49 protein-coding genes and 1 other annotated feature (1 of these 50 cut by a window edge) are annotated in these 53,135 nt (G+C 43.9%); of the genes, 20 read left to right on the forward strand and 29 right to left on the reverse strand.

The features are described 5' to 3' along the window. Nucleotides 1-394 carry the start of an ATP-dependent DNA helicase gene (locus JC525_RS06245; protein ID WP_198815047.1) on the reverse strand. Its footprint begins 1,526 nt before the window's first position, so 394 of the gene's 1,920 nt are visible here — the first part of the coding sequence; it begins with the start codon at nucleotides 392-394; the stop codon falls past the left edge of the window. Nucleotides 395-606: 212 nt separating this feature from the next. Between JC525_RS06245 and JC525_RS06250 the strand changes: the two genes are divergently transcribed. After that, complete coding sequence (locus JC525_RS06250) at nucleotides 607-831, forward strand: hypothetical protein (RefSeq protein ID WP_198815048.1); 225 nt, start codon at nucleotides 607-609, stop codon at nucleotides 829-831. Nucleotides 832-918: 87 nt separating this feature from the next. Here JC525_RS06250 and JC525_RS06255 read toward each other — a convergent pair whose 3' ends face one another. After that, nucleotides 919-1,251 (reverse strand): hypothetical protein, encoded by a 333-nt coding sequence (locus JC525_RS06255; protein WP_198815049.1) that lies wholly within the window; start codon nucleotides 1,249-1,251, stop codon nucleotides 919-921. Between the two features lie 204 nt (nucleotides 1,252-1,455). Then, nucleotides 1,456-2,376 carry a cation diffusion facilitator family transporter gene (locus tag JC525_RS06260; protein ID WP_198815050.1) on the reverse strand — a complete coding sequence of 307 codons (921 nt, stop codon included), beginning with the start codon at nucleotides 2,374-2,376 and terminating at the stop codon, nucleotides 1,456-1,458. A gap of 162 nt (nucleotides 2,377-2,538) precedes the next feature. On the opposite strand from JC525_RS06260, the gene JC525_RS06265 reads away from it, so the two are divergent. From JC525_RS06265 to JC525_RS06280, 4 genes are all read left to right on the forward strand, one after another. After that, entirely contained in the window at nucleotides 2,539-3,597 is a 1,059-nt protein-coding gene (locus JC525_RS06265) for an aromatic ring-hydroxylating oxygenase subunit alpha (RefSeq protein ID WP_198815051.1), read from the forward strand. A 241-nt stretch (nucleotides 3,598-3,838) separates the two neighbouring features. After that, the gene (locus tag JC525_RS06270) at nucleotides 3,839-4,483 is read left to right on the forward strand and encodes a calcium-binding protein (RefSeq protein WP_198815052.1); all 645 of its coding nucleotides are present in this window, start codon (nucleotides 3,839-3,841) and stop codon (nucleotides 4,481-4,483) included. A 148-nt stretch (nucleotides 4,484-4,631) separates the two neighbouring features. Next, the gene (locus JC525_RS06275) at nucleotides 4,632-5,243 is read left to right on the forward strand and encodes a phosphatase PAP2 family protein (RefSeq protein WP_198815053.1); all 612 of its coding nucleotides are present in this window, start codon (nucleotides 4,632-4,634) and stop codon (nucleotides 5,241-5,243) included. A 175-nt stretch (nucleotides 5,244-5,418) separates the two neighbouring features. Further along, nucleotides 5,419-5,895 (forward strand): GFA family protein, encoded by a 477-nt coding sequence (locus tag JC525_RS06280; RefSeq protein ID WP_442859523.1) that lies wholly within the window; start codon nucleotides 5,419-5,421, stop codon nucleotides 5,893-5,895. Between the two features lie 76 nt (nucleotides 5,896-5,971). Here the strand turns inward: JC525_RS06280 and JC525_RS06285 are convergent, their stop codons facing one another. From JC525_RS06285 to JC525_RS06295, 3 genes are all read right to left on the reverse strand, one after another. Beyond that, nucleotides 5,972-6,193 (reverse strand): hypothetical protein, encoded by a 222-nt coding sequence (locus tag JC525_RS06285; protein ID WP_198815054.1) that lies wholly within the window; start codon nucleotides 6,191-6,193, stop codon nucleotides 5,972-5,974. 201 nt (nucleotides 6,194-6,394) lie between these two features. Beyond that, nucleotides 6,395-7,699 carry an alpha-amylase family glycosyl hydrolase gene (locus JC525_RS06290; protein WP_198815055.1) on the reverse strand — a complete coding sequence of 435 codons (1,305 nt, stop codon included), beginning with the start codon at nucleotides 7,697-7,699 and terminating at the stop codon, nucleotides 6,395-6,397. 102 nt (nucleotides 7,700-7,801) lie between these two features. Then, the gene (locus JC525_RS06295; RefSeq protein ID WP_198815056.1) at nucleotides 7,802-8,713 is read right to left on the reverse strand and encodes a sulfite exporter TauE/SafE family protein; all 912 of its coding nucleotides are present in this window, start codon (nucleotides 8,711-8,713) and stop codon (nucleotides 7,802-7,804) included. Nucleotides 8,714-8,861: 148 nt separating this feature from the next. On the opposite strand from JC525_RS06295, the gene JC525_RS06300 reads away from it, so the two are divergent. The 3 genes from JC525_RS06300 (at nucleotide 8,862) to JC525_RS06310 (ending at nucleotide 10,470) form a co-directional block, all read left to right on the forward strand. Beyond that, complete coding sequence (locus tag JC525_RS06300) at nucleotides 8,862-9,344, forward strand: DUF2244 domain-containing protein (protein ID WP_198815057.1); 483 nt, start codon at nucleotides 8,862-8,864, stop codon at nucleotides 9,342-9,344. A gap of 145 nt (nucleotides 9,345-9,489) precedes the next feature. Beyond that, the gene (locus JC525_RS06305) at nucleotides 9,490-9,735 is read left to right on the forward strand and encodes a DUF6482 family protein (RefSeq protein ID WP_198815058.1); all 246 of its coding nucleotides are present in this window, start codon (nucleotides 9,490-9,492) and stop codon (nucleotides 9,733-9,735) included. A 162-nt stretch (nucleotides 9,736-9,897) separates the two neighbouring features. After that, nucleotides 9,898-10,470 (forward strand): YSC84-related protein, encoded by a 573-nt coding sequence (locus JC525_RS06310; protein ID WP_198815059.1) that lies wholly within the window; start codon nucleotides 9,898-9,900, stop codon nucleotides 10,468-10,470. Nucleotides 10,471-10,557: 87 nt separating this feature from the next. Here JC525_RS06310 and JC525_RS06315 read toward each other — a convergent pair whose 3' ends face one another. After that, nucleotides 10,558-11,598: an MBL fold metallo-hydrolase gene (locus JC525_RS06315; RefSeq protein ID WP_198815060.1), complete on the reverse strand. Its 1,041-nt coding sequence runs from the start codon at nucleotides 11,596-11,598 to the stop codon at nucleotides 10,558-10,560. Continuing rightward, nucleotides 11,571-13,481: a TonB-dependent receptor domain-containing protein gene (locus JC525_RS06320; RefSeq protein ID WP_233095015.1), complete on the reverse strand. Its 1,911-nt coding sequence runs from the start codon at nucleotides 13,479-13,481 to the stop codon at nucleotides 11,571-11,573. Before JC525_RS06320 ends, JC525_RS06315 begins: the two co-directional genes overlap by 28 nt. A 209-nt stretch (nucleotides 13,482-13,690) precedes the next feature. On the opposite strand from JC525_RS06320, the gene JC525_RS06325 reads away from it, so the two are divergent. After that, a complete protein-coding gene (locus tag JC525_RS06325) occupies nucleotides 13,691-13,891 on the forward strand; it encodes an AAA family ATPase (RefSeq protein ID WP_233095016.1) in 201 nt (66 codons plus the stop codon). Here JC525_RS06325 and JC525_RS06330 read toward each other — a convergent pair. Next, a complete protein-coding gene (locus JC525_RS06330; protein ID WP_198815061.1) occupies nucleotides 13,888-14,127 on the reverse strand; it encodes a hypothetical protein in 240 nt (79 codons plus the stop codon). The two genes, JC525_RS06325 and JC525_RS06330, sit on opposite strands and share 4 nt — an antisense overlap. Nucleotides 14,128-14,357: 230 nt before the next feature. Then, nucleotides 14,358-14,475 (forward strand) — a sequence feature (His leader region). Nucleotides 14,476-14,525: 50 nt separating this feature from the next. On the opposite strand from JC525_RS06330, the gene hisG reads away from it, so the two are divergent. From hisG to hisIE, 8 genes are read left to right on the forward strand one after another with little or no spacing between them, the layout of a single operon-like run. Next, nucleotides 14,526-15,428, forward strand: coding sequence for an ATP phosphoribosyltransferase (gene hisG / locus JC525_RS06335; RefSeq protein ID WP_198815062.1), 903 nt, complete (start codon nucleotides 14,526-14,528; stop codon nucleotides 15,426-15,428). A 13-nt stretch (nucleotides 15,429-15,441) separates the two neighbouring features. After that, nucleotides 15,442-16,746 carry a histidinol dehydrogenase gene (gene hisD, locus JC525_RS06340; protein ID WP_198815063.1) on the forward strand — a complete coding sequence of 435 codons (1,305 nt, stop codon included), beginning with the start codon at nucleotides 15,442-15,444 and terminating at the stop codon, nucleotides 16,744-16,746. Then, a complete protein-coding gene (hisC, locus tag JC525_RS06345; RefSeq protein WP_198815064.1) occupies nucleotides 16,746-17,825 on the forward strand; it encodes a histidinol-phosphate transaminase in 1,080 nt (359 codons plus the stop codon). The genes hisD and hisC overlap by 1 nt, the downstream gene beginning before the upstream one ends. Further along, on the forward strand, nucleotides 17,822-18,892 hold the full coding sequence (gene hisB / locus JC525_RS06350; protein ID WP_198815065.1) for a bifunctional histidinol-phosphatase/imidazoleglycerol-phosphate dehydratase HisB: 1,071 nt from the start codon (nucleotides 17,822-17,824) through the stop codon (nucleotides 18,890-18,892). Before hisC ends, hisB begins: the two co-directional genes overlap by 4 nt. After that, nucleotides 18,892-19,533, forward strand: a complete 642-nt coding sequence (gene hisH / locus JC525_RS06355; RefSeq protein WP_198815066.1) for an imidazole glycerol phosphate synthase subunit HisH — start codon at nucleotides 18,892-18,894, stop codon at nucleotides 19,531-19,533. Before hisB ends, hisH begins: the two co-directional genes overlap by 1 nt. Before the next feature lie 2 nt (nucleotides 19,534-19,535). Beyond that, nucleotides 19,536-20,273, forward strand: coding sequence for a 1-(5-phosphoribosyl)-5-[(5-phosphoribosylamino)methylideneamino]imidazole-4-carboxamide isomerase (gene hisA / locus JC525_RS06360; protein WP_198815067.1), 738 nt, complete (start codon nucleotides 19,536-19,538; stop codon nucleotides 20,271-20,273). Next, nucleotides 20,255-21,067 (forward strand): imidazole glycerol phosphate synthase subunit HisF, encoded by an 813-nt coding sequence (gene hisF, locus JC525_RS06365; RefSeq protein ID WP_198815068.1) that lies wholly within the window; start codon nucleotides 20,255-20,257, stop codon nucleotides 21,065-21,067. Before hisA ends, hisF begins: the two co-directional genes overlap by 19 nt. Next, entirely contained in the window at nucleotides 21,064-21,681 is a 618-nt protein-coding gene (gene hisIE / locus JC525_RS06370; protein WP_198815069.1) for a bifunctional phosphoribosyl-AMP cyclohydrolase/phosphoribosyl-ATP diphosphatase HisIE, read from the forward strand. Before hisF ends, hisIE begins: the two co-directional genes overlap by 4 nt. 96 nt (nucleotides 21,682-21,777) lie before the next feature. On the opposite strand, the gene JC525_RS06375 is transcribed toward hisIE, so the two are convergent. Next, entirely contained in the window at nucleotides 21,778-22,083 is a 306-nt protein-coding gene (locus tag JC525_RS06375; RefSeq protein WP_198815070.1) for an excalibur calcium-binding domain-containing protein, read from the reverse strand. A 162-nt stretch (nucleotides 22,084-22,245) separates the two neighbouring features. Beyond that, on the reverse strand, nucleotides 22,246-23,091 hold the full coding sequence (locus JC525_RS06380; protein ID WP_198815071.1) for a formate/nitrite transporter family protein: 846 nt from the start codon (nucleotides 23,089-23,091) through the stop codon (nucleotides 22,246-22,248). A gap of 310 nt (nucleotides 23,092-23,401) precedes the next feature. Between JC525_RS06380 and JC525_RS06385 the strand changes: the two genes are divergently transcribed. Further along, the gene (locus tag JC525_RS06385) at nucleotides 23,402-25,537 is read left to right on the forward strand and encodes a methyl-accepting chemotaxis protein (protein ID WP_198815072.1); all 2,136 of its coding nucleotides are present in this window, start codon (nucleotides 23,402-23,404) and stop codon (nucleotides 25,535-25,537) included. Between the two features lie 119 nt (nucleotides 25,538-25,656). Here JC525_RS06385 and JC525_RS06390 read toward each other — a convergent pair whose 3' ends face one another. Next, a complete protein-coding gene (locus JC525_RS06390) occupies nucleotides 25,657-28,536 on the reverse strand; it encodes a M16 family metallopeptidase (RefSeq protein WP_198815073.1) in 2,880 nt (959 codons plus the stop codon). 363 nt (nucleotides 28,537-28,899) lie between these two features. Here JC525_RS06390 and lepB point away from each other — a divergent pair, with 363 nt between their 5' ends. Continuing rightward, on the forward strand, nucleotides 28,900-29,538 hold the full coding sequence (gene lepB, locus JC525_RS06395; protein WP_198815074.1) for a signal peptidase I: 639 nt from the start codon (nucleotides 28,900-28,902) through the stop codon (nucleotides 29,536-29,538). Between the two features lie 462 nt (nucleotides 29,539-30,000). After that, nucleotides 30,001-32,595, forward strand: a complete 2,595-nt coding sequence (locus tag JC525_RS06400) for a TonB-dependent receptor (protein ID WP_198815075.1) — start codon at nucleotides 30,001-30,003, stop codon at nucleotides 32,593-32,595. A 353-nt stretch (nucleotides 32,596-32,948) separates the two neighbouring features. On the opposite strand, the gene JC525_RS06405 is transcribed toward JC525_RS06400, so the two are convergent. The 17 genes from JC525_RS06405 to JC525_RS06480 all read right to left on the reverse strand — a co-directional run bounded on the left by JC525_RS06405 (nucleotide 32,949) and on the right by JC525_RS06480 (nucleotide 52,736). Beyond that, nucleotides 32,949-33,263 carry a hypothetical protein gene (locus JC525_RS06405; protein ID WP_198815076.1) on the reverse strand — a complete coding sequence of 105 codons (315 nt, stop codon included), beginning with the start codon at nucleotides 33,261-33,263 and terminating at the stop codon, nucleotides 32,949-32,951. 253 nt (nucleotides 33,264-33,516) lie between these two features. After that, nucleotides 33,517-33,912, reverse strand: a complete 396-nt coding sequence (locus tag JC525_RS06410) for an MAPEG family protein (protein WP_198815077.1) — start codon at nucleotides 33,910-33,912, stop codon at nucleotides 33,517-33,519. A gap of 149 nt (nucleotides 33,913-34,061) precedes the next feature. Next, nucleotides 34,062-34,706, reverse strand: coding sequence for an adenylate kinase (gene adk / locus JC525_RS06415; RefSeq protein ID WP_012519076.1), 645 nt, complete (start codon nucleotides 34,704-34,706; stop codon nucleotides 34,062-34,064). Nucleotides 34,707-35,055: 349 nt separating this feature from the next. After that, the gene (gene htpG, locus JC525_RS06420) at nucleotides 35,056-36,978 is read right to left on the reverse strand and encodes a molecular chaperone HtpG (RefSeq protein ID WP_198815078.1); all 1,923 of its coding nucleotides are present in this window, start codon (nucleotides 36,976-36,978) and stop codon (nucleotides 35,056-35,058) included. A gap of 237 nt (nucleotides 36,979-37,215) precedes the next feature. Then, nucleotides 37,216-37,815: a recombination mediator RecR gene (gene recR / locus JC525_RS06425; protein WP_198815079.1), complete on the reverse strand. Its 600-nt coding sequence runs from the start codon at nucleotides 37,813-37,815 to the stop codon at nucleotides 37,216-37,218. Nucleotides 37,816-37,820: 5 nt separating this feature from the next. Then, entirely contained in the window at nucleotides 37,821-38,807 is a 987-nt protein-coding gene (locus JC525_RS06430) for a hypothetical protein (protein WP_198815080.1), read from the reverse strand. 371 nt (nucleotides 38,808-39,178) lie between these two features. Then, nucleotides 39,179-41,572: an EAL domain-containing protein gene (locus JC525_RS06435; protein WP_198815081.1), complete on the reverse strand. Its 2,394-nt coding sequence runs from the start codon at nucleotides 41,570-41,572 to the stop codon at nucleotides 39,179-39,181. Nucleotides 41,573-41,576: 4 nt separating this feature from the next. Beyond that, nucleotides 41,577-44,138, reverse strand: a complete 2,562-nt coding sequence (locus JC525_RS06440) for an HWE histidine kinase domain-containing protein (protein ID WP_198815082.1) — start codon at nucleotides 44,136-44,138, stop codon at nucleotides 41,577-41,579. Nucleotides 44,139-44,408: 270 nt separating this feature from the next. Then, nucleotides 44,409-45,260, reverse strand: a complete 852-nt coding sequence (locus JC525_RS06445; RefSeq protein ID WP_233095017.1) for a hypothetical protein — start codon at nucleotides 45,258-45,260, stop codon at nucleotides 44,409-44,411. A gap of 195 nt (nucleotides 45,261-45,455) precedes the next feature. After that, entirely contained in the window at nucleotides 45,456-45,782 is a 327-nt protein-coding gene (locus JC525_RS06450; RefSeq protein WP_014998895.1) for a YbaB/EbfC family nucleoid-associated protein, read from the reverse strand. 38 nt (nucleotides 45,783-45,820) lie between these two features. Next, complete coding sequence (gene dnaX, locus JC525_RS06455; RefSeq protein WP_198815083.1) at nucleotides 45,821-48,664, reverse strand: DNA polymerase III subunit gamma/tau; 2,844 nt, start codon at nucleotides 48,662-48,664, stop codon at nucleotides 45,821-45,823. Between the two features lie 41 nt (nucleotides 48,665-48,705). Further along, nucleotides 48,706-49,242 carry an adenine phosphoribosyltransferase gene (gene apt / locus JC525_RS06460; protein WP_105929287.1) on the reverse strand — a complete coding sequence of 179 codons (537 nt, stop codon included), beginning with the start codon at nucleotides 49,240-49,242 and terminating at the stop codon, nucleotides 48,706-48,708. A 22-nt stretch (nucleotides 49,243-49,264) separates the two neighbouring features. Next, a complete protein-coding gene (locus JC525_RS20095; protein ID WP_256253717.1) occupies nucleotides 49,265-49,387 on the reverse strand; it encodes a hypothetical protein in 123 nt (40 codons plus the stop codon). A gap of 237 nt (nucleotides 49,388-49,624) precedes the next feature. Beyond that, nucleotides 49,625-50,389 (reverse strand): HvfC family RiPP maturation protein, encoded by a 765-nt coding sequence (locus JC525_RS06465; protein ID WP_198815084.1) that lies wholly within the window; start codon nucleotides 50,387-50,389, stop codon nucleotides 49,625-49,627. Next, nucleotides 50,386-51,237 (reverse strand): HvfB family MNIO-type RiPP peptide maturase, encoded by an 852-nt coding sequence (locus JC525_RS06470; protein ID WP_198815085.1) that lies wholly within the window; start codon nucleotides 51,235-51,237, stop codon nucleotides 50,386-50,388. Before JC525_RS06470 ends, JC525_RS06465 begins: the two co-directional genes overlap by 4 nt. A 154-nt stretch (nucleotides 51,238-51,391) precedes the next feature. After that, nucleotides 51,392-51,745 (reverse strand): HvfA family oxazolone/thioamide-modified RiPP metallophore, encoded by a 354-nt coding sequence (locus JC525_RS06475; protein ID WP_198815086.1) that lies wholly within the window; start codon nucleotides 51,743-51,745, stop codon nucleotides 51,392-51,394. Between the two features lie 211 nt (nucleotides 51,746-51,956). Continuing rightward, nucleotides 51,957-52,736, reverse strand: a complete 780-nt coding sequence (locus JC525_RS06480) for a transporter substrate-binding domain-containing protein (protein WP_233095018.1) — start codon at nucleotides 52,734-52,736, stop codon at nucleotides 51,957-51,959. Between the last annotated feature and the right edge of the window lie 399 nt (nucleotides 52,737-53,135).

Consider the following 53,135-nt stretch of genomic DNA (forward strand, 5'->3'; position numbering starts at 1 on the left):
GCCCTAATACCTCTTTTTCAACCAGCGTTGAATTGCCGCCGTGTTGAGCAAGACGGTGAAGGCAGAGGTAGTTTGACCGCCCTTTCAACAGCGCGGTTTTGCGCTTACTGTTAAGGGCTTTCTTTACAAGCGGTAAATCACGGTGAAACAACTGCTCTTGTAGGTTTTTCGTTCCGGTAGAAACAATAGCTTTTCCATTGCTCAATAACGCAGGAGCAAGGTACGCAAAAGTTTTCCCCGTACCTGTACCCGCTTCTACAATTAAACTGCCCGTGGTATCTATTGCGCGCTTAACCGCCTTAGCCATTTCTGTTTGCGCCTCTCGAGGCACAAACCCTTTGATGGTGCTAGCAAGAAGACCATCTGAAGAAAATACGTTATTTATTGTTGGCATGGTGTAGGCGCTGTCATTACTTTTCTACTCTCGGCCGCGCATTATGCCAAAAAGCCTATTGAATGCCCATTAAAGCTTTACACATTTAAATAGCGATTATTTGATGAAAAGATTTTGTCTTCTGGAGCAAAAAATTTAGCTTTTTTAACCTTAAAAGTGAGCGCAATATCCAGCTCGTAAGTGTTTACACTCAACTATTTTACGAGGTAATTATGAAGGGTTTAGTCTTAATAGGTTTAACGGCAATGGCGTTTTCTTTAACAGCACTGGCATCAGAAACGGCACCTGCGGAGCTTGTTGAAGAACTGACGCAATTCTGTCAGGAAGTGGCGGAAGAAGAAGGAACAAAAGGCAAGTCAGAAGACGAATTCGTTCTTGAATGTGTTAATGATGAATTAGAAGCAGAAGGCTATGCTAAAGTTTCGTCTTTAGATTAATCTAGCTAAACTTCACACTGTTACTTAGTGGCCTTGATTTAGATATCGAGGCCTTTGTGTTTTTGCTTTAGCGCTTTGTCCCCTGCCTTATCGCTCGAAAAACGCGTCAACCAAATCAGCAAGCTCTTCATCCAGCGCTTCTTCAAACACGTCTATATCTATATCGAAACGTGTCATGTATTTAGCTGCATTATCGCGAGACAAAGTCCCGTTTTTTATCTCAAACGCTAACTCGGGCAAGGATTTGTCATAGCGAGGTTTAATCGCCCATCGCAAACAATGGCTATGCCTGTCTTTAAGCTTTTGTTTAGCAAAAACACAGAATTCCTCGACGTAATCAGCGCCCTGCGGCCCTAGACACCCCGGCTCAATTCGATACATAACCAGCAATTTTTTATAAAGGGGCAGTCGAGTTTCCATTACACATTCGCATGACTTAAAGATTTGATTATCGGAAATGTTCGCGCAATTAGCCAGTAAAGCGTCACAGCGATTGCAAAATTGCTTGCGTTCCCTACTTTAAACTCGACAAAATAAGGTTGCTTCACTCTGTTAAGACTTTCAGCATTTGGCGCGGTAAATTGCACCGCTCACAAAGTAAGTATGCCTAGCCCTAACAAAAATTTACTCCGCTAATTCGGGATCTTTTATAAATAAAATATCCATGATGATAGACGGATCCCACTCTCGCATCTCGGCTTCGCATTTGAGCCTGATTTCGTCTAAATCACTTATAGTCGCGATAGAAAATGCATCATCCACAATGATATGAACTAACAAATACATATCTCTCCCGCGCTTACTTATGCGAACTTCAACATGCTCGTAAGGGACGTCAGCCAACGTCTTTTTAAACTTTTTCTCAATTACAGCCGAGATAGCTTCGGGCGGCGCTTTATTTATTACCTCATTAAGGCTTTCCCGCAAAATTTTAAATGGCACGGGCAACATCGCTGAGCCAAGAACGATGAGGAGTACCGGGTCGACGTAGGGCGCAAGCATACTATATTGCGTCCCCTCAAGAACGTACGCCAAAATGAAAGCGAGGAGTATGGATGCGCTTAACACTCCATCGATCATCCATGTATGCGAATCTACCCTGACTAAGTCTGACAGTAAGTGTTTCCCTTTAATACGCATGTAAAAGGAAATGCCAAAGCAGCCTGTGGTTGCTACCACACCGTAAAACATACCAATGTCATAGGCGGAAGGGTTGCCACCTGCGATAACACTTTGAATAGAGCTCGCTACGGCATACATGCAAGTAACTATAATTATCAGCGACTTGAACATGTTCAAAGTAGGTTCAATTGCGGTGTAGCCAAAATGAAAGCGGTCATCGTCTGGGCGCTGAACTAGACTCGCCACTTTAAGCGTTAACGTTGACATAACAAATGCAATTAAGGAGTACGCCGCATCGAATAAAATTGCGCCTGAGTGAGTTGCAATAGCGAAACCGAGCGCAACAAAAACAAAAGCGCCGGCGATGTAAAAGGAAAGCGTGAGCAACCGCTTTTCTTCAGAGTGATGGAAACCAATGTCCATGAAAGTCACTACAAAATTAGGGTGCGCGGATTCTACTCTGATATTTTAAAAAAAATAGGGGTCCAATGAAAAATACCGCTATTTTTTTAACCAATTCGGTGGTACAAGTCGGCTACGTTTTTTCCACGTAACGCGATCCGTTTTTGGCACTCTTTTTAAACTATGACAATCAGTACCCATCCTTCTATTAAAAGTTATTTTGATGCTGACGAAAGCCGTAAAGAAGTCCAGCAAGCTTTCTCTCGCGGAGTTACATATGCGGGCCATTCATTAATGGTGCCCGAGAAGTTTAGCTACCAAGTATTGCCCCATTTTAACGACCGTTATGCCCTGTTTAATCAGGGCGAGAGCTATGAACTTATATCTAACGTTTGTTTACACCGACAGGCCAAACTGCTTGAAGGAAGTGGACGAACCCGAAATATCGTATGCAAATTGCACTGTTGGGGTTATGACAACACAGGGCTGTTAAAAGGCACGCCTCACTTTAAGGATGCTCCTAATGGACAGTTAAAAAAAGAATCACTAACAACATGGAACGGCCTGTTGTTTCGCGGCCGTGCTCCTCAACTAGATCTGACTTCACTCGGACTAGACGAGTACCTAGACTTTACTGGTTATTTCTATGCAGGCTCTGAAACAGCTGAATACAAATTCAATTGGAAGACCTTTGTAGAAATATACCTTGAAAATTATCATGTTTATTCAATGCACCCTGGGCTACGCCAATTTGTAAAAGCAGATGACTTAGAATGGTCGTTTGGTGAGGACTTCTCAATACAAAAAGTAGGGCTGGGTCGCGAGCTTACGAAACGTACTACCGATAATTATCGCGAATTCCAAGATGCTCTTTTGAGCCGCTATGGTCAGGCGCTTCCGAAGTATGGCGCAATTTGGTGCTTTTTATATCCTAATATCATGATTGAATGGTACCCAGATATTATTGTAGTCAGCACCATCTATCCCAAGGGCGCAGATGCTTGTATAAACCACGTAGAGTTTTATTACCCCAAAGCACTGCATGAATCCATGCCACACTACTTTATTGCAGAAAAGCGCGCTTACATGGAAACAGCAGAAGAAGACGAGGAAGCCTGCCTTTTGTTAGAAAAAGGACGGCGGGCATTGTTTTCTACAGGTGAGGAAGAACACGGCCCTATTGAGCCTTTCTTAGAAGCTGGGGTAGCGCACTTCTACGACTGGTTGGCCCGCACTGAGTAATAGTCAGGGTAATTGAGGATGAGTTGAACAAGGTTGTTCACTTTTTGTTAACGATATCGAGTAACTTTTTCAGAAATCCCTATATTTATCACAATAACCGCAAGCGCTAAGACGACACCAAAAAACATATCCACATGAATTACATATGATTTTCGAGAATGGCATGTACTGTGAATCACTCATATAGAATTCTCTCCTCCGTTTTAGAGCAGTATGGAGGCCATAAACCAAGGAGTAAGATATGAAAAAGTTAACAATTGCAACGCTTATCAGTGCAGCGCTTTCTACTACAGCATTTGCTGGTGATGAAGTAGAAAAAATCGAAACAACATTCGCGAATCTGGATAAAGATGGCAGTGGGTATGTTTCGCAAGAAGAAGCTAAAGATAGCGATATTTTGCCGCACTTTACGCGAATTGATAAGAATGCAGACGCGCAACTTTCAATGAAGGAATTTAACGCCCATATCGAGAGATATCCTCTGCATTTCGACGGTGATGTGGTTTCTTCAGCACGTTCGGAACAAGAAAGCATCCATGAAGAAGGAACAATGGAAACTTATGTAGCGGTTGATAGTGAAATTGAGAAACAAGTGAGCTCGGTGCAGGACAAGAAAATGACGCATGAACTGCAGGCTACCACTGAGCCAGAAGTAAATGAGAAAGTCATTGAAAAGGAAATTGATGTAAAGGCAGAACAGACAGTGGTTGCCGAGAGTAAATTCGAAATGATGGACTCAAATAACGACGGTGAACTTACCAAAGCTGAAGCGTCGCGAAGTGGCGTAACCCGTGACTTTGATGACATTGATGCTAACGGTGATGAACTCATCACGCGTATAGAATATACTCAATATCAAAGCATGAAAAATGATTCTGAAGAGTAATTCTAATAGGTAAAAAAGCCGCATCTGCGGCTTTTTTCACTTACAAGACCTGTTACCTGAAGTGAGTATTCGAACCCGTGAGTGAATATCACAGCATTGGCAGCAAGCGGATTACTGCGCTTCACCGTGAATTTTTAAGGAATCAATCATGTTAACTTCTACAAGCATAAAAAGCTTACTGGCATTTAAAACCCTAACGAAAATAAACAGGAGACGGGATACATCGACTTCTAGTAAAGGAAGCTTAATTACTTCCGATACACTTAGCAAAGCGACTACTCCACCTTCCGTCGCGGCAATTACTGGCGCGGCTTATACGCTTTCAACATTTTCAAACACCCCTAAACTACAGCGGTTTCTTCTTAAGTCCACGTTATCAGCGTCAGTTGCAGGCTTATTGAATGCGGGCCTTAAACGACTAATTGGTCGGAAGCGCCCCCGGGCAGAATCAGGGCCGGCATTTAAGGGGCCAGCGTTGAAAGACGAATACAACGCCATGCCGTCGGGCCACGCCAGTGCAATAGCGGCTGTGGCAGGCTCTATACCCCGATCTTCAGGCCCTTTGCTATTAGCATCTGCGGCTGGGCTTGCAGCTACCGCAATAATTGGAAAGTCTAGAACTAAGCGAGATGCCCACCACCTCTCCGATGTGCTAGTGGGTAGCTGTTTGGGGTTTGGTGTTGCCTATGCGGTTTCTAAGTTAGAAAAACCCGTAATTTCTGAAACTAAGCAGATAGTTAAAAATCGCCCCCACATTTAAAAACGTTACACAGGGCAAACGTTCAATTTTGAGGGCTAACATGTCGTTAGCCCCTTCTATTCGTTTAAACCTGCGTGCCTCACCCCAGCGGTAAAAAAGTCAAATTCGATCCATTTTCCTTATACCCACAGGGCATTACGTGAGTTGTAAAATAGCACTTGAAAGATACGAGTTCATGCGTCAATACTTAGCTAGCGCAGAGTTTGGCATGCGAGACTTGCCCTTATTTCCGTCTGATACAGGAAACGTTATGACTAATTATGTTGGTTCTTGCCTATGTGGTGCAGTAACTTTTGAGATTGAAGCTGAATTCGAGAGTTTCTATTTGTGTCACTGTAAGCATTGTCAAAAAGACACAGGTTCCGCTTTTGCTGCTAACCTTTTTTCTCAGACGGGCAAGCTAACCTGGTGTTCAGGTGAAGATAACATCTCGTCTTTCACACTTGCCGGAAGCCAACACCAAAAAAGCTTCTGTCAGGATTGCGGGACGGCGCTGCCAAACAATCCCCCCTCAGGAATGCTAGTTGTACCGGCAGGGTGCCTGGACACTGATGTAGCAGTAATACCTACTGCTCATATTTTTGTGGCCAGTAGAGCTTCGTGGGAGAGTAATTTAGTAACCATAAGAAAACTTAAAGGTTTGCCTGAGTAGCAAAGCATGTTTGAAAATAAATTTTTCCCTAGAATACTAAGTTACGTTCTGCCCCGCCGTTTTATTAATCTTAATTTTAATCGCTTACCGGAACAGACTCTATAATGCCCACCATTTCAGCATTCCCGCTCAGTCTTGCAAGATCAATTAGGTAATCTTTTTCAAGCTTATCAAGCGCTTTTCCCTCTAATCGCGCCTTTACTTCCTCAGTATCACCATTGGCGATCGAGGTTTTAACGGCAGCAAAATTACCCAAAGAGCGATCGGTTGTTTTTTCATTTGATTCTTTAGAAGCCATACGGTGTCCTTAGTATGTGTTCGGGCGTAAGATAGCATGAAGAACTTTCATCTACGTTTTGTAGTTGAGCAAGACTCATATCGATCAGTGTATTTCGATTAATGCTGTCTTCATTTGAATGATTCAAAGCGCTAAAAGACGTCACCAACACCACGTTCATCTCCTACCACCTAAACCGTAGCCGATAGATAGCCAGCCCTATTAGGCCACCCAAATTTGAAATTCCCATGGCCCAAGCTTGGTAGATGAGTCAACATTAAAAATGATACGTTCACCAGATTCCCAATGTGCATACTCACCTTCAAACAAAGGTTCTGCGAACATAACGTCTACTTGCTCGCGAGAAAAATTGATGATTACAAACACTTTTTCGTCTTCGTTATGGCGTACAAAGCTAAACACTTTACCCATATTGGAGTTTGGAACTTGAATCATTCTTTTTCCAAACTCTCCGTTCCCTAATACCGCTTTAGATTTTTTAAGCGCTATCAGTTTGCGGTACAACGCTCCGATCTCATGCTCTTGCCAATCGATTGGGTCTCGCTCAAAAAAGGCTAGCCGCTTCGTTTCACCCGCTTCCTGCCCGTTGTGTATCAAAGGCATGCCCTCGCCTACTACAGACAGGGCAATACATGCCTCGAGCGCATCACCGAACTGCTCACGGTGTGTGCCATCCCACGCGTTTTTATCGTGATTGCTAACAAACGTCATTCTATAAGCGGAATGCGGCCAGCTTCTCTCGTTCCACGAATAGTACTTACGCAGCCTATCAAGTGAGCATCGACCATGCGCCAGTTCATGAAGCGTTTCGTTCCAACTCCACGCATACGTCATATTGAAGGCATTTTCATGTAAATCGCGATTTTCCCATTCAGCCAACATAAATAAAGGTTTAATGGCTTTTAATTCCCTTACCGCTTGCTGCCAAAAATCATTGGGCACATAGCCCGCGACGTCACAACGAAAGCCGTCAATATCAAAGGTCTCGACCCAGTAGCATAGGGCCTCAATCATGTATTTTCGTAAACCGACTTGCTCATAATCAAACTCAATAATGTCACTCCAATCCCACCAGGGAGAAGGACGGAAGTCTCCTTTATAATCTCTGGCGTACCATTGTGGGTACTTTTCAACCAACGAATTATCCCACGCGCTGTGATTTGGCACCCAGTCGATAATTATCTTTAACGACAATCGATGTGCTTCATCTACCAGTGCTTTAAAATCCTCTTGGGTTCCGAATTCTGGATTTACTGCTAAATAGTCTTTGACCGCATAGGGGCTTCCCAGCTCTCCTTTGCGATTTTTTTCACCAATAGGATGTATAGGCATTAACCAGACAATATCTGCACCAAGAGACTTTATGTGAGCTAGCCCTTCTTTTACCCCTTCGAAATTTCCTTTTTTCGAAAACTGCCGCGTATTCACTTGATAGATGACAGCATGAGAAGACCATTGTGGCTGCAAAACGTTGTAGCGTTGCTGAGGTTCAGGATTGATATCCATATTATCTTTCCTTATTCATACTAAATGAATGACTGAGTGTGCGCCTGGAACAATTGTTAGTTTTTAACCTGTCGGTCATTTAAATACAATTGATTGAACGGCTTAAAAAATAGGTAAACTCGTCATACCTAAAATTAGTACCCACATCCCGAAAAAAAGTTTTAATCGCTGTACAGAGAATGCCAAAACCACGTATTTGGCTATCATTCCACCCACGATGGCCCCCGCACCGGCAAACAAGACCACCTGCCACACGACAGCGTCGCTAGCAAACACGTGATAAGGCAAGGATGACCATACCGTAAAGGCGGATAAAATAACGGCGATAGCAATTGACATAGTTACGTTAAAGCCGCGAATAATCAGGTATACGGCAACAAGCTCCCCCACTCCTACCGACAACCATGCGGTAATAATCCCACCAACAAAGCCGATAAATGGCAGCAATACTAAGTCTTTTGTGGAGAGATCTTTTTCGAAATGTGTACGTTTCATCAGTGGAATAGAAGCGAAAATCGCTATTGCTAATAAGATGGAAAAGCTTCCAAAAGCGATATGCAGGTTGTTAGCCCCTCCCCAAAACTGCTCAAGTAATCGCGTACTTTGTGAAGAATATTGAGCGAACCCTATTCCACAAATCGACGCAGGAACCGACAGCATTAATGCGCTTGGTAGCGCTTTCCAATAATCGTCATGGCGGTGTTGCCGTCTAAAATAGGTGGCCCAGGTCAGCGCTCCTGCCGTCATACCGCAGCACTGAATGGCAAAACTCGTCGCCACCACGCTTTGTGGCGAAAACATTAAGTAATTAAAAAAAGGCACAAAGACAACGCCACCACCAGCGCCAGTAGCATTCGCAAAAATAGCGCCAACTACTCCAAGCCCACTGAACAGGCCATAGTTTTTAATGAGTTCTAGAGTAGAAGGCTGGGCGAGCAATAAGATTATCCAAGCACACAACAACGTGCCAAGCAGTAATTTCTTGCCGGGGTTTCGCTTGATAAAAGAAGTCACAATGGTCCTTAAAAAATACGACAATATTTGGTTACAAGCTAAATGCACTACATAGCAAATCGCATTTGTACAAATTTCAAACTATTGTTGTCACATCGCGTATAAGCTTTTACTTACACAATTATCGTATACAGCATTTTGTAAAAACATGGTTGAAGTATCTACATTTGAGCAGCAGGTGCAACTGCACCTTTCGCCAAATCGCTCAGCAACATGGCAACAAACGAAATTTCTTATGGCTAGCTTTGGGCTGTTTATCAGCTCAATTGCGATCGCGTGGGCATTTGCGGGCGCATGGGTTATTTTACCATTTGCTGGAATAGAAGTAGGACTACTCACACTCATTATGTATTTGGTTTCAAAAGCCACCTACCAATGGCAAACGGTGCTGATTTCCCCTCAAACTATTTTTGTACAATGTTCAAATGGCGCCCATTTGCGTTTTCCTCGCCACGACACGTCTCTTTATTTTTTTGAAGATACCGAAAAAAAGCGCCTTCCCCGATTGGTCCTGCAAACCCACCTTCAACAGTTTGAGCTTGGTGCGTTTTTAAACGCGGATGATAAGCAGCGCGTACACGATAGCTTAAAGACAACGGGGATAATGATATGTACGAACAAGTGGTGGTAATTAGTTCTAACACTACAGGAACTAAAATGCTTGACGTCTCTCGCGGCGTGACTATGACACAAAATTAATGATCATAGTACGGGGTTTCAACTAATTAGTATAAGGCAGCCGAAATTATTAACGGCGACATCACAAGGATACTTTTATGAATTTATATATAGAGTCATTGGAAGGCGGTAACTATTTAGCTTCAACAGGCATGGGAAGTGCTCGTACTCTAGTTCGTAACAATAAGTCTGAACCAAAGACGTTTCATTGTCTGAATGAAATAAGAGAACACTTCCACTCGAAAACTTTCGATAAAGTATGGCTTAGACAGAGCACGCCTTATGAAGAGATGGTGGGACAAACCGATCATCCAGGGCCATTGGAACTTGAAATTGAGTGGTAAAGTGCAAATAGCGAACAATTTGACAGCACTTTGTACTGATTAGCACGTTTTTTGCGTACTGCATAACTAACGTAGAAGAAGCGTGTTTGTTATTGGGTTTGACTCGATGGAAACCGTTATTTTCTAATCGCTGTGAAGTACCTACATGCTAAGGAGAACTGCATGAATATTAGTAAGTTAACTGTCAAATCACTACTATTTTCCGCCATCATGACGCTAACCGCGTGCGCTTCAATGGGTAGCGGCACTGTCGCCGAAAAACAACAGGCCATCCTAGACATGCAGGAAAACGCGCTTACTCGCTTATACACCGAGAAACCGGATACACGCTCTCAGATCAGAGATGCTGCGGGTTACGCCGTGTTTACCAACGCCAATATCAATGTTTTCTTTGTTGCCGCAGGCACAGGCTATGGTGTTGTGAACAATAACGTCACTGGCACTAAAACCTACATGAATATGGCAGAAGGTGGCGTTGGACTAGGATTAGGCGCAAAAGATTATCGAATTGTAATGGTATTCCACACGCAAAAAGCAATGAACTACTTCATTGATAACGGATGGACAGTAGGCGGAAATGCAGACGTAGCTGCAAAAGCGGGTAACAAGGGCGCATCTGCAGAAGGTGAAGGTTACCTTGGTAACGTAACCGTTTACACCATGACGGAAAGCGGTCTTACATTACAAGCTACGGTAAAAGGCACCAAATTCTGGGTAGATAAAGAATTAAACTAATCTTTCGAGTTTTTCGCCTTTATCTTGCTGATTTACAGCAAATCCAGACAATGAGCGCCTCCTGAATACAAGAGGCGCTTTTTTATATTAATGTTTTTGATTTTCCTCAATACGCATCCACTGGGCTCGCGTGCAATTTTCTAGCAAGTCAAAAGCTTCAAACACCACCTCTTGACCTTGCACAAAGGCGTGTTCTTCATCAGGCTTTCGTCTTTTTAAGGCGTCTAACTTTTCTTTTGTCCCCGCCCTGCCAGGATGATTTGACAAAAAAACATCAATATTTTGTTCTTTCACGAGCGTTTTCATTACTATTGCAGAATCTGTATATGCCTTGATCCTCGCTACATCTGGGCCATAGTTAAGCCCAGTACCGCCCCATAACACAGCGCGATACTTTTCATCCTCATCGATGACGGGGAAGACGACGGTTAACGTACCTGGCGTATGACCCGGCGTAACATAAAGCGTTAGTTCAGTATCGTTAACTTTCAGCGTTTCACCATCGGTTACGCCCACGTCTCGGCTTGGCTTTTTACCCCACCGATAACTAGCAAATTTATCGTTTTCAAGGAAATCCCACTCTATATCACTCATGACGATGCGAGGGTTATACGTTGATTTGATAAGCTCAAACCCACCATAGTGATCGCCGTGACCGTGAGAAATAATAAGGTGAGATATGGGCTTTGTGCCTAATCCGAGTGCAGAAAGACCATCAATTATGTACTGTTGCGCTTGCTCGTTATTATTTAATGCATCCACCAGAACAATGCTCTTGCCTGTGTCGATTGCCCAACTTGCAACGTTGCCTGCCCCCACGTAATAGAGGTTATCAAAGACCTTCTGGGGTGGTATTTGGCGCCGCCCCTTGCCTTTGCGGTCGGGCTTGCTTCCACTCTCGGCACGCTTGGGTCTTTCCTGTCGCTTTTCACCGAGTTTAAACATATCTCTGGGCGGAGCACTGATATCGCATAAGCTTGCTAAGCCAGGAAAATGCGTAGCGCTCTCTAGCCCCTTATGAGCATAATCATCAGCAGTTAGCGTTGAGCTAGCAATGCAATTGGCGCAAAAGCCAACAGCCCATGCAATAGCTGCTATTTTTAAAACGTCCAATTTACCCCCAGCCACAATCTTCTTCCATCTTCAACGTACCCAAACTCTTCGTAGCGCATAGTTTTATCAAATGCATTGTAGAGCCCAGTTTGCAACTTAACATTGCGCGTTAGTTTAGTGTTGTAACCTATATCAAACAAGCCAACCCCAGGAGACAAAATTGAGCGCGACGATACTGACGTTAACGCCGTTTCTTCTCCCCTCACTGTCCATCTTGACCAAATTTCGCTGTCTCGAGAAATACGATAGGTGGTGTTCAATGTGAACAAATGTTTAGGCTGCTGAACTAAAGGCAAACCTTGATTTTCACCGGTCTTTTGCTCTGAGCGAGTAAAGCTGTAGGCCCCGTTAAATGACCAATTCCCGACATTATATTTTGCTGCAAATTCAGCGCCGTAAGACTCTGCTTCATCTACGTTGATGTTGTAGCGATCCGTTTCATCTAGGCAAACAGATAACTCGCAAGAGGCAATGGCAATTTTGTCATCGAAGTCATTGTGAAAGACAGTAATACTGTACTCTAGGCCAGCATCACCGGAATAGTACAAAGCAAGCTCTCTGTTCAACGTTGTTTCTGGTGACAAATCTGGATTGCCGTAAACATTTCCCCCACGGCTTTCTTGAATCCAACCATCAGTCATCTCACGGAGCTCTGGTGTGCGATAGCCAGTAGATACACCACCTTTGACCACCCAATTGTCGTTGATATTGTATACCGCGTAGGCGCGAGGACTAACTTGAGAACTAAACTGCTCGTTGTCATCAAGGCGAATACCTAGCGTAAAAGCTAAATTATCACTTATGCGCCATTCATCTTCGCCATAAAAAGACCACTGGCTATTTTCAATATTGGTCGCATCACCGCCATTTGTATCGAAATCGTCAAGTGACTCTTCAAGGAATTCTGCACCTAACGTCAGCATATGACTGTCGCTAACGACCCAAGACCATTGAGAATTTATCACTAAATTATCAATGGTAATGTCTCGCCCCACGTTCTCTACCGACTCTTGCTGAATATAACTGCGAGCATTTACATCGCCATATTTCCCCTCGTGAGTCAGCGCATATGATTGCCTATCACTCTCTAATTCTGATAAAGCGTTTCTTTCTGGCAACGACTTACCGGGTGTAGCGGTGCGAGTCTGATCTTGAGAAATGAATTCAAACGTTAGTACATCTGTCGTGTTGGGTGTTAAGTGAAACGCTGTACGAATATTACTGAGGTCTTTTTGTGCGTAACCACGCTCAATATTGTCTTCTTCTCGCTTTTGATAAAGGCCGCTGGCTGTAATGCTCAACAAATTTTCAATTAACGGCCCTGAAAACGCGAGCTGGACTTGACTATCTGATCCACTGTCTGAGTTTTCTTGAATTTTAGTTTCTGCGCGAAGGTTGCCGCTCCACTTTCTAAAGTTCTTTCGCGTTATGATATTGATCACGCCACCCATTGCATCGGAACCATACAAGGTAGACATGGGCCCACGCACAATTTCAATTCGTTCTATACTGTCTAATGGGGGTAACCAATCTTGTTCATACCCGCCGCTGCCATTTGGCTGTGACTCCCTGCCCGTCTGCTTTTTTCCATCAACAAGGATTGAAGTGTATTGTGCAGGAAGTCCCCGAACGCTTATGTCTTGGCGGTATCCGCCACCCGTAACTGTGACACCGGGTACATCGCGAAGCGCATCGGTAATATCTTTATATGCGCGCTGTACGAGTTGCTTTCTATCGATAACGCTTACTGACGCAGGTGCTTGAGACAATAACTGTTCGAAGCCAGAAGCAGTAACAGTGATGCTCTCTACATTATCCTGCTCGTTTGATTGAGCAAACACACTCTGTGAGAACAATGAATACAGTGTAATTGCCAGTAAAGTGGGAGTAAAACGCATACTTAATCGATTAACATAAAAAGGAATTAGCTAATGATAATTATTATCATTAAGATGTAAAGTTGAAATTCGTTTTTATCGTTCCGTTTAGTTATTTTTGCAGAAAGCTAACATTCAAAATGAAAACAATACTTTACATCAACAACCTTATTTGGGCATATTTTAGTCAATTAATGTGTTCAGTAACCGTTTCAACATAGGGGTTGCGTATGATTGTCGTGGTGTTTAATCAAAAAGGTGGGGTGGGTAAATCAACGATTAGTACCAATTTAGCCGCACAAAGCGCGAAGGTGGGTCACAAAACATTATTGGTAGACCTGGATGCCCAAGGAAACAGCACGCATTACGTGGGATTTGACGCCAACGAAAAATGCCTTACCGTAGCCGATATGTTCAAACAGACGTGCTAAACGTCAATATCAATGTGCTTGAGCCCACCGCGCTTGTTGTCTCGTTCTTTGTCTTTCGAGTTCTCAGCTGATGCATCAATTACCTCGGTACGCTTTATGTCTTGGAAATTGTCGCGGTCTTCTTCACTAATGTGCTCAGACTTCTTCGTTTTCTGCACTTTTTTCACCCGCTCATCGGGTTCAATCGGCACTTTGGTATTGCGAGGCAAAATGGGAAACAGTAGATCGTTGCTCATGCGCCCTCCTAAAATGTGTATGGGTTTATAGAGTTTATCGGCCGAGTGGTGCTCAAAATTATGGTTCACAACTCATTCATAACGAATAGTTTTATTATATGTATATTAATTTAGAGTTAATGTAGGAAAAGAGTTCACTTTTGCCTTGCAAATCGATGCTCAAACCGCTAATGTTTCAGCCGTTCGAAATTAGGAATTAGATTCACCAAAATGATTAATTGCGCGGCGAAACATCACCATCACCACAAAGCATAACCTTTCAGGTTCGTGCTGGAAGGTCTATATTTCCTTCCAACGGCGCAGATAGAAAAATTCTCGACCCTCGGAAGGAAACTTCCGGGGGTTTTTCGTTTTAGGCGCAATCAAAAGTTAAAACACAACGTGTAAGGAACGTTTCAATGAGTAACAGCAACAGACTTCGAATTGCCGTACAGAAATCAGGTCGCTTAAGTGATGACAGCATCGCACTTCTAAAAGCAATCGGCATAAAACTGAACATTCGTGATCGCCTGCTGATTGCGCATTCAACGAACCAGCCTATTGATTTGCTTCGCGTACGTGACGACGATATTCCAGGCCTTGTTATGGATGGTGTTTGTGACCTTGGCTTTATCGGCGAAAACGAGCTTGAAGAAAAAATGCTTGAGCGCAAAGCGGCAGGCAAGCCGTTTGAATATGAAGTTTTACGTCGTCTAGACTACGGCGGCTGCCGCTTGTCCATTGCGGTACCTAACGAAATGAAATATGACGGCATTCAGTCTCTAGAAGGCAAAAAAGTAGCGACCACCTACCCTTACCTGCTTGAGCGTTATTTCAAAGACCAAGGCATTAATGCTAAAGCCGTCATGTTACAAGGTTCAGTGGAGGTTGCTCCTCGTGCCGGTGTGGCTGACGCGATTTGCGACTTGGTATCTACAGGCGCAACGCTTGAAGCAAATGGTCTTGTAGAAAAAGATGTCATCTTCCGCAGTAAAGCCGTTCTTATTAAGCGCGCTGACGGCGAACTTAGCGACGAGAAAGAAACACTGGTTAACCGCCTCATGCCGCGTGTTGATGGCGTGTTACTAGCAAAAGAAAGCAAGTACATCATGCTACATGCACCAAAGGCGTATTTAGAGCAGGTGAAAAGCCTACTACCAGGTGCTGAAAACCCAACGGTTCTTCCCCTTGCTGGAAACGACGAGCAAGTGGCTATTCACGTTGTTTCTACAGAAACTTTATTCTGGGAAACCATGGAAAAGCTTAAAGCCCTTGGTTGTAGCTCTATTCTTGTAATGCCAATCGAAAAAATGATGGGCTAAAAGGCAGGCAATTATGATTACTTGGTCATCTCTTTCAGCAAACGAGAAAAAACAGGCGCTAGCCCGTCCGGCTATGGCCAATAGCCAACAGTTAAAGAAAACCGTGGGCGACATTATCGCCCGCGTTGAAGCAGAAGGTGATGCGGCCGTTCTCGACTACACGCGTCAATTCGACTGCCCAGATCTAAAAAGCCTTGTGCTTTCGCAAGAGAATATCGATGCGCTTGCCGCCAAGGTAACACCTGAGGTTGCAAGTGCTATCGACACAGCGTTTAACAACATAAAAAGGTTTCACGAGGCGCAAACGCCAAGTGACATCGCATTAACCACTACGCCAGGTGTTAAATGCGAGTTGCGCTTTACCGCCCTTGATGCAGTGGGCCTTTATATTCCGGGCGGCAGTGCTCCGCTACCATCAACAGTATTGATGCTTGGCGTGCCAGCACTGGTAGCAGGTTGCGAAAATAAGCTACTATGCACACCACCAAACAAAGCGCAACTTATTGCGCCTGAAATTGCCTACGCAGCGCGTAAGTGCGGCATTGACAAGATATTCTTATGTGGTGGCGCGCAAGCGGTTGCAGCCATGGCGTTGGGTACTGAAACTATACCGCAAGTCGATAAGATTTTTGGCCCGGGTAATAGCTTTGTTACTGAAGCGAAGCAGCAGGTTAGCCAGCGCGCTGATGGTGCCGCTATTGATATGCCGGCAGGCCCGTCAGAGGTGCTGGTACTTGCAGACGAATTCGCAAACCCTGAATTTGTGGCAGCAGACCTGCTTTCTCAAGCCGAACACGGCCCAGATTCCCAGGCTATTTTAGTGTCTGACAGCGCTACGCTTATTGAAGAAACAAAAGCAGCGGTTGAGCGTCAATTAGCCACGCTATCTCGTGCTGAAATTGCTCGCCCTGCGATGGAAAATGCCCGCTATATTTTGGCCGATTCAATTGAACAAGCCATTGAAGCAAGCAACGCCTATGCGGCGGAGCACTTGATAGTGCAAATCGAGAATGCCCGCGATTATTTGCCAAAAATCAAATACGCAGGTTCTATATTCTTAGGCCCATGGTCACCTGAGTCTGCCGGCGATTATGCATCAGGTACGAACCACGTGCTTCCCACATACGGCTATGCAAAGAACTACTCTAGTCTTGGTCTTTTAGACTTTATGCGTCGCTACACAATTCAAGAACTAAGTGCAGACGGCATGCGTAACTTGGGCCCTGCGATTATGGCACTGGCCGCAGCAGAAGGGTTAGACGCACACGAACAGGCCGTTGCACTTCGTATGCAGGCACTTAAGCAAGGAGACGCCTAATGTCGGCACTTATCGATAACCTAATTAATGACAACTTGGTGCCGCTAAAGCCTTATGAGTCCGCACGTCGCTTGTTTTCGGGCGGCCAAGACTGGCTTAATGCTAACGAGTCACCTTACGCAAACGAATATAGCGTAGATAGCAGTAACTTTAACCGCTACCCATCGTGTCAGCCTGAAGCAGTAGTCAGTGGTTACGCAAGCTATGCAGGGCTAGATAAATCACAGCTTATCGTTACCCGCGGGGCAGATGAAGGCATTGAACTGCTTATCCGTACCTTCTGCACGCCGGGTCAAGACAGCATTTTGATTTGCCCGCCTACCTACGGTATGTATGCAATTAGTGCAGAAACCTGTGATGTGGGCATTAAGAAAGTGCCGCTTAACGACGACTTTAGCCTTAACGTGGATGCCATATGCGCTGAAGAAGACGTTAACGTGATTTTCATCTGCGCGCCCAATAATCCTACCGGTACACCTGTTGCCCGAGAAGACATCAAGACCGTGCTTAACCACTTTGCCGACAAAGCACTGGTTGTGGTAGATGAAGCGTACATCGAGTTTGATGCAGAAAATACGTGGGCAAATGAAATTAACAATTACCCAAACTTAGTGGTTCTTCGTACCCTATCTAAAGCGTTTGCGCTTGCCGGCCTTCGCTGTGGTTTTACCCTTGCGCAAACACCGGTTATTCAAGCGTTAATGAAAGTGATAGCGCCTTATCCTATTCCAGAGCCAGTCGCACAAATTGCAGCTCAAGCTTTGTCAAAGGAATCGCTTGCCTTACTTGAGCTTCAAGTTGCCACTATTAATCGTGAAAAAGAGACCTTAGCCGAAGCGCTAGAATCTATTGATGGTTTTGAGTTAGTGGGTGATAGAAGAGCGAATTTTATTTTGTTCCGCTATGAAAAGGCGCAAGCCCTAATGCAATATTTGGTAAGCCAAGGCATGCTTATTCGCGACCAATCAAAACAGCTCAACTTACAAAACTGTTTGCGCGTGAGCATCGGTAATGAAGAGCAAAACCAGCGTTTAATGCAGCTAATTAACGATTTTAAAACTAATGAGGACGCGGCATGAGTCAGCAAGCCATTTTATTTATTGACCGCGACGGTACACTCGTAGAAGAGCCGCCAGTAGATAAGCAATTAGACAGTCTAGAGAAGCTTGTTTTCGAACCAAACGTTATTCCCGTGTTGCTTAAGCTTAAAGCGGCTGGTTTTAAGTTGGTGATGGTAAGTAACCAAGACGGTCTGGGTACAGACAGCTTCCCTCAAGAAGACTTCGACAAGCCACACAATGCCATGATGGCCATTTTTGAGAGCCAAGGCGTGGTATTTGACGACGTGCTTATTTGCCCGCACTTCGATGCTGATAACTGCACATGCCGCAAGCCAAAGCTTGGCTTAGTACAAGAATACTTGCAGCAAGGCAAAGTCGATTTTACCCGTTCATATGTAATTGGTGACCGTATTACCGATGTTCAGCTTGCTGAAAACATGGGTATTCGCAGCTTCCAGTACAACCGCGAAAGTTTAAATTGGAACGATATTCAGAAAAGCTTGTTAGCGTCTTCACGTATTGCCGAAGTGGTACGCACCACCTCTGAAACTGATATTCGCGTTCGCGTGGATTTAGACTCGCAAGCCAAGTCGACAATTCAAACTGGCATGGGCTTTTTTGACCACATGCTTGACCAAATTGCTACGCATGGTGGGTTTGAGCTAACCCTGACTACTAATGGCGATTTACACATTGACGATCACCACAGTGTAGAAGATACCGCCCTTGCATTAGGTGAAGCGCTTAAAAAGGCGCTGGGGGACAAACGTGGCATTGGTCGTTTTGGCTTTGCTTTACCAATGGATGAGTGTCGTGCGGAATGTATCATGGATATTTCCAACCGCCCTCACCTTAAGTTTGATGCTGAGTTTAGCCGCGACCAAGTGGGCGAAATGGCCACAGAAATGGTACCGCACTTCTTCTACTCGCTTGCGCAAAGCATGGGGCTATCGCTGCATCTTTCCACCAGCGAAGGTAATGCTCACCACCAGGTAGAAAGCTTGTTTAAAGTATTTGGACGTGCGCTACGTCAAGCCATTACCCGTCAAGGCGATGCATTACCAAGCAGTAAAGGAGCACTGTAATGTCAGTGGTAAATCCCAGCCAGCGACAAAAAATAGTAATAGTGAACACAGGCTGCGCCAATATTTCATCGGTGCGCTTTGCCCTTGAACGCTTGGGCGTTGAGGTAGACGTATCTGACGATGTAGACGTAATTAAAAGCGCTGACAAAGTATTTTTACCCGGCGTAGGCACCGCAGTTGCTGCCATGGCGAGCATTAAGCAAAAAGCCCTTGTGGAAACGCTTCAATCGCTTACACAGCCGGTATTAGGCGTATGTTTAGGCATGCAGCTTATGGTGGAAACCAGCGCCGAGGGCGGTTTTCAAGGCACAGGCAACATCGACTGTTTAAACCTGATGCCAGGGCATGTAGCGCGTATGGAAGCTAAAGGCGTGCGCTTACCTCACATGGGTTGGAACACTGTCTCTCATAACAGCAGTCACAACAACGAAAGTTTGTTCAAAGGCATTCCACAAGATACCTACTTTTACTTTGTGCACAGCTTTGCGGTACCAGAGTACGAGCACACGCTTGCCAGCTGTACGTATGGCAATACGTTTTCAGCAGCCATTAACAAAGACAACTTTTATGGGGTGCAATTTCACCCAGAGCGTTCCGGTGAAGCCGGAGCACAACTACTGACTAACTTTGTGAACCTATAATAATGATTATTCCAGCAATTGATCTTATTGACGGACACGTAGTGCGCCTTTATCAAGGTGACTACGAGCAAAAAACCCAATACGAACTGGACCCAGTAGACGTGGTTCACGACTATGCCGATCAGGGCGCAACCTGGCTACATATTGTTGATTTAACCGGAGCCAAAGATACCAGCAAGCGGCAGCTTTCGCTTATAAAGTCTATGGTCGACACCAAGCGTATGCAGTTTCAAGCAGGCGGCGGTATTCGTAGCGAAGAAGAGGTAGCGCAGCTACTGGAAATCGGCGTTAGCCGCGTGGTCATTGGCTCTCTTGCCGTTAAACAGCCTGAACTTGTCAAGTCTTGGGTAGAAAAATACGGCCCAGAGCACATTGTATTGGCCCTTGATATCAATATTAGCGACAGCGGTGAAAAGCTTATTGCCACACACGGTTGGCAAGAAAATTCTGGCGTAGCCCTTGAAGGCTTATTAGAAGATTTCGCTAAAGTAGGAGCTAAGCACGTGCTATGCACCGACATTAGCCGCGACGGCACCCTGCAAGGCGCGAACACCGAGTTGTACCAAGAGATGGCGGCCCGCTTCCCACATGTTAGCTGGCAAGCGTCTGGTGGCATTGGCAGCATTGCTGATATTGAAGCGCTGAAACCCACAAACGTGGGCGGCGTGATTTTAGGTCGAGCGTTACTTGAAGGTAAGTTTACGGTGAAGGAGGCTATCGCATGTTGGCAAAACGCATAATACCGTGTCTGGACGTGCGCGACGGCAAGGTAGTCAAAGGCGTACAGTTTAGAAACCACGAAATTATTGGTGATATTGTGCCTCTTGCGGAGCAATACGCAAAAGCAGGTGCCGACGAACTGGTATTTTATGATATTACCGCTAGCTCTGATGCCCGCGTGGTCGATAAAAGCTGGGTAAGCCGTATTGCACAAGTTATCGATATTCCGTTTTGTGTAGCGGGCGGTATTAAGAGCATTGAAGACGCTGGGCGCATTTTGGAAATGGGTGCAGATAAGATTTCAATTAACTCCCCTGCCCTTAACAACCCAGAACTTATCAATCAGCTGCACGATGTGTTCGGGCAACAGTGCGTGGTCATTGGTATCGATAGCTTCTACAACGAAGCGACTGATCAATACGAAGTGTACAAATTTACCGGTGACGAGGCCCGCACACAGAAAAGCCAGTGGCAAACCATCGACTGGATAAAAGAAGTGCAGTCACGGGGCGCAGGTGAAATTGTGCTTAACTGCATGAATCAAGATGGCGTGCGCAAAGGCTATGACGTAAAGCAGCTGAAAGCCGTGCGCGATGTATGTGAAGTGCCGCTAATTGCATCAGGCGGTGCAGGTGAAATTGCACACTTTACTGACGTATTTCAATTGGCTGATGTGGATGGCGCACTGGCGGCGTCTGTATTTCACAAAGGCATCATCAACATTGATGAGCTAAAAGCAGAGTTAACCAGCAATGGCGTTGCAATGCGAAAGCGTCACGGATTAACAGCGCAAGCAGAAGGAGTAAACCCGTGATCATTTCTAATGAAAACAGCAATAAATTAGCGTGGGATAAAATGGATAACCTGCTGCCTGCTATTGTGCAAGACGCACTATCTGGCAAGGTATTGATGCAGGGGTATATGGACCAAGACGCGTTAGCGAAAACCCTTGAAACCGGCAAAGTGACGTTTTTCAGCCGCTCGAAGCAGCGCCTTTGGACAAAAGGTGAAACGTCAGGTAACACGCTAGATTTAGTAAGCGTTGCTTGCGATTGTGATCAAGACTCACTATTAGTACTTGCCAACCCTAACGGCCCTACATGCCACACCGGTGCTGAAAGCTGTTGGTTTGACGGTAATACACCTGCATTTACTTTCCTGGCAGACCTAGAACGTGTATTGGCGGCTCGTAAAGATGCTGATCCAAAAAGTAGCTACACCGCCAGTCTTTACAACAAAGGCATTAAGCGCATAGCACAAAAAGTTGGTGAAGAAGGCGTTGAAACCGCACTTGCCGCGACGGTGCACGACAAAGAAGAGCTTAAAAACGAAGCCGCTGATTTGTTGTATCACCTTACCGTGCTGCTTCAAGCTAGCGACATGTCGCTAAACGATGCACTTAATGTATTGCGTGAGCGTCATAAGTAAGCAGAACTCGCACAAATATATTAAAGTACTCTGACCCTCGATATTTAAATGTTGAATTATCGAGGGTCGCTTTCTTCTCAGTAAAACACCTACTAATTAGTCAAACCTGTTAAATTGACGCTCACATGGAATGCCATCGTCATCACCATCCATTTTCGTATTAGGGCAATTTTTTAGAAAGTATTTTGCTTCTTCATACGAAGTCATTTGACTGCAATATTGTCGTCCGTCGCACTTAAAAGAATTGCGCTCAGTTTGAGTAAAATGCTCTTGAGTAAGTAGCTCTTGAGTTGAAAGTTGATTTAGGTCCTGCTGATTATCTGAGTATTGGTGGCTGCTGTTTTCGAAATAAAGTTTCGCGCCGAAAGCAACGACTAAGATAAGTAATAGTTTATTCAACATAGTGTTTTTCGTCCCTGAATGATTCGCTTGCCTACTTATTTCGTTCTAAAAAGCGTGAACACTTTCATGCACTAATGACTGCTATTATTAACTAGGCATTTACGGAAATTGTGCAAAACGCTTAATTCTAAAGTTTTGAAATCCAATAGCCAATAATGAAACTCAATCTTCTATCTCTCGTACTACCTGCCCATAAGCTAATAGTGCGAACAGTCCTGTTCCGCCAACGATATTACCCATCAGAGTTGCGCCTATTAACGCAGCCGTTTCGGCAATACTGATTTGCCCTTGCAGAGCCAATAGAAATAGTTCGGTCGAGCCCGCTATTACGTGGGTAAAGTTTCCGATGGCAATAAGATAGGTAAAGATAACGATCATCAATATTTGGGAATGCTTGACCGAAGGCTTCATCCACACGATAGCGGCGATAATAAATCCAGACGTAATACCGTAAGAAAAAGCGTCTGACGGTGATAACTTGGCATAATGCTCAGATATAGCAGTCATTCCTTCTACCAGCTCTGGAGGCACAGCTTGCAGGGTATAGCTAAATAATGCAGCTAGAAAGGTGCCGAACATATTAGCGGCGAAAACAATAGACCACAGACGCGCAATACAAAAGCCCATATTTAAAGATGGCTTGCTTAATAGCGGAAGAATGACCGAAAGCGTATTTTCAGTGAAAAGCTGTAGTCGACCAACAATGACCAGAACGAACCCGACGGTGTAGCCCAAATTCTCGATAACGAACTGATAAGGTGAATTTGCAAAGAGGTGATGCAGAATTCCTTCGGCTAGGATTGAAATCGATATACCGATACCTGCTGCAACCCCTGACCACCATAACGACATCATAGGACGCTGAAGTTCCTCAAGCCCTTCCCTGTGAACAATGGCGTATAGTGAAACAGAATTTAAACTCTGATTATCTCTCACATCCTTCTCTTCGGTATGGCTCAACGCCACATCTTGCTGCCTGCCGCCCGATTCCTTAGCATCTTTAGTCATTAAACTCTCCGGTTTCGTCACATTATCTACGTAATATGTTTACGTATCATTTGATAATACGTAAGGCACACTAGTTTTTGGTCAAAACGCCCGTTTCCCGCCCTTAAGTATCAAAAACGATACACATGTATGAAAATTAAAACGCCAAAGATGAATAGTCATCTGATGTTTTAGAACAAATTACGTACAATGCGCCACTGCTGTTTCAATCGTGCGATTCTGACAAAAGAATAAGCATTGTCTCGCTAAGATTCGCAAAAACGTACTATGTTCAGTACTGGTCTAATTCAAGTCAACGTTGTATTTATCAATGAAAAAAAGTCATTCTCTGTCTTCCAAGCTCATGTCTGTTGTTGGCATGCTTTTTATACTCCTCGCCGCAGTATTCATCTGCGTAAGCTATCTTTTACTTGAGCGAACCGAAAAAGAAATAGACCAACATGTTAATCAGGAAATCGTAGACCAGATACAGAACACTGTATCTGCGAAGGCATCTCAATATGCGGCGCAAACGGAGGCATTAATCAATAGCGCACTTATTCTGCCTAACGCATTAGCAGTTCAACTTACGAAAAGCATAGAGGCAAATGATGAGCTATCGTTAAGTCGTGAGCAGACCGAGCGGTTAGTTGAAAGTATGTTGAATACGAATTTAACCTCAAGCGTCTATGCGCAATTTGAAACAAATAGGTTTGACGGTAAAGCCGCAGAAAATACAACCGGGAAGTCTCATTCAACACCAGGAACAGGCAGCTTCGAAGTTTATTTTATTCGGGGAGCGAACGGCGCTGCTGAGCAGATCGCAATTATTGATCCTGAGTTGAAGCATGATACAACGCTCGATGAATTCGGGTTTAGAGCAGCTGAATGGTATCTGTGTAATGAAGAAACACGTAAGCCCTGCGTTTCTAATCCTTATCAGTACGAAATTCGCGAAGGCTATACTGAGTTAATGACTAGCCTAACGGTTCCTGTCATAGCAAATAATCAGTTTCGCGGTGTGGTTGGCACTGACTTAAACCTTCCTATTATCCAAAAGCGAGCAGAAGGGCTCAAAGCTTCACTCTATAATGGTAACGCTGAAGTTTATGTCGTTAGTCAAAACGGTTTAGTCGTTGCTGCAACCGATGCTAAGAACAAGCTTGCTCGCCCATTTGCTGAGGTTTTTAGTGATAAAGCCAAATCAAACATGCTGATAAACGCAAAACAGCAGTCTGGACTTATCGAGAGCGATGGCATGTTGTATGTCTCTCAAGACATCTCATTACCTCTTGCGGATGTAAAATGGAAAATGATTGTTGGCGTAAGCAAAACACATGCAATGGCGCCAGTTACCTCTCTCGAATCTATGATTTCTTCAGCAGTAACGTCACTGCTGTCAACACAGCTAATCGTGGCGATAATATGTACGGCGATTGCTCTTGCCCTCGTTTTTGTATTTACAAAAAGTATCATCCAGCCCGTGCGCCAAGTGGCCGAGCGAATGGAAGAGCTCGCTGGACAAGGCGGAGATTTAACACAAGATATACATGTGCATTCGCACGCTGAACTTATTCAGTTAAGTGAAGCATTTAATCTCTTTAAAGAGCGGGTAAGGGAATTGCTTGACCAAGCTAAACAGTCTTGTGCACAGGTCATCGAGCAAAGTGGTGAAACGCAGCGCCACACCGAAAGTACGAATTCACTTATTCAAGTACAACAGGCAGAAATAGACAGTGTGGTTACCGCTATTACTGAAATGTCTCAAACCGCGCAAGAGGTGGCAAGAACGGCTGCCGATGCAGCAAATAATGCAGATAATGCTACCAATTCAGTAAAACAAACAGAGAGCGAGATTTCAGAATCGACACGCTCAGTAACAGAGTTATCTAAAGAGATGCAAAACGCTTCGGATGCGGTTCAAGCGGTGTCTCAGCGAAGTGCTGATATCAAAAAGATCCTCGACGTTATTGGTGCCATAGCCGACCAAACTAATCTGTTAGCGCTAAACGCTGCGATTGAAGCGGCGCGTGCCGGCGAAAATGGAAGAGGATTTAGCGTAGTCGCTGATGAAGTCCGCTCTCTCGCCTCTAAAACTGCAGAGTCAGTGGGTGAAATTGGCAAGGTGATTACAGCGTTACAAAGCGAGGTTGATCACACAGTAAACACTATTCACTCAGGCAGTCAAAAAGCTGAAGGTGCGGCGCAGCTTTCACAATCCGCATTAGGAAAAATGCAGACCACGGTTCTGCAAATTGGAGAGATCAGTGAGCGCATGACGCAAATGGCAGCCGCAGCAGAAGAACAAAGCCAAGTGAGTGAAGAACTGAATAGAAATATGGTGGTTATTGGTAATGCAACGTCTGACGTTTCTACTAACTCTAAATCATCGGCAGAAAGCTCTAAAGCTATCTTCAGTGCTGTAAGCACGCTTAGGGAGCTGTTGGCCAAACTAAAAACCCATTAAGCCGTTCAACGAATGGAAAAAAGGCTCGTAAGAATGTAATTCATTCGAGCCTTTTGATGTTATTTACCCTGTATGTTGGTGTTGAACATTTGCGTTACTCATTGCTTTACAAAGAATAATTAGTTCTGCTGGTTTGAAGGATTAAGCAAGATAGGCGCGCCAAGACCCAGCGCCTCTAAGCGTTCAAACTGAGTGGCTTTATCACCTACTATCAGATAGATCATTTTATCTGGATGAATGTAGCTTGCGTACAACTGTTTGACGTCATTCACGGTCAGGTTTTCCACTTCAGCCTGTTGCTGCAAAACGTAGTCATTCGATAGCCCAAAGTCACTTATTTCACTCACCATGTTCAATTTAGCCCCCAGCGTTTCGAAAGCGCGCGCGCCCGACTTAAGGGTAAAACCTTTGGTAACGGCCAAATCTTCGCTTGAAAAATCAGACTGAAACGATGACAAGATATCTTTGATGGCTTGGGTGGCTTCTAGTGTGACGTTAGTGCGTACAGCGCTTCTTATTGTAAACTCACCCGTATATTGGTCGCTAGAAAACGAAGAGCGAATACCATAGGTATAGCCCTTATTTTCTCGTAGCTCCTGCATGAGCTGCGACGCAAAACTGCCGCCGCCCAACCGATAGTTCATTACGCTCGCCTTGTATGCGTCTGGATGGGTAACTTTTGGTGCCGCGTGACCGAAATACAATACAGACTGCTTTGCGTCTGGCACGTCATAGAAAAATAACTGGGCATCGTCAGGTAATTTTGGCTCTGATACCGCTGGTAACATCACCTCCTTTATTGCCCAACTTGAGTTAAGGGTTGATACTGCCTGCGTAACAGCCTTTTGTTGAATATCGCCAGCAACATGTAACTTCGCCAGAGTCGGTGATATGTTTTTGTTATAGTAGGATTTAACATCCTCAATGGTAATAGAAGGTACGCTTTGCATATCCCCTAACGCCGTGTTTGCAAATGGATGATCCTGTCCGTAAAGTAATGCTTTGAATTCTACTGCTGCTATTGCATTTGGGTTGGCTTTAATTTGTTCAATTTGATTAATAGTATCGTCTTTAGCCAGTTCAAATTCTTCCTCATCAAATCGAGGGGAAAGCACAACTTCCGACACCAGCTGCATAAGTGCATCAAAATGCTTAGAAAGCACCGTACCGCTTATTGTGATATCAGTTTCAGAAGCGTTTGCTTCTAAAGATGCGCCTAATAGCTCTATTTCCTGCTCTAGTTGCTGAGGTGTTTTGGTCGCGGTTCCTTTAAGCAACGTTGCCGCCAGCAAGTTCGCGGTACCTTTTTTATCCGCTTGATCGAATAGCATTCCGCCATCTAGTTTCAGCTCAAACATCACTAGCGGCACCTCATCGTTAGCAATACCTGCAATCCGAAGCCCCGAAGACAACTCAGTTTGCCAAACTTTTGGAGGTACAACGCTTATGCCATCGCCATAGTTTGGCTCTTTCGTTCGGTCGAATGAGGAAGGCGTGCGCTCATAATCGGCAAAGACTGACGCATCAAAACTTTCTTCAGCGCCAGCAACAATCTGCTCTTCGACCACCTTCGCCACTGTCGAACCCTCAAGCACTAAGTTTTGCTCGCCTTTGGGCACAAAGCTGGTAGCCACATATGGCTTATCTTTAATATAGGCGTTGTACACGCGCATCACGTCTTTCTGGCTAACCCCAAGAATTTTTTGCACGTCTTGGCTAGTAAACCCAGCGCCACCAGCAAAAATCTCGTATTGCGCAAGCTGGAAGCCTTTTCCTAGAACACTGGACAGCCCTTTATAGAACTCAGTCTCCTGCCCTGCTTTAATGCGCGCTAAATCCGCTGCTGAAATTCCGTCTTTCTCAAAACGCGCAAATGCTTCGTTAACACCGTCTAGAACTTGATCTAAATCGACACCGTTAAACGCCATTACCTGTAGCTGAAGCTGCCCCGCGATTTCTGCGTCGTAGCCGTATAAATAAACATTGCTGGTGAATTTTTTCTCGTCGATGAGAACTTGATTAAGCGGTGCATTCTTCCCTTGGCTTAAATATTGGGAAAGCACTTGAAGCGCGTAGTAATCACTGTGATATTCAGGCACCGTCGGCCATACCAACGTTAACAGCGGCGCTTGAGCAAAATTATCGATATGATAGCGTTTTACCGTGGCTTCTAATTTTGCGGGTTTTGGCGACAGTTTTTCTATAGGTTCGCCAGACGGAATTTCATCGAAATATTTTCTAACCCATGCTTTCGTTTGGGCTACATCAATATCACCAGCAATGGTTAGCACCACATTATTGGGTACGTACCATTTATTAAAAAACTCTTTAACATCCGCCAGCGTGGCATTTTGCAAATCTTCCAGCGAACCAATGACTTGCCAACTATAGGGATGGCCCTCTGGGTATAGGTTTTTATCAATTACATATTGGTTATGGCCGTAAGGGCGATTATCAACACTTTGACGCTTTTCATTTTTCACTACCTGCTTTTCTTTAGCGAGCACAGGGTCTGTTACCGTGTTAATGAAATAACCTAATTTATCAGCCTCTGCCCAAATCATTTTTTCAAGCGCATCAATAGGCACAGTTTGATAATAGTCGGTGCTGTCTCGGCTAGTAGATCCATTCGCCCCTGAACCGCCAATTCTGGCACTTAATTTATCTAAGCCACCTTTACCGAGGTTTTCAGACTCCAAAAACAGCAAATGCTCAAAGAGGTGAGCAAAGCCCGTTCGCCCCTCTTTTTCTCTGGCAGACCCCACATGCGCAGTCAACGCGACCGCCGCTACAGGGTCAGATCTATCGACATGCAAAATAACAGTTAACCCGTTATCTAGCGTGAAGCGTTCATAATTTACATCGAAAGGGGTGGCATTTTCGACAGCAGCTTGGCTGCTGGCGGGGGAATTATTGTTCGTGCATCCGATTGATAACGTGCTTAATGCAACAACCGCGACTGCTGTATATAGCCTGGTTTGTTTAAAGAAGTTGAGCATGCTGTAATTTCTTTGACTTTCAAAACCGTAATAATTAACACAGGCCCACTGTTAGCGCCATGATATTCCTTTTGCTGGAAAAATGCGCTATCAATGCTGAGGACGTTCAAAACCCATAACAAAAGCAAACCTAAACAACTGATATAAAAATAAAAATTAAATCTAAGCCTTTAACGTTCAAATTTCATTTGGTTCAATTCAACGCGCTATCACTAAGCTTCTGACACAGTTGGTTACATTTTCACACAGCCAAAACGGAACAATTTAACGAGGGAATAATCTACACCTACGAGTGAACTAATGAAGTGAAGGCTCACCAACGTGACTAGATTAAAAGAGAAAAGTTAATTAAAGGACTCCATAGTGGTTAACATTAAGCAAAGTGTTAGAAGCAACTTCCCGTTTATTTTGTTTGTGGTGTTACTTTTCTCTTTTCGAAGCAGTGTAGCAGATTGGTACTATGTGCCAACTGGTTCGATGGAACCCACCATTTACGTTGGAGACAGAGTTATTGTTGATAAATCTGCCTACACGCTAGAAATTCCATTTACAGACGTTGTCCTTGCGAAAACCGGCGCTGTCAATCGCGGAGACATTGTTATTATCAATAGCCACGCGGCTGATACCAGACTTATAAAGCGAGTTGTTGCAGTAGAAGGTGATACGGTACGACTCGAAGAAAATCGGCTATCCATTAATGGTGAGAAAGCTTCAGTTGAAGCAAAGGGTAGCTCTCTTTTTTTAGAAAACATATTAGGGCATACCCGTACAATTGTGCTTAACCCGCTACCTAGCTCAGCGAAAAGCTTTAATTCTGTAACCGTGCCTAAAGGTAATGTTCTCGCACTAGGTGACAACAGAAATAATAGCGTAGACTCTCGCTATTACGGTTTTGTTCCTGTTGAAGAAATACAGGGAAAAGCAAATTATGTTGCGTTTTCACTCGATACTGAAGATATGTACCTGCCTAGAAGGGAAAGATTTTTCACCGCGTTAGAATAGAACTACCGTCGAGACTTCTCTTCATCAGATAACGTGAAGAGGTATTATTAAGCGACCTTTACCAACGTCTAATAATTCTTCGCTTGAAAGGGAAGCAAATTGCAGAGCGTATTAGAGGTAATGCGAGCACCTCCAAATATTTCTGAGAGCTGAGAGCCCCTAATTTGTGTACAAATATTAAACGCATTAACCTATCTCACTGTACACTCTCGTCTATTTCTAAATCTTAGGTTTGCTTTCCATCTCAATGGAAACGCGGCTTTTTCCTCTTCATAAAATTTCATAACACCGCCTTTATCAAGTAAAAAAGGAATACCTGCTTTACACACCTTGTAACCAAGTGTCACAAATTTCGCCATTGCAACTATTGCAACTTTAGTATTAGAAATGCTATTCATGAGTTCGTAACATACTTATGTTGCAGCAACACACAACAAGTAAATGGATAATAAGGAAATAACAATGAAACAAGGTCGTAAAATAAGTGCTATAGCAGTGGGATTGGCACTTGCAGGAATTACCTCACTAAGTCCTGTACATGCGCAGCAAGCTGATGAAGAAGCAGCGAACCTTGAGCGAATTGCAGTCACCGGTTCACGCATTAAGCGCACAGATATGGAAGGTCCCTCTCCTATTCAGTCAATTGACGCAACAATGATTGAAGGCATGGGCTATGAAAACCTTCAGCAACTATTAGAGAGAATGCCCGCTACCGGCGCAGGTACCTTCTCAACACGTAACAATAGCCAAGACTCTACCGCTAATGGCGCAGCAGCAGTATCACTCAGAGGAATGGGACCAGATGCAACACTAGTTCTCATTAACGGCCGCCGCGTCGCCATCAGCGCCTTTGCCGAAAGTATCACCAACTCATTTGTAGATATTAACTCGATACCAGTATCTGCCATTGAGCGCATTGATATTCTAAAAGACGGCGCATCTGCTATTTATGGCTCAGATGCGGTTGCGGGTGTAGTAAACGTAGTACTTAAAAAAGACTATGAAGGTCTAGAGATCAATGCAGGCTACGGCGGCACAACAGGTCCTAGTTACGATGAAACCACAGCAAGCATTTTGTGGGGTTCGCAAAGCGAGAAAAGCAGTGCCACTGTTATTATCGACTATTTCAATAACAGCACCCTTGGGGCTGACGAAATGGGTCGCTTTGGTACGGCAAACCAATCGCCTTACGGCGGTATGGATTTTCGTTCATCACGAGGTTACCCGGGTTATTTTTATGTTGATGGCGTAAAAACAATCGATCCAGACTGCCCTGCAGATAGCGCTACGGCCTCTGGCAGTTGCTTATTCGATTACGGCCCGTTTGGATTAACAATTCCAGCCTCTGAGCGCGTAGGCTTTATCGGTCAATTCGACTATAAAATTGGCGATGAGACCACAGCGTTTATGGAAGTTGCTATGCAGCACAATACGTCTGAAGCAGGCGGTGCAGCAACGCCCTTGGATGAAGATGCGGGCCTAACCGTTCCGGGGACTCACCCCAACAATCCATTTGGTCAGGACATTGAAATAGGTCGCTACCGCCCTGTGGATGCTGGCGCTCGCCGTTGGGATATCGAGTCAGACACCCTTCGATTAGTCGCAGGTTTACGCGGTACGTTTAACGACTACGACTGGGAAGCGTCGGTTCAAAAAGGTCGCAGCCGTTCAGAACAAAGCGGTGACCAATCGCAAGGTTGGGTTCGCGTTGATTGGCTACAAGAGCAAATTGATCTTGGCAATTACAACCCCTTTGGTGGCGTGACTAACCCTCAAAGCGTAATTGACGAAATTACCACTAGCTTAGTGCGCCGCGGTGAATCGCGCATGACAAGTGTTGATGCACATATCACTGGCGAAGCGTTTGATTTTGGCGATGATGTCGTCATGATGGCGGCGGGCGTTGAGTACCGTGAAGAGCAAGTGTCTGACGTTCCAGATGTTCAGTTCCAGCGTGGATTAATCTTCGGTACTGAGTCAGTATCAGCTTCAGCAGAACGCGATCAGTACGCAGCATATTTAGAGCTTTCAATTCCTTTGGCTGAAGAGCTAGAGCTACAACTCGCTGGCCGTTACGACCACTACAGCGACTTTGGCAGCACGACTAACCCTAAAATTGCGTTACGTTGGGCACCAAGCGATGAAGTTACGGTTCGCGGTTCATGGGCGCAAGGCTTCAGAGCGCCGTCGCTTGCACAAGTGGGTTTGGGCCCATCGCAGAAAAGCGTATTCTTTGTTGACCAATACCGCTGTCAAGCAACAGGTCAAGACTGTGAATCTTTGGATTACAACATCGAATTTGCGGGTAACCCCAATCTGGATGCGGAAGAGTCAGAGTCGTGGAACGTGGGTGTAATCTACGCACCTATTCAAGAGCTTGGTTTGAGCATTGATGTATGGAGTATTACTCAAGATAACAAAATTGACGAACAGCAGTTTGGTTTGGTTTACGACGCTGAGTGTAATAACCAAGACAGTACAATCTGTGTTCGTCTAGACCCACAACAGGGTGAGTCGCTAGGCGTTATCCAGAAGATATTTAACACTTACCAAAACGTATCGTCACAAAAAGCCTCGGGTGTTGATTTCAGCGCTAATTACAGCATGGAACTACAAGAGTACGGTAACGTGCGCTTCAACCTAGATTGGTCTTACATGAACGAGTTTGAAAAAGACGGTCTAGAGTATACGGGCGAATACGGTTACCCAGAGCACCGCTGGTTGTTTGGTACAACTTGGTCGAAAGGTGCGTTTGATGCCAATTTAAACATCAGCTTTATTGGGGAGTTTGAAGACACCCCTGATATCGACTTCGACGGTGTATTAGATTTTGAAGAAAATACCTCTAGAACCGTGGATTCGCAAATGCTGGTAGACCTTCAGTTTGGTTACAACTACAGCGATAACCTTCGCCTAGTTATTGGTTCTAACAACTTACTAGATGAAGAGCCGCCGTTTGCAATCGGTAACGGCGATAACGACCTTTATGGTTATGTTGGCAGCGTACACAACCCGCGTAGCCGCTTTGTTTACTCTAAACTAACTTACCGTTTCTAAAGGTAGCTCAAAAGAGAAAGCGCTCGCCGGCATTATTTTGCCACGAGCGCTTTTTAATATGCGTTTATTGAATCAGCCTAATAGAACAGATATTCAAAAAGAACCGTAGTAAGCCATGCAAAAATAACAGGCAAAGCAATCATCACGTATACTAGTACCTCGGAGCCTAATGTTTCGGCTTGCCAAGCATCCATCATCTTCACGTTGAATTTTCGTTTTAGTAAAAAAGTATAGAAAATTATTAGTATTAATAAGATTAAAGCTTTTAGCATTCTTTTTTACCACCCCATTCTTTAGTACTGACTCTACCTAGAAAACTTCAGTCGTTGTAAACCTCTGCCTTGCTATAAGGATTACTCGTCTGTAGTTTCCTCGTACTGAGAATCAACGGCGTTACCTATCGCGCCACCGCCTAACCCCAAGCCTACAGATCCAGCTAAACGACCAACGCTACCCACCGGATTGAAAAAGCCAGTACCTGCACCAACTAAACCTGCTGACCATAGTGATTTAGAACTGGCGCCTCCACCGCCAGCTATCGCCGCGCCATACACGCCTCCGACGGCTCCTGCAAAAGCACCTATAATATTAGCGATCCACGCTCCGCTGACCTGTTCTAGCTCTTCTTGTGAAAGCTCGTAACTATCTAAATTGATTTCTCTTTCCATGATATCTCCTTACAGATTTTGTGTTAAAGCTTACCAACATAGCAATTCTCTAGAATCGCAAATGCGTTGACCAAAATACTATATCCATAAAAATTAGGAAAAAGACCTGTTCTCTATACCTGATTTTTAAATATTTTTTGACTATGCGTTTGTATTAAAAACTCGAACCTCAGTCTATTTAATGTTATCCATAAAAAATGCCAGCTAAGCTGGCATTATCTCTTTATAAGCTTTCGCTTCAACGGCCTTGGGTTTACATACCAAAATGGATTAGTATTAAATTCCCAACCGCAGCACAAAGCATAGCAAGGAAGGTTAGAATCATACCTGCGAAGCGCTGCCAGCTAACGCCAGAGTGGCGCCCTAGACCATAGGCATGCAAAGCACGTCCAAACAGTAACGCGCTGCCCAAGGCATGTACGGCCCATATTTGGCCGGTGTTTGCTTCGAAACACGCGATCATAATAAGCGTAATAGGTACATACTCGCTAAAATTGCCATGGGCTCTGGAAAGTCGAATAAGATCTTCATGACCACCATCGCCAATACCAACCTGGTGACGACGTCGCGCACCGATAACCAGAAACGACAAGTACAGGTAACAAATACCTAATAAACTGGCGTAAAACGCCGTGATTGGCAAAACCATGGTCTACTCCACATGTTATAGTTATATCGCGTTGCGTTAATCTGCGCATGTCTTCTCATTGCATCAAAAGACATTAAACGTTATCCACTAATAAGTTACAAGCAACAAAAAAGGCCGCACAAGCGACCTTTTATAAACGTTGTTAGTGATTAACCTAAACGCTCTGCAAGTTCAGCACTTACTTCTTCAACTGGGCGAGTACCGTCTAGCTTATGGTACTCACAGTTTCCAGCTTCGGCTTCTGCGCTGTAGTAATTTACAAGCGGCTTGGTTTGCTCATGGTAAATTGCAAGGCGCTTACGAACTGTCTCTTCTTTGTCATCGTCACGCACGATTAGGTCGTCACCGGTTTCGTTATCTTTACCTTCCACTTTCGGCGGGTTATAAACCACGTGGTATACACGGCCAGAAGCCGGGTGTACGCGACGGCCGCCCATACGCTCAACAATAACGTCATCTGGCACATCGAACTCAATACAATGATCAACAGAAACACCAGCTTCTTTCATTGCATCAGCTTGTGGAATAGTGCGAGGGAAACCATCTAGCAAGAAGCCATCTTTACAGTCGTCTTGAGCGATACGCTCTTTAACTAGACCAATGATTATTTCATCAGAAACAAGCTTACCTTCATCCATTACACGCTTTGCTTCAAGACCAAGCTCAGTACCCGCTTTAATCGCAGCACGAAGCATATCGCCCGTTGAAATTTGTGGAATGCCATATTTGCCCATCAAGAACTGAGCTTGTGTGCCCTTACCCGCGCCAGGAGCGCCGAGAAGAATGATTCGCATGAGTGCGTTCTCCGCTTATGATTTTTAAACTTTTTACTTCGGGCACTTTACACATTCAACACAGGGGTGACAAGTGTAAGGAGTACCGTATTGTTAATCTTAAGACTAATGGCGAATATATGTTCAGCTTATAGGTGCTTTTATGAGTTTCTGCCTATACTAGTAACATTATTACCTGACAACTCAGCTCCACCAAAACTGAATAAATTAACGCGCGTCTTGATTAACTTGAAACTATAAACCGCCAAAATATAGCACAATAAAATTGCCAAACTTATTTTTATAGGAATTAATAATAAAAAAACGGGCGAGATGCCCGTTTTTGAATATAAAGTTGGAAACTACTTCGTTATTTGGCCAACTTCATTAATAGCGTGTTCAAGTTCTGAACAAAGCTAGAAGGGTCTTTCAAGCTGCCCTGTTCTGATAGCGCAGCTTGGTCGAATAATACGCCAACCCACTGATTAAATAACTCTTCGTCTTGCGTGTCAGCAAGCAGTTTAACCAAGCTATGCTCAGGGTTTAGTTCGAAGTGATACTTCACGTCTGGCACTGTCTGGCCAGCAGCCTGCATCAGCTTCATCATTTGCGTAGTCATGCCGTTATCGTCAGCAACGATAACCGCCGGTGAGTCAGTAAGACGATGTGTAAACTTAACGTCTACTACCTTATCTCCGAGTGCTGCTTTCGCTCTCTCAAGTACACCTTCAACTTCTTTTTCTGCTTCTTCTTGCGCTTTCTTCGATTCTTCGTCTTCTAAATCGCCTAAATCTAAGTTTCCTTTAGCAATAGAAACAAACTGCTTTTCGTTAAACTCAGTAAGATGAGACATTAACCACTCGTCAATGCGCTCGCCCATTAGCAGAACTTCAATGCCTTTCTTACGGAAAATTTCGAGGTGAGGGCTAGACTTTGCTGCTTGCAGGTTATCTGCAGTCACGTAGTAAATCTTATCCTGACCTTCTTTCATACGCTCTATGTAATCAGCTAATGAAACTGTTTGCGCATCAGATTCACCGTGGGTTGATGCAAAGCGCAATAAACCTGCAATCTTCTCACGGTTACTAAAGTCTTCTGCTGGGCCTTCTTTCAGAACATTACCAAATTCATTCCAGAACGTCTGATACTTCTCGCCATCATTCTTAGCCATCTTCTCAAGCATTTGCAGAACGCGCTTAGTACAACCTTGGCGCAGTGCTTGAGTAATTTTATTGTCTTGAAGGATTTCACGAGACACGTTAAGCGGAAGGTCATTGCTGTCTAGTAAACCTTTCACAAAACGAAGGTAAGTTGGCATAAATTGCTCTGCGTCATCCATAATAAAAACGCGCTGAACATAAAGCTTAAGGCCATGGTTTTGGTCGCGGTTCCACATGTCGAATGGCGCTTTAGAAGGTATGTAAAGCAGACTTGTGTACTCTGTTTTACCTTCTACTTTATTATGCGCCCATGCTAATGGATCTGCAAAGTCGTGAGAGATATGCTTGTAAAACTCATTATACTCTTCATCAGAGATCTCTGATTTTTCGCGAGTCCATAGTGCAGTCGCTTTGTTAACGACTTCCCATTCACCAGGTTGGCCTTCAATTTTCTCGCCATCTGGCCCCTCTCTTTCAGGAACTTCATCTTTCCACATTTGCACAGGTATACTGATGTGGTCTGAGTATTTGCTTACAATAGAGCGTAGACGCCAAGTGTCAGCAAACTCTTTTTCATCTTCACGAAGGTGAAGAGTAATTTCAGTACCGCGCGTAGGTTTATTGATTTCGGCGATAGTGAATTCGCCTTCCCCATCAGAAATCCACTCGACACCTGCAGACGCTTCGGCACCAGCGGCGCGAGTACGTACAGTCACTTTATCTGCAACGATAAACGCAGAGTAAAAACCAACACCAAACTGACCGATGAGCTGCGAGTCTTTCGCACTATCGCCAGACAGTTTGCTAAAGAAATCTTTAGTGCCAGACTTTGCGATAGTACCCAAGTTAGCGATAACTTCATCGCGAGTCATACCAATACCATTATCGGTAATGGTAACCGTATTTGCTTCTTTGTCGACGCTCAGCTTTACGTTCAATTCACCATCGTTTTCGTAAAGACTATCATTTTCTAACGCGCGAAAGCGTAGCTTATCCGCAGCATCTGCTGCGTTTGAGACTAACTCGCGTAGAAAAATTTCTTTGTTTGAATACAAAGAGTGAATCATCAGTTGAAGAAGCTGTTTTACTTCTGTTTGAAAACCGTGGGTTTCTTTGTGGGCTGCTTCAGCCATAATCCAATATCTCCTCGTTGAATGGATCACGTTTGATGTTAAACAGGTAAGGTCGCTCAACCCACTTTTCAACGTTTAGAACGAAAATTTATTTTTTTAATGGGAGATTTTTTTTAACAAGAAGTATTGGCGCAGACCAATTTACAAACCGTTAAAATGAAATAGACTACAAAGTAAGGAGCGAGTAAGGGGAAAACTAGCGTTCTACTTGAAAAAGCAAAACGCTACGCTTGAGCATTAAAGTTTGCGGCGCCCTGAAAACGCATGAGTTAGGGTATTGCCATCTATGTACTCAAGCTCTCCCCCAACTGGCACTCCATGGGCGATACGAGAAGCATCGACACTGTGACTCGCACAAAGTTGCGCTATGTAATGCGCTGTAGCTTCCCCTTCTACCGTTGGATTGGTGGCAAGGATCACCTCATCAATTCCACCCGCACCAAGGCGCGCTTCTAATTCCGTTAACCCTATTTCCTCTGGTCCTACGCCATCAATAGGTGATAAATGCCCCATAAGTACAAAATATTGTCCTTTATAACTTAGCGTTTGCTCTATCGCTAAAACATCTTGGGGGCTCTCAACAATGCACAGCAGGCCGCTGGCTTCACGCTCTGGGTGTCGGCATATGTCACATAGTTCGTCTTCAGTGAAGGTTCTACAGCGCTTGCAGTGATGGATATGCTCCATGGCATTATGAAGCACGTTACTTAAATCGATAGCACCTGTGCGATTTCGTTCTAAAAGGTGAAATGCCATTCGTTGAGCACTTTTATTGCCAACACCAGGTAGGCAAGTAAGGGCCTGAATTAATTCTGAAAGTAAGGGACTGAACTTCATATTATCTACTGCTTCGGTGCTTTGTCTGTTTGAGGCGATTCGCGCTTTGCTTCCGCGCCTTCGCTTTTTTGTTTTAGTCTGTCTCGGTATTTAATCACGTTACGCTTGGCTTGGTCGAGTTTAACTTCATACACGTTGCCACCAAATAAGCCTTTATACTCCTCATCTGTAAACACCAGCGTATTGTTATCGTAAAAGGTAACCGCTTCTTTTTGTGTCACTACGCCAAGGTCTATGCGCGATACATCGCCACTGAAAAAGTTATCATCTTCAAAGTTTTCAAAAAGCCATAAACTGGTAGAGTCTAGTAGTACTAATTTTGTTCTGTCTGGACTGATTGCTGCAGAGGTTATCCAGCAGAGTTTTTCAAGCGTGGTACAAGTCTTAAACTCTCCGATAAGCTGCGCATCAAAATTGGCAGCATGATCACCCACTTTGTAGAGCTTCGTTATACCATCAAAAGGCTGGGTTCTGTTTTTTGTAAAAAGATAAAGATTACGCTTATATTCAACAAAGGCTTCAAGATCGTAGTTCTTATCTTGAGGCTTCACCTTGCCTTTCCCCATTTCCGGATACGTAAATTTAATAATTTCAGCTTCGGTAGTATCTGTTTTTATATCAATGGGATTTTCGATTTTATAAATCGTTAGCCAGCGTCGTTTATTATCGTTATTCCCGAAATCGCCTAAAAAGAAATGACCAAAGCTATTTTGTGTCATGTCCTCCCAATCAACGTTTTTTGCATTGGTAACCGTCACTTCTCTTTCAATTGTGCCATCTTTATTGAGCATATAGAGAATGGGGCCGTCACCACTGTCATTGATTGCCCAGAGTCTTTTGTATTTATCGAATTCAATGCCTGATATTTCTTTGAGTTTTGGGTCGACCGTCACTGTTTTCATCTTAAACAGTTCATGCACACTCATAAAAAATAGCACGGCTGCAATAGGGAGAAGAATAACCGTGGTGATAACTAAGCCTTTCCTTAGCACTTCAAAAAATCCTCTATCTAGGGTAAACGTCGAATCGACACTTTCCAGCATTTGACTAAAAAGCAGAACCAACACTCAGTTTAGGGAAAATGACGATAGTAATAAAACGAACAATATTAGAAATAAGACCAATTTCAAATGATGGCGATTATGATTGAGATATGCTGAAATTATTAAAGTAGCCTCAGTATCCCGGGCAGTATAGACCAATTGTTCACAGACTTAAAAGCGTATGTTTAATTGGAAACGCTGCAATACTGCATTGCTGTAGGCATTGGTAAACTAAAGACAACAATATAATAGATAGCTCTAACTCTATTTTTAGTGCAGGGCAAGCCTAACTTTATTTCACTAATCAAGACTTAGCGTTTTTAGACATTTACAACGTTTGTTGCAAATTCGGCCTGTAGAAACTCCATTAGCTCTTCTAAGCTAAGAGGTTTACTGAAGTAAAAGCCTTGCATAGCACGAGCACCAATTTTCTTTGCAAAATTGACCTGTTCAGCAGTTTCTAATCCCTCGAGAGTACAAGGCATTCCCAGCTTTTCGCACATTGAGACTACGTTTTCAATAATTAGCGACCTTCGTATTTCACTTTTCGTTTCAAGGGGAAACTCTGGCAGCAGTGAACGGTCTATCTTGATCGAATCATAGGTCTCGTCTGCAAGTTCTGAGATACATGAGAAGCCGGTACCAAAATCATCAATTGAAATGGTAACGCCTAGCTGCTTGATGGCTGCTAGTACCTCTCGCGCTTTTTCATTTTGTAATGTTGATTCCGTGATTTCTATCACAACTCGTTTTGCAGAAATATTATGAAATGCGAAGCGCTCTGCAAACAGGCCAACGACCCCTGAATTCTGAAGTTGAACCGCAGACATATTTACGTTAAATCTTACGTTTGAGAAGCCCCAGCCATCAATGGTTTTAATTGCAAAGCACACCTCATCCAACATTAATAAACCGATGTCATGTATGTAATTTGAGTGCTCTGCAATGGGAATAAACTTATCGGGGCTAATAGGGCCGTGACTTGGAATGTACCATCTGGCAAGCGCTTCAATGGCGATTATTTCCCCTTTAGCCCCGATAATGGGCTGATAATAGGCGGTAATTTGTTTATTCTGGATTGCGCTTTTTAACCCTTGCTGGATAAATAGTCGATACTCTATATTTTTAGATAAATTTTCATTGAATACGACCGTGTTATTTTTTCCATTTTGTTTAGCTGAAAACATAGCTATGTCAGCATTTTTCAATAAATCAACGGCAGATATGTTACCTGTCGAGGTGGCGACGCCTATACTTGCCGAGATATTAAAGCTGCCGGATGATGTTTTAAAAGATTTGCTAAAACACATCGACAGTCTGGAAGTCACGATACTTAAGTGCTTTTCACATGTAGTACCCGTAACAACAACAAACTCATCTCCACCGAACCTAAAGACAGAGTCATCTTGCCGAATTGCTGCTTTGAAACGGCTGGCACAGGTTCTGAGTATTTGATCTCCTACTTCGTGGCCATGGGTGTCGTTAATGAGTTTAAACTCATCAATATCGATAAAAATGATTGAAAATGGTGCGCACGACTCGCTGAATGTTTCCACTATATTATTTAAATGGTTTCGATTACCAACACTGGTGAGCGCATCGGTAAATGCTAAAAGCTTTAATTGGTTTTCTGATGACTTGAGATCTGACACATCGGTCAGAATAGCAACAAAGTGAGTTTCTCCACTGCCATTATCGAAAGACGTGACCGACATAACCAAATGATACCTACGCCCTTCGTTTACAATGGTGAGGTCGGTTCTTAGTCCATCAATTAGGTAATCTGGACGGGGGTCGTGTTTGCGCTCTTTGGGAAAGATTTTATTTATATATTGCGAGATAAGCTTGCCCGGCTCGCAGCCAAGTATTTCGCACAACGCTTTGTTAACCTTGACTATTGACCCGTTCGCATCACAAACCAGCACCCCTTCTTTAATTTCACTAACAACCCGATCTGCTATAGTCAGGTTAGACTGGGCATGTTGCAGGATTGAAATATCCTGAATAGCACCAATTTGCACATAGTCCTTTTTCCACACTACATCAGATAAAACAACCTGGTACCAACGAGTTTCTCTTCCAGCAATTTTTAACTGCAGCGTTGTTAAATAATTTGTCTTGAGCCTTATTGCTTCTGCAACTTCCAAGCGCTGCTCGTCAGTAAACAAAGAGAGGAATTTCTCTACGGTCAGCTTTCTAGGAAAATCAAAAAGGTTATCCACACTCTCAATGACTATAGAGCGAGAGGCGCTATCAATTTCTAGTACGCCCAACTTTGCCATCTCTGACGCCATGGCAAAACGGCGGTTTGATGAGGCAAGTTCACGCTCTATTCTTTTTCTCTCGAGGGCAACCAATATCGTGGTTGTTAATGACAATGCGCCATAGGGTTTAACCAGATAGCCATAGGGCGACACCTTTAAGGCATTAGAGATGGTGGTGTCGTCACAATATGAGGTGGTAAAAACGATAGGAATAGCGAACTGTTTAGCGACCAACTTCGCGATGTCGATACCCGATTCATGTGAGCCGAGGTTTATATCCATGAGGATTAAATCAGGGCTTTCTTTTTCTATTAACGCAAAAAGTTGTTCGGCATTTATCGCAGTGCCTAAGACCCGTATATCAGCTTCTGCGAGTATCTTTTGGATATTCATAATCTCGACGAGACTGTCTTCGACTATGACTACTGAGGGCGTCATTATTTTTGTCACTGCATCACACCTTAAAGCCGAGGGCTTCTATTGATTGTCTCAGAAGCCCAGTATCGACAGGTTTTGTTAGTACCGTCACATCTTTAAGCTCGTCGGGTAACTCAATTGCGGCGCCGTAACCCGTGATAAAGATAAATGGGATAGATAGTTTCGCTATTTCCACTCCCAACTGGAAGGTATTCTCGTGACCCAAATGAACGTCTAAAAACATCATTGATGGTCGACTTTTCGCCAGTGCAGCTCGGACACTGGCAATGTCGCCAAAAATTTCAATTTGCTCGAGCCCCATTTTTTTGAGGTGCTTTTTCAAATCTAGAGAAATGAGTAAGTTATCTTCAACAATAAAGGCACTAGAAAGCGGCTTAGGACTCTCTATTTTATTAGCTTTAATAGTTCTGTTGTTACCTTCATCTTGTTCATCAATGAGATAAGCTTCTTCGAACTCTATATACTTGCTAGGTATCAAAAACTCTGCGGTGAGGCCCGTTGTCGTTGGCTTAATTTCAGCTCGGCCTTTTAGCTCATGTGGAATAACAGATTTAATAACCGTCATTCCAAAACTATCTTCCCCTAGACTATGTAAAGGAGGACCACCAAGTTCTTCCCAGAATATCTTGCAGCCCCTATTATCGAGCTCCCAAGTGATTGACACCCTGCCATCGTTACTTGTTGCGCTTAACGCACCGTATTTTGCAGCATTAGTGATCATTTCATGGAAAACAAGGACAATAGGCGTTACTGCATATGGCTTTAATTTTATCTCAGGCCCTTCAATATGGAACGATGATTCGTTGACCATGTACGCCTTCAGTTCGTTATTGAGCAATTGTCTAAAATATATACTGTTGTATGAAGCGTGAGTGAGTTGATCGTGACCTAAAGCCAACGCAGAAATTCGCGACGACAGAGAGCTTACAAATTCATTGATATTCTTTTTATGCTGAGACGTTTGCCCGATGATAGCGCTTACTAAGTTTAAGATATTTCTAACGCGATGGTTAAGTTCCCCTATGAGTAGCTCCAGCCTTTTTTTAGCCTCTCGCTGTAACGCTTCTTTCTCATGTAAATGGCGGATTGTCAGCTCCATAACACCAAGGCGAATAGATTTAGCCCGTTCTATGTCTAGTGTCGTCCACGGAATCGACTTAAATTCATTATATTCGATCCATTTGTCAAAACTCGCTCTCGGAGTAAGTATCTTCTCTTGCCCTTTTTGTTCAACTCGCTTTTCTGGATTACCTGCCCATGTCACTTGCTCGACAACTGAGTTTCTGAAAAGGAATATGTAATCCATAGGTTGGCTTGATATCTTAAGCGCTAGTACACCGGCAACCTTTCCACCAGAAAAATCACCGCCACAGTCAGCCAAACTATCAAATTGATGTATTTCTTCTTCCGGAAGCCGCCTCAAGATAGCGGTAAGGCGCAGAATACTCTCCTCATCGAGGGCAGAACCTGCTCTGGTATATTCACCACTGAAAATGCAGCCTACACCATCTATATCAATAAGGGTTTTTAAGAGAGCCAACTGCTCAACTATCGCGTTAGTAATTGGACCTCCATGGGAAAAGTTACTTAAAACTCGTGCGAAGGTTGAGTTTGCTTGTTCACTCACTCTTATCCGTTCTGTAACTAGCCGTCGAGAAAGCTCAAGCGAGAACATTTCAGCGAATAACTCTAATTGCGATACGAGCCTGCTGGGCACTACTTTTGGGCTATTGTGGTGGCATGCAATTAACCCCCAGAGCTCTCCCTCAACAATGAGCGATATCGACATGGATGCTCCAACACCCATGTTTTTCAGATATTGTATATGCACTTCAGAGACCGCTCTGAGACGAGACAACGATAGGTCAATGTGCCGAGCTTTGTTCTCATCTCTCCCTAAGATCTCATGCGTTACACCGTGAACGTCAGATATAGTTCTTATGAGGTTTTTCTTGTACAGCTGCCGAGCTTGGCGAGGGATATCTGAGGCAGGGTATCGAAGCCCTAGAAATGGCGGCATATCGCTGGATGTTGACTCAGCAACGACTTCCCCGGCTCCATCGGCAAGGAATTGATACACCATAACCCTATCAAAGCCCGTTGCGGTGCGAACGCTTTGAGCAAGGCCAGAATAAAGCTCATCGAGTTCAGAGAACATTGTCATCTGAATCATCAACGCCTCAATGACACTTTCAAATTTTCGCGAAGACTCACTATTTTCAAACTCAAGTACAAGATAGCCGTCGCTTTGATGAACACATAAATCAAATGTATTGTCGGAAAAAGGGACAGAAACCGAATAGAGATAGGCTGCTTTACCAAGAATGATTGCCTGGCTTTGCGCGCCTTTTATAGAATGGACCAGACTCCTATCTAAGATACTCCAAAGAGAAGTACCGATTAATTCACTTGTACTTTTTTTAAGAAATGGGGAGGCATTCTTTGATAGATATTCAATTGTTCCGGACCTATCTAGGATAACCATAAATCCATGGTTCTGTATTTTTCCTAGTAGGTGTATGGGCTCTTTGTCACACTGCGTTATTAGTGAAGATAGTTCTTTAGTGTCGCTGCTCATAAAACGCCATTTTGTTGTTTACTCGTTTGCTTGCTATAAATCTGTGGGTTGAGGCTGCATCACATCATTGAACTTCTGTTTACTGATACGGCTGTGCACAAAGCATCCCGAACATGTTTTTAACCTGGTGCTATAAAGTTATAGCCCACTCCCCAAGATAAAGATATTTTTATGCGGATATATTAATATAGCTAAGAAACTACACCACAACACGCGCAGAGCCGTTTTTGCCTGAGCGTGATGAATTCAGACAAGAACGCTGCTACTTCTCTATTTTCCCTTATTGTCGCTTGACAGCAGGTTTGTTCCCCCGTGGTCGTCACCGGTATTCTCGAAAAACTCCGCTTCAAGGCATTGGTCAATAACCGCCTGCTCATGCTCAGTAAATGCACTTGTAAAGTTTTCATATTGGATGCCTACTTTTGCTTTGTGGGAGGGCGCTATCTGTGCATTTGAGCGTTTTAACTGCTCGGTAAAATCTGCGATTGAAATGCGATTGTACGTGTAGATGCCTGGTATGTTTGAAGACGACGTCGGTGACAATAAGTCGTCATGTTCCAACATAAACGCATGTTTAAATACCGCCTGCGATTTTGTAAAACATGCGGTAGGACTTCTCAACACTGCAGCTTCCGGAAGCGCTTTAATACGAACATTTTTTCCATCAGAAGAGCGCTGCCAGGTTACACCACAAACGCTAACGTAAAATGCATCCGTTTGATTTGCGACCTCTTGGCGAGCGAGCGAAGAATTACCACCTAAATTTTGAAGTTCTTTGAGGACGCGGGGAAGTGATTCAAGAGACATATTTTCAATGGTAATCGCACCTGAGTTAGACTGATAAGTGAGTTTTAGCGTGTTTTCTAAGTAATACACCTGTCCTGTATCGCGCCAAATCGAAACCGCATCACCAGTATGCTTGTTCAAAGGAGCTATCGCCGCATCCCGAGCTTTAAAACGTTTAAATATCTTAGCAAGCAAAATTGAGGCCTTATCATCTGATATCCTATCCTCTTTTACTTGCTGGCAGGGCTTCTGTGCAAGCCCTGCCAGCGATTCTAAACACTTTTTAATGTAGCCTTGATTCACGCTCGAAATTAAATTCCCACTTAGTGCTAGCATTGCGTGAGACTATGTAATTGAGCAAGCCCTTGTTAAAAAATGATTGCCACATGTTTGTTAAAGCTAAAACATGAGGTTTTGCTTTGGATAGAAAACGAAAAAGCTCTGGATTAACCAGAGCTTTCAGAACCACTTCCCCTATTTGCCCCCTAACTTTTTACAAAGCTAGAGACCAGTAAATAAGGAGTTTGTAGCTTAAAACGGCATTTTGAAGCCAGGAGGAAGCGGCATGCCGCCAGTAACATCACCCATTTTCTCTTTGCTTGTTTCTTGAACACGGCGAACGGCGTCATTAAACGCTGCTGCGACTAAGTCTTCAACCATGTCTTTATCGTCGTCCATTAATGACTCGTCAATGTCCACTCGACGCACGTTGTGGTTACACGTCATGGTTACCTTCACCATACCGGCACCTGCTTCGCCAGTAACTTCTAGTTTAGCTAAGTCATCTTGAACTTTTTGCATGCGCTCTTGCATCTGCTGCGCCTGCTTCATGATATTGCCCATTCCACCTTTAAACATAATATTTGTCTCGCTTCGTTTTGGTGTTAATAATTATGCTATCGCGCTTTAACCGTATCGGTTAGCACTGACGCATCGAAAGTCGATAGCAATGATTGAATTGTTTCGTCGGTTTTAATGACCGTATGTGCATGCGCGTGGCGCATGGCATGAATCTCTTGTTGTAACGCAAAAGGTGTCGAGGATGGTTCACCTAGCGTAATATTTACCTCTACGTTTTCACCTAAACCATGATGTATTGCGTCAACTAACTGTTTTTTCGCGCTGTCATTAAGTAAGTGCGTCTGACTGTTGTCAATTTCAAGGGATACTTGGTTACCATTTCGAGAAAATGAGGCGTGCAAAACCAGCTGTTTAAGTAACCCAGCGACCGGCATCTGCTCAACAAGGTTACTCCACTCATCTATTTGACTTGCGTGAATTAACTTACTTCCATCGTTTAAGTAAGCATTTAATTTACCACTATAAGTGCTGCTGAGGGGCGTATCAAAATCGAGCGCATCACGCACAAAAGAACGATCCCCTATATCTCCCCGCTGCTCGGGAAGCGGGATATTTGGGCTTGTATTATTATCTACAAAGGTTTCTGCATCGTCGTAATTTTCGAAATGCTGTGGCGGTGCATTATCAAATTCAGTCGCCCACGGCGGTGCGTCTTGTGGCTGAGGCTCAAGGCTCGGTTGTGCACTGACTTCATCGTTTGAAAAAGGCATATCCTCTTCAAAATCATCAAGCGCAAAGTCATTTGTTTCAGCCGCATTATCGCTTAGAGGTTCTCTATTAATATAAGCTGATGCAGTGTTACGTAGGGCTGCGGCGCTCGCGATATGTTCACTGTTACTGAGCGCTTCGCTTGTTGCAGTGGCTTGAATGCCATTATTCGCATTCTGTCCCCTGTTGTTACTCTCGTCTAGAGTATTGAAATTTTGCTCTGTATTGTTCTTTAGCTCAAGGCTATCATCGCGCTCAAGGCTAGTTTCACGCTCAAGGCTACTTTCACGCTCAAGGCTACTTTCACGCTCAAGGCTGTTGTCATTCTCCTGCTTTGAACCAGCATTTAGTTCAGGGGGCGCTGATGCAGCGTTGACGTCTGAGATAGGGTCTGTTGCACGATCTGAGAACGTATTTTTTGATGCCGCGGCCTTACTTCTGGCAAAACGAGCCTGAATATCGCTCGCACTCTCTCCTGCAGCGTTAGCAGCCTTACTATTTTGAACGTCGGCGTCTTGGGCTTTCTTCTGCTTAAGTTTTTGACGCAAAGCCAACATATCAGCCGTCGACGTTAGCTGCTCTTCCGCCGATAAAGGTGGTTGTACTTCATCACTTCTCACCTCACTACCTGTGCTGAGCGCTCCCAACTCAAATTCATCGCTGGACTGAATGTGAGCCCTTTCGTGTTGAAAGGGTTCACTGTAACGAAGGGTATCGCTTGCATCATAAGGAGTGACATCTCCCGACTGCGGTGGCATTTCGTCCATGTATGCATCTAGAGGCGGCTCATCGAGAGTATTTTCGGTTTCCGCTGGTACGTTAATATTCTCAAAGGCAAGTTCTGGATCGGAAACAGCTGGAGTGTATGAACGCGTTGCGCTAACGTCTTCGCCATGGGTGATTTGTTGTTGTGAAACGACGTCAGGGGAGGGTTGCTCCTGTGTTACTGCTGCAGGAGTTTCGCTTATTGGCGCTTCCTCCTGCTTACCGACGTTTCCCAGGCCACCACTGGAAGAAGCATGATCTACGGGTAAACTATGCTCGCTCCTCCCGTTTTCAATTTCGCTTGTCGTGTCAGCAATAGGCACTTGTGGCGCAAATGACATCATGCGCATCAACGTCATTTCGAAAGCGCTCCTACCATCGGACGCGAACGGCAGGTCTTTTCTACCTTGCAATGCAATTTGATAAAGTAACTGCACTTGCTCAACAGGAATAGTTTTGGCTAATTGGTATATTGCTTTCGCGGATGTAGTTTCTAACTTACACGCTTCAGGCACCCACTGGGTCAACGCGATTTGATGTAACAAGCTGGCAAGTTCGCCGTGCACGTTATCATAGTCTGGCGCCTGCTCTGCAATATCATTAACCAACTGAAGTACTTCCGCAGGACTTTTGCTAACAACCGCATGCACTACTTTAAGTAGTTGGTTTTTATCCATCAAACCCAGCATGTCAGTGACGACAGATGCCAGAACCTGATTTCCACCTTGTGCAATAGCTTGATCAGTCAAACTGAGCGCATCACGCATGCTGCCTTGCGCCGCACGAGCCAGCAGCGCTAAAGCCGATTGCTCAAAGGGCAACTGCTCTTGTTGAAGAATATGTTGTAGCTGTCCGACTATTTGTTCTCGCGACATTGCCTTCAGATTAAACTGCAAGCATCGCGATAAAATCGTTATAGGGAGCTTTTGTGGATCGGTTGTCGCCAACAAGAACTTTACATGAGGCGGAGGCTCTTCCAGCGTTTTCAACAACGCATTGAAGCTGTGTTTAGAAAGCATGTGTACCTCATCGATAAGGTACACTTTGTAACGGCCGCGAGTGGGTCTATACTGAACATTATCAAGAAGTTCGCGAGTGTCCTCGACTTTCGTTCTTGAAGCCGCGTCAATCTCGAGTAAGTCTACGTAATTGCCCTGCTCTATTTCTTTACAGGTATTACATTCTCCACAAGGGTTGGCACCTTGCCCCTCTTCGCAGTTAAGGCTTTTAGAAAAAATACGCGCAATTGTGGTTTTACCTACGCCCCGCGTACCGGTAAACAAATAAGCGTGATGTAGACGATCGTTATCCAAAGCATTTGAAATGGCAGAGACGACATGTTCCTGACCCACAAGCTCACTGAACTTACCTGGACGCCACTTCCTTGCTAGTACCTGATAACTCATTATTACGTATTTCGCCTTTTGCTAGTTACGCTTTAAGACGATTATTCGCCTTCAAACTCACAAATAGAATAGCTTTCGATATCAAGCGTACTCAATTTTTTCTCACCGCCTAAATCAGGTAAGTTAATCACGAAACCTGCATGGTTAATTTCACCACCCAGCGAACGGATCAGCTTAGCTGAAGCGGCAATGGTTCCGCCAGTTGCAAGTAAATCATCGATAAGAAGTACTTTATCGCCTGGTTCAATGGCATCTTTATGGATTTCCAAAGTATCCATGCCGTATTCAAGCTCGTAGCTTTCACTTACAACTTCACGAGGAAGTTTGTTGGGTTTTCTCACTGGAACAAAACCAATGCCCATTTCGATGGCCAATGGCGCACCAAAAAGGAACCCACGCGCTTCAGTACCTGCAATCTTGGTAAATCCCATACCCTGATACTTTTCTACGAGTAACGAAATACAGCTACTGAACGCTTTGTGATCTTCTAAAACGCTAGTCACATCTCTAAATAAAATACCTGGCTTTGGATAGTCAGGTACGGTTTTCACAACTGATTTAATATATTCTGCAGTCACAATTATGCCTTGAATGTCTGCGTTATAACCAGAAGGTGAACCAGCCGGCGATGATATGCATCAACGGGAACGCGATTAGAGTTACTAGCGATGCTAGAAAGTACCACTTGTTATAGACTTCTTTGAAATCTGAATTGTCAGCCATTTGCACTACCTAAACAATTTTTGTGAACAAAAAAAATGGTGTTAAATGTTAATCGAAAGCACGCGTGATTGACAGCGCTAATGTGACTGATCGCTCACTTTCAATACAGTTCCTAGCGAAAGTTTAATATAAGCATAAGAAATAATACTGAAACGCTATTGGCACCTTGCGTCAACGGAAGGTTTTATCGGATCTATGTTAACTTCAATAAGCTAGTCGTCTCAATAGAGGCAAAATTTAGCTTATAGTAACTAAAATGCCTTTATTTAGCATGTCTGTAAGGGTTTGATTCATACCATTTACCAACACATCAGCGGGTATTTGAGGAATTTGCTGGGTTAGAGACTGAGAAAGTTGGTCTATTCTCAACCCATTCTCACTTTGCTCTAATGTATTCACTAAAATTGCGGTGACTGGATTTACATGGACAAACTGCACATCAAAATTGCGGTCTCTGTAAACCACATAAAATTGCTGCTCTTGCGCCGGTTGCACTGGAATATAGTCTTTACCTATTAAATGCACTTCATATTGGTACGCCGCCAAAGAGGCATAGGGAGACACACGAACACCGTTGACGGTTTGACCAGAAGTAAAAAATTCTAGGCCTTCTTCATTTTTTCTTATACTTACATCAAGCTCTAGCCATTCATAATGTGCAAGTTCTGCTGCAAAAGCAGGTAGTGAAATATCGAAGACAGGCTCAGTTGAAAGATACTCTACAAACTCTTTACTGATCTCCGCAAAATAGGGGGAACGGCATTCATGCTCAATAAAGAACTGACGCACAACGCTTTCCCATCCTTTTTCACCAAATTTCACCAATACAATTGATTTCAATACCGGAAATCCTGTACTGATAAAATTATCAATATTGTTAAAAAATAATGACTGATAGATTTTCATCCGACGGATATGGTCTCCATCGGTGTCGTAAAATGTTCGCGGATCTTTTATTGCGTTTACGAATGTATTTTGCGTTGCTTGAAATGATTGTGTCACGCTACGCTTCCTTCAGCATCTAACCGATGTGTCTTTTCACATCGTGCTTGAATCTGTTTAATCTTCTTCACTTCTGCTAGCAATTCATTTAAAGGCGGAATATTGAAATCACGTTCGAGGAGAGTTGGAAATACGCCGTGTGTACGGTACGCGTGCTCCAGTAGCTTCCATACGGGTTCGATAACATCGGTTCCATGAGTATCTACTTTCAAGTCGTCGGCCTCATCATAGTGGCCAGCAATATGCCCGTAAACAATCTTGTCTGACGGTAAGCCGTTAATAAAGGACTCCGCGTCATATTTATGATTGATGCTGTTCACGTAAACATTATTTACGTCGAGAAGCATAAGGCAGCCCGATTCTTTCAAGATACGCGAAGTAAATTCTAGCTCGTCCATCTCCTGTCCGGGCGCAATGTAATAAGATACATTCTCTAGAACCAATGGTCTTTCGATAATATCTTGCACTTGGGTTATACGAGACACCACATGATTTATTGCGCCTTCAGTAAAAGGAATTGGCATTAGATCGTACAAGTGACCATTACCAGAACAGAAACTTAGATGTTCGCTGTATAGCGTAATGTCGTTTACATCCAAAAATCGCTTTACGGTTTTAACAAACTCGACATCCAGTTTATCGCTACTACCAATAGACAGAGAGAGACCGTGAGTGGTAAAGGGAGCCTGCATAGACGCCTGCTGAAATTGTTCCTGGTACTTTCCACCAAGCGGGATCCAATTTTCTGGCGCAACTTCCCAGAAGTCGACCTCAGATGGCAATGTAGGGAGGAGTGCTTGCAGCATCTCTCGACGAAACCCTAAACCCGCGCCTTTGATCTGTCTCATATTTTCCCCTTTACCTACATGGGATTGCCAAGTAACAACCTACGCTGTCAGACAAGAATGGCCATCACTAGACGGCCATTCTTTTTCAATACAACATGCGTAGACGTTTCGTAGTCTTTCGCTTAGAGACTACACAATGTCATATCCCCATATGTTACATGCTACCGCATTTACCTTCTTTTGAAACTTTTTTGTCGCCGCCGCACTTACCTTCTTTTGCAGCCTTTTTGTCGCCTCCGCATTTACCTTCGCCACACTTGCCTTCTTTCGCAGCCTTTTTATCGCCGCCGCATTTGCCTTCGCCGCACTTACCTTCTTTTTCTGCTTTCTTGTCGCCGCCACATTTGCCTTCGCCGCACTTACCTTCAGCTGCAAACTGGCTGTAACCAGATTCTAGTGCCTGCATACCAAATGGATTTACGTCTGCAACCGCTACTGTTGACGCCAAAGAGCCAATGACAACTGCTCCTAAAGCTGTTGCTACTGATGATTTTTTGATTTGTTTCATTGTTATACCCTCAATAAGATTAGACATATTTGACGCACAGTATGTACTGTGTAATGTAAAAGACCCTGTGCGGTCAAAGGATATTTCAAAAAAATTAACTTTTTTTAAACCTGAATAGTAAGCATATGAATTTTATAATCTTAATCAAGTAATTATTTGACGCTAATGAAAGCGAATACGGCAACAGAACGTTGAATTAGGTAGCTACAATTCATTGACTCTCACTATTTTTGGTCTGCATTTGCTCTATAACTGTTTGACTATAAGACAACGCGAATAACTTTGAGAGCTTATTCGCAAGCTCCTCTTTTTTTTCACTAGCGTTGGAGATTGCTAGAAAAGTCGGTATGTCTTTTCTCATAGAGACGGTTACGTCATCAATATTGTTTGAGTTACGTTTTATATGATATCGATAGGGCGCTTCGTATGTCGCCAGATGCGAAGTCCGTCCAAACTGAAAAAGCTGGATTGCATCAGAACTATTCGCCATATCAAAAAATGTGTAACCTTCACTTTCTAACACTTGTCTCATGCCTACGTAGTCATACCCTCTTATAGCCGCAACAGTCTTATTATTGTCGACGTGTAAATTTGTCATTAGTACAATAGAAAGGTAGGTGAATGGTTTATCGATAAAGGTGACGGTATTTTCTAAAGCTTTCGTACCCTTAACGTTCACAGTAATATCAACCTGCCCTGTTCTAATTCTCTCAAATAACCTAGCTGGCGGTGGACACTCAACTTCCACTTGATATCCAACCAGTTCGAGTATAGTTCTTGAAATAGTGACTGCATCGCCGTAACAACCAAGGCTGTCGGTGCTCTTGACGACAAGAGGAGGGAACTCTACAACTCCAAGAACTACCTTGGTATTCTCATCAGTCAGTTTTGAAGGCTGGGCATACAACGGTGTATAGAGTAGCGTTAAGATTGCAATAACAAGGAATCTCAAAAGCAGCTCTCCTCTTTGCACATGTGGTGAACTTCGCATTGTATAAATCTGCTAGCGACATCCGAAATTTAGTGGAATAAGTTTTTTTGATCAAATTACATTTCAAAATAGCGAGTATGAATTAGTTTACAGTTGCTCTTTGGCTGTCACCAAATATTGTATTTAGCGTACATTTTCAATTCATACCAACCCATTCTAAAACGCGAACTAATTTATTTAACCACTTCATCATACAATCATAACGTTAAACGATGACAACATTGACGGCAGATGACCTATACCGCTTATCAAAGAAAGAGAAAAACGCTAACAAACGTATTCGTTTGTTGGATGTTGCTACGTATTTGGAATGTCACAACCGTGTTTAGGCAGCGCGACAATTAATACCAATTGCATTAATTAATTGACCAAATTTATCCACTCTCTCCAACAGAGAGT

Origin of the sequence: Alteromonas sp. IB21, assembly GCF_016405965.1 — a bacterium.
In the GTDB taxonomy this organism is placed as follows: domain Bacteria; phylum Pseudomonadota; class Gammaproteobacteria; order Enterobacterales; family Alteromonadaceae; genus Alteromonas.

Excerpts from the sequence above, each read along its gene's own strand:
- JC525_RS06250 (WP_198815048.1), top strand. The coding sequence starts at position 607 with ATGAAGGGTTTAGTCTTAATAGGTTTAACGGCAATGGCGTTTTCTTTA.
- JC525_RS06255 (WP_198815049.1), bottom strand. The coding sequence starts at position 1,251 with ATGGAAACTCGACTGCCCCTTTATAAAAAATTGCTGGTTATGTATCGA.
- JC525_RS06260 (WP_198815050.1), bottom strand. The coding sequence starts at position 2,376 with ATGGACATTGGTTTCCATCACTCTGAAGAAAAGCGGTTGCTCACGCTT.
- JC525_RS06265 (WP_198815051.1), top strand. The coding sequence starts at position 2,539 with ATGACAATCAGTACCCATCCTTCTATTAAAAGTTATTTTGATGCTGAC.
- JC525_RS06270 (WP_198815052.1), top strand. The coding sequence starts at position 3,839 with ATGAAAAAGTTAACAATTGCAACGCTTATCAGTGCAGCGCTTTCTACT.
- JC525_RS06275 (WP_198815053.1), top strand. The coding sequence starts at position 4,632 with ATGTTAACTTCTACAAGCATAAAAAGCTTACTGGCATTTAAAACCCTA.
- JC525_RS06280 (WP_442859523.1), top strand. The coding sequence starts at position 5,419 with ATGCGTCAATACTTAGCTAGCGCAGAGTTTGGCATGCGAGACTTGCCC.
- JC525_RS06285 (WP_198815054.1), bottom strand. The coding sequence starts at position 6,193 with ATGGCTTCTAAAGAATCAAATGAAAAAACAACCGATCGCTCTTTGGGT.
- JC525_RS06290 (WP_198815055.1), bottom strand. The coding sequence starts at position 7,699 with ATGGATATCAATCCTGAACCTCAGCAACGCTACAACGTTTTGCAGCCA.
- JC525_RS06300 (WP_198815057.1), top strand. The coding sequence starts at position 8,862 with ATGGTTGAAGTATCTACATTTGAGCAGCAGGTGCAACTGCACCTTTCG.
- JC525_RS06305 (WP_198815058.1), top strand. The coding sequence starts at position 9,490 with ATGAATTTATATATAGAGTCATTGGAAGGCGGTAACTATTTAGCTTCA.
- JC525_RS06310 (WP_198815059.1), top strand. The coding sequence starts at position 9,898 with ATGAATATTAGTAAGTTAACTGTCAAATCACTACTATTTTCCGCCATC.
- JC525_RS06320 (WP_233095015.1), bottom strand. The coding sequence starts at position 13,481 with ATGCGTTTTACTCCCACTTTACTGGCAATTACACTGTATTCATTGTTC.
- JC525_RS06325 (WP_233095016.1), top strand. The coding sequence starts at position 13,691 with ATGATTGTCGTGGTGTTTAATCAAAAAGGTGGGGTGGGTAAATCAACG.
- JC525_RS06330 (WP_198815061.1), bottom strand. The coding sequence starts at position 14,127 with ATGAGCAACGATCTACTGTTTCCCATTTTGCCTCGCAATACCAAAGTG.
- hisG (WP_198815062.1), top strand. The coding sequence starts at position 14,526 with ATGAGTAACAGCAACAGACTTCGAATTGCCGTACAGAAATCAGGTCGC.
- hisD (WP_198815063.1), top strand. The coding sequence starts at position 15,442 with ATGATTACTTGGTCATCTCTTTCAGCAAACGAGAAAAAACAGGCGCTA.
- hisC (WP_198815064.1), top strand. The coding sequence starts at position 16,746 with ATGTCGGCACTTATCGATAACCTAATTAATGACAACTTGGTGCCGCTA.
- hisB (WP_198815065.1), top strand. The coding sequence starts at position 17,822 with ATGAGTCAGCAAGCCATTTTATTTATTGACCGCGACGGTACACTCGTA.
- hisH (WP_198815066.1), top strand. The coding sequence starts at position 18,892 with ATGTCAGTGGTAAATCCCAGCCAGCGACAAAAAATAGTAATAGTGAAC.
- hisA (WP_198815067.1), top strand. The coding sequence starts at position 19,536 with ATGATTATTCCAGCAATTGATCTTATTGACGGACACGTAGTGCGCCTT.
- hisF (WP_198815068.1), top strand. The coding sequence starts at position 20,255 with ATGTTGGCAAAACGCATAATACCGTGTCTGGACGTGCGCGACGGCAAG.
- JC525_RS06375 (WP_198815070.1), bottom strand. The coding sequence starts at position 22,083 with ATGTTGAATAAACTATTACTTATCTTAGTCGTTGCTTTCGGCGCGAAA.
- JC525_RS06380 (WP_198815071.1), bottom strand. The coding sequence starts at position 23,091 with ATGACTAAAGATGCTAAGGAATCGGGCGGCAGGCAGCAAGATGTGGCG.
- JC525_RS06385 (WP_198815072.1), top strand. The coding sequence starts at position 23,402 with ATGAAAAAAAGTCATTCTCTGTCTTCCAAGCTCATGTCTGTTGTTGGC.
- JC525_RS06390 (WP_198815073.1), bottom strand. The coding sequence starts at position 28,536 with ATGCTCAACTTCTTTAAACAAACCAGGCTATATACAGCAGTCGCGGTT.
- JC525_RS06400 (WP_198815075.1), top strand. The coding sequence starts at position 30,001 with ATGAAACAAGGTCGTAAAATAAGTGCTATAGCAGTGGGATTGGCACTT.
- JC525_RS06405 (WP_198815076.1), bottom strand. The coding sequence starts at position 33,263 with ATGGAAAGAGAAATCAATTTAGATAGTTACGAGCTTTCACAAGAAGAG.
- JC525_RS06410 (WP_198815077.1), bottom strand. The coding sequence starts at position 33,912 with ATGGTTTTGCCAATCACGGCGTTTTACGCCAGTTTATTAGGTATTTGT.
- adk (WP_012519076.1), bottom strand. The coding sequence starts at position 34,706 with ATGCGAATCATTCTTCTCGGCGCTCCTGGCGCGGGTAAGGGCACACAA.
- htpG (WP_198815078.1), bottom strand. The coding sequence starts at position 36,978 with ATGGCTGAAGCAGCCCACAAAGAAACCCACGGTTTTCAAACAGAAGTA.
- recR (WP_198815079.1), bottom strand. The coding sequence starts at position 37,815 with ATGAAGTTCAGTCCCTTACTTTCAGAATTAATTCAGGCCCTTACTTGC.
- JC525_RS06440 (WP_198815082.1), bottom strand. The coding sequence starts at position 44,138 with ATGAGCAGCGACACTAAAGAACTATCTTCACTAATAACGCAGTGTGAC.
- JC525_RS06445 (WP_233095017.1), bottom strand. The coding sequence starts at position 45,260 with ATGCTAGCACTAAGTGGGAATTTAATTTCGAGCGTGAATCAAGGCTAC.
- JC525_RS06450 (WP_014998895.1), bottom strand. The coding sequence starts at position 45,782 with ATGTTTAAAGGTGGAATGGGCAATATCATGAAGCAGGCGCAGCAGATG.
- dnaX (WP_198815083.1), bottom strand. The coding sequence starts at position 48,664 with ATGAGTTATCAGGTACTAGCAAGGAAGTGGCGTCCAGGTAAGTTCAGT.
- JC525_RS20095 (WP_256253717.1), bottom strand. The coding sequence starts at position 49,387 with ATGGCTGACAATTCAGATTTCAAAGAAGTCTATAACAAGTGGTACTTT.
- JC525_RS06470 (WP_198815085.1), bottom strand. The coding sequence starts at position 51,237 with ATGAGACAGATCAAAGGCGCGGGTTTAGGGTTTCGTCGAGAGATGCTG.
- JC525_RS06475 (WP_198815086.1), bottom strand. The coding sequence starts at position 51,745 with ATGAAACAAATCAAAAAATCATCAGTAGCAACAGCTTTAGGAGCAGTT.
- JC525_RS06480 (WP_233095018.1), bottom strand. The coding sequence starts at position 52,736 with ATGCGAAGTTCACCACATGTGCAAAGAGGAGAGCTGCTTTTGAGATTC.